The sequence below is a fragment of the Ideonella sp. A 288 genome (assembly GCF_002198735.1).
Taxonomy (GTDB): Bacteria; Pseudomonadota; Gammaproteobacteria; order Burkholderiales; family Burkholderiaceae_C; genus Pseudaquabacterium.
Map to the genome: position 1 here is coordinate 1 of NZ_MWLO01000134.1, position 55651 is coordinate 55651.

Consider the following 55651-nt stretch of genomic DNA (forward strand, 5'->3'; position numbering starts at 1 on the left):
GGCTGCGCGGGTGCCGGCCACCCCGCCCGGGCCTGCGCCAGCCGTGGTGGTGCGGCCGCCGCCACCCGCGCAGCCCGCACCGGCACCGGCGCGTGCCGAGCCCGCGCCACGTGGCAACCGCGACGACGACCGCGACGAGCGGCGCCGCACGCCCGACCAACCGGGCCGCGGTCGGCCCGACCGGCAGATGGTGCAGTAGGGGCCGCTCGATCCCACCAGGCTCCGTTAGGCCGGGGCAGGCCGGACCGCGCGTGCACCCTGCGCGGCAGGGGGTGCGCAGGCAGGCTCAGCGCAGCCAGGGCTTCATCACGGGCCAGACATTGCCCAGCATCGCCGGGTGGGCCTCGGCGGTGGGATGGATGCGGTCGGGCTGGAACAGCCGCTCGGCCTGCGGACCGTCGGCCACGCCGGCCAGCAGGAATGGCACCAGCGCCGCACCCTCGGCCTTGGCCACCTCGGCGAACAGGGCGGCGAAGTCCTGCCCGTAGCGTGCCCCGTAGTTGGGGGGCACCTGCATGCCCACGAGCATGACCTTGGCGCCGGTGGCCTTGGCCGCGCGCGCCATGGCCACCAGGTTGTCGCGCGTCATTGCCAGCGGCAGCCCGCGCAGCGCATCGTTGCCGCCGAGTTCGATCACCACGTGGCTGGGCTTGTGCTGCTGCAGCAGTGCCGGCAGGCGCGAGCGCCCGCCCGAGGTGGTGTCGCCGCTGATGCTGGCGTTGACCACCGTGGCGGCGATGCGCTCCTGCGCAAGGCGGCGCTCGAGCAGCGCCACCCAGCCGCTGCCACGGGCCAGCCCATACTCGGCCGACAGGCTGTCGCCGACCACCACGACGACCCGCGGGGCTGCCGCGGCGGCCCCGGCCGGCCGAAGGCCCGTGCACAAGGCCATTGCGGCCACGCTACAGTGCAGCAGCGCCAGACGTCGCGACCGCCGTCGCCCCCCACCCGCATCCATGACCGATCCCATCATTGCCGTCGAACACGTGACCCGCCAGGTGGTCGATTCCACCGGCACACTGACCATTCTCCACGACATCGATTTCTCGCTGCGGCCACGGGAATCCACGGCCATCGTCGGTGCCTCGGGATCGGGCAAGAGCACGCTGCTGGCCACGATGGCCGGGCTGGACCTGCCCACCACCGGCACCGTGCGGCTCGACGGCATCGACCTGTTCGCGCTCGACGAGGACGCCCGCGCGGCGGTGCGGGCAACGCGCCTGGGCTTCGTGTTCCAGAGCTTCCAGTTGCTGGGCCACCTCACCGCGCTCGAGAACGTGATGCTGCCGCTCGAACTGCTCGGCCGGTCGGAGGCCCGCGCGCGCGCCGGCGAGATGCTGCGCCGCGTGGGGCTGGCCGAGCGCCTGAACCACTACCCGCGCACCTTGTCGGGCGGCGAGCAGCAGCGCGTGGCGCTGGCACGCGCCTTCGTCGTCGAGCCGGCCGTGTTGCTGGCGGACGAGCCCACCGGCAGCCTGGATTTCGCCACCGGCGAGCGGGTGATGGCGCTGATGTTCGACATGAACCGCGAATCGGGCACGACGCTGGTGCTGGTGACGCACGACGAGCGCATCGCCGCGCGCTGCGACCGCCAACTGCACATCGAGGCCGGGCGCCTGGTGACGCCGGTGCCGGCATGACGGCACGGTGGCCGCGCCGGCAGGTGCTGGCCGTGGCGATGCTGGCGGTCCCGGCCGTGGTGCGGGCGCAGCCGGCGCCTGCCGCGCCGCACCTGCCTCGGTCGCGGCCTGCCCCTGGCGGCATCGTGCTGTTGCCGCTCGGCCCTTCGCCCGCGCGGCCGAGCGTGCGCAGCGAAGGGGACGTGCCGGTGCTCGTGCTGGGGTCGGCCGACGGCTGGACGGCCGTCGTGGGCATTCCACTGTCGGCCACACCCGGCGAGGGCCGCGTGATGGTGCACGGCGGCGCAGCGACCGATGCAGACGGTCCGCGGGCGATCGCCTACCGCATCGGCCCACATGCCTACGCCGAACAGCGCCTGACCGTGGCGCCCGGCCACGTGGACCTGTCGCCACGCGACCAGGCCCGCCACCAGCGCGAGCGCGCGCACCTGGCGCAGGTGATGGCCACGTTCTCGGAGCCGCTGCCCGATCGGATGAGCTTTCGGCCGCCTGTGCCGGGCCGGCGCTCTGGTTCGTTCGGCCTGCGCCGGGTGTTCAACGGCCAGCCGCGATCGCCGCACAGCGGCATGGACATCGCCGCCGCCACGGGCACGGCGGTGGTGGCGCCTGCGCCGGGGCGGGTCATCGACACCGGTGACTACTTCTTCAACGGCAAGACCGTCTGGATCGACCATGGCGGCGGCTGGCTGTCGATGGTGTGCCACCTCAGCGAGATCGACGCCACCGTCGGGGCGATGGTGGTCGCCGGCGATCGGGTGGGGGCGGTCGGCGCCACCGGACGAGCCACCGGGCCTCACCTGCACTGGTCGGTGAGCCTGAACCGGGTGATGGTCGATCCGGCCCTGATGCTGGCCGACTCGCGCTGAGCGCGCCGCGGCGTTGCAGCATCGGACGCCACAACGACAAAGGGCGCCATGAGGCGCCCTTTATCTAGGTGGCAGGCCCTGAGCGGGCCCCGTGCGCTTATTGCGCGAACTTGAAGTCGGTCTTGGCGCCCTTGCGCAGGTCGTCCTGGAACTTCTGCAGCTTCATCTGTTCCTGGCGCTGCTTGATCTGGCCCTTGACGGCGTCGAACTCCGGGAACTGCGCCTGGCGGGTGTCCTCGAGGCGGATGATGTGCCAGCCGAACTGGCTCTTCACCGGCGTCTCGGTCATCTCGCCCTTCTTGAGCGCGGTCATGGCCTTGCCGAATTCGGGCACGTAGCTCTCGGGCTTGGCGAAGTCGAGGTCGCCGCCGTTCTGGCCGGAACCCGGGTCCTTGGACTTGGCCTTGGCCAGGTCTTCGAACTTGGCGCCGCCCTTGATCTGGGCGATCAGGGCCTTGGCATCTTCCTCGCCTTCGACCAGGATGTGGCGGGCACGGTACTCGGTGCCGGTGGCCTGCGCCTTGAACTTCTCGTACTCGGTCTTGGCTTCGGCGTCGCCGACGGGGTTCTTCTTCTTGTAGTCCTCGAACAGCTCGCGGATCAGGATGCTCTGGCGGGCCAGTTCCATCTGCGCCTTGTAGTCGGCGGTGTTGGCGATGCCGCGCTTCTCGGCTTCCTGGGCGAAGATCTCGCGCAGCACCACCTGTTCGCGGGCCTGGCCTTCCATCTCGGGGGTCATCTGCTGGCCCGAACGCTGGGCCTGCTGCAGCAGGATTTCGACGCGTGCCTTCGGCACGGCCTTGCCGTTGACGACGGCGATGTTCTGGGCCGAGGCGGCCAGCGGCAGCAGCAGGGCCGTGACGGCGACGGCGATGGCCGCGCGAGCGGAGAGGTTCTTGCGGATCATGGCGGATGGGTCTTTCGGCGGGGGTTCCGGCGCTATGGCGGGAAGAAGATGGAACGCGGTCGAAGCGCTGCAGGTCCGAAGGCGCAAGGTTCAGCGTTCGCCCGGAGCACGGGCCTCGATGGCCAGCGCATGGATGCCCTGAGGGATCACAAGGCGAAGAGAATCATACACGAGGCGATGTCGGCCCAAGCGAGACAAACCGTCGCACTGTCTGCTCACCAGACGCACGCGCCAGTGCGATCCTTCGCCCGCGCCGGCGTGTCCCGCATGCTGGTGGCTTTCATCGATGACCTCGAGCGATTCGAAGGGCTCCAGCGCCTCGCGCAAGGCCTGGTCGATCTGTGCGGCGGTGACGGCCATGGTGCTGCGTGCCTCGTTCACTGCGGGCCCGGGGAGGGCGGGGCTTTCGGGTCGGCCTCGTCCGGCAGGTAGCGGCTGAGGTAGAAGCCCTGGGCGATGGTGAAGACCAGCATCAGGCCGATGCCACCGAAGAGCTTGAAATTGACCCAGGTGGCGGTGGGAAAGCTGTAGGCCACCCACAGGTTCAGCAGGCCCATCATGCCGAAGAAGGCGATCCAGGCGAAGTTCAGCCGGCGCCAGATGCCGTCGGGCAATTGCATCTGCTCGCCCAGCAGCACCCGCAGCAGGTTGCGGCCGAAGAAGGCCTGGCTGATCCACAGCGACAGGCCCATCGCCCAATACAGGACGCTGGGCTTCCACTTGATGAAGGTCTCGCTGTGGAACCAGATGGTCAGGCCGCCCAGCACCACCACCAGCACCAGGCTGACCCAGAGCATCATGTCGATCTTGCGCCCACGCAGCTTCAGCCAGGCCACCTGGGCCAGCGTGGCAATGATGACGACCACCGTGGCCAGCAACACCGGCGCTTCATCGGCACCCACCCGACCGCCGGCGACGATGAAGCCGAGGTGGCTGGTGGCAAAGTCGGCGGCCCAATCCTTGTGGCCTTCGGCGTACTTGAACGTGCCGAAGAACAGGATGATGGGCAGGAAATCGAGCAACAGTTTCATGCGGGGCGCAGTGTAGCCGGGTGGGCGGTGGCCGCACCGCCGGATCGCGGGGGGCGCCTGGGTGCGGGACGGCCGGTCAGGGCTTCGCCACGAAATCGATCGCGGCCGAGTTGATGCAGTAGCGCTCGCCGGTGGGCTCGGGGCCGTCGTCGAAGACGTGACCCAGGTGCGTGCCGCAGGCCGCGCAGCGCACCTCGATGCGCACCATGCCGTGGGTGGCGTCGACCACGCGCTCGATGCGTCCGGGCTCGATCTCCTTCCACCAGCTGGGCCAGCCGCAGCCGGCGTCGAACTTGGCTTCGGCCTCGAACAGCACCTGGCCGCAGCCGATGCACCGGTAGGCACCGTCGGCCCAGTGGTCCCAGTAGCGGCCGGTGAAGGCGCGCTCGGTGGCGGCCTTGCGGGCCACCTGGTACTGCATCGGGTCGAGCTGGGCGCGCCATTCGGCGTCGGACTTGCGCACCGGGTAGCGCGGATCGTCGTGCTCGTGCGGCGCGTCGGGCTTCTTGAAGGGGTTCATGGCGGGCGAAATCCGGGCCGTTGGCTTGCGATGGGCCGAGTGTAGTGAGCGCCCGGCCGGGCATCGGGTGGCGGGCACAAGCCCCGACGGCAGGCGTGCCTTCACGGTGCCGCGGCCTGTCCCGGGAGCGACAGGCGCGTCGGGGTAGAACCTGAAGTGGCGAGCCTGCCATTCCGCTATCGTCAGCGACTCTTGTCCTTCACCCGGTAGGAGTGACCATGAACAGCCTGACGACGTCGTATCGACTGCCGCTTGCGGCGGCCATGTTGTGGTGTGCCATGGGGGCACAGGCGCAGATCAAGATCGCCTACGTCGACCCGCTGTCCGGCGGCGGGGCCACCATCGGCGAGCACGGGCTCAAGCAGTTGCAGTTCCTCGTGGAAACCATCAACGCCAAGGGCGGGGTCATCGGCGGCCAGAAGCTCGAGGCCGTGGCCTACGACAACAAGGGCAGCCCGCAAGAGAGCCTGGTGCAGGTGCAGAAGGCCATCGATGCCGGCGTGCGCTTCATCACCCAGGGCAACGGCTCGGGTGCGGCCACCGCGATCTCGGAGTTCGTCAACAAGTACAACGAGCGCAACCCCGGCAAGGAGGTGCTGTACTTCAACTATGCCGCGGTGGACCCGGCGCTGACCAACGAGAAGTGCAGCTACTGGCATTTCCGCTGGGACGCCAATTCCGACATCAAGATGGCCGCGCTGACCAACTTCATGAAGGACCAGAAGGACATCAAGAAGGTCTACATCATCGGCCAGGACTATTCGTTCGGTCAGTCGGTGCGCACCGCGGCGGTGGCCATGCTCAAGCAGAAGCGGCCCGACATCCAGGTGGTGGGCGACGAGTTGCACCCGCTGCTGAAGATCACCGACTTTGCGCCCTACATCGCCAAGATCAAGGCCGCCGGTGCCGACTCGGTGATCACCGGCAACTGGGGCAACGACATGTCGCTGCTGCTGAAGGCCGCGGCCGACGCCGGGCTGAAGGTCAACTGGTACACCTACTACGCCGGCGGCGCCGGTGGCCCCACGGCCATCAAGCAGACCGGGCTCGACCACCGCGTGTTCCAGATCAGCGAATGGCACACCAACGTGCCGGCGCCCGAGATGGAGGCCTTTGCCGACGCCTTCCTGAAGAAGTACGGCGGCGCCAACCAGCAGGGCTGGTGGTACCTGCGCATGAAGAACCAGATGGAGATGTTCGCCAATGCGCTGAACCAGGCCAAGTCGGCCGAGCCCAAGAAGGTGGCCGCCGCGCTGGCCGACATGAAGTTCAAGAACTCGCTGGGCGCCGACACCTTCATGCGGCCCACCGACCACTCGCTGTTCCAGGACATGTACATCTCGTCCTTCGGTTCGGGCACCAAGCACGACGAAGAGAAGACCGGCTGGGGCTGGAAGACGGTGGGCGTGATCAAGGCGCAGGACACGGTGATCCCCACCTCCTGCAAGATGAACATCCCCAGCTGACCCTGGCCGGCCTCCCCACCCGCGCCCGGCCCCATGGCTGAGCTGATCATCTTCTCCACGCTCAACGGCCTGCTGTACGGCATGCTGTTGTTCCTGCTGGCCAGCGGCCTGACGCTGATCTTCAGCATGATGGGCGTGCTGAATTTCGCCCATGCCAGCTTCTACATGCTGGGCGCGTACTTCGGCTACCAGATCAGCCGCTACGTGGGCTACTGGCCGGGCCTGCTGCTGGCGCCGCTGATCGTCGGCGCCATCGGCGCGGTGATCGAGCGCTACGGCCTGCGCACCGTGCACAAGCACGGGCACGTGGCCGAACTGCTGTTCACCTTCGGCCTGGCCTTCATCGTCGAAGAACTGGTGCAGATGATCTGGGGCAAGGTGCCGGTGGACTACCGCGTGCCCGAGGCGTTGAACTTCTCGGCCTTCACGCTGTTCTCGACCACCTACCCGGCCTTCCGCATGTTCATGCTGCTGATGTCGGTGGCGGTGTTCGTGGGCCTGCTGCTGCTGCTCACGCGCACCCGCGTCGGCCTGATCATCCGCGCGGCGCTCACGCACCCCAACATGGTGGGTGCGCTGGGCCACAACGTGCCGCTGGTGTTCATGCTGGTGTTCGGCGTGGGCTGCGGCCTGGCCGCGCTGGCTGGGGTGATCGCCGGCCCGGCGCTGGTCACCCAGCCGGCGATGGCCGCGTCGCTGGGGCCCATCCTGTTCGTGGTGGTGGTGGTGGGTGGCCTGGGCTCGTTGCCGGGTGCCTTCATCGCGTCGCTGCTGATCGGGCTGATCCAGACCTTCGCGGTGGCGCTCAACGTGTCGGTGGCCGATGTGCTGAAGCCGCTGGGCCTGACGCTGACGCGCGACTCCTTCGGCGGCGACCTGTGGATGGCCACCGTGGCGCAGGTGGCGCCGATCATCCCGTACATGCTGCTGGTGCTGGTGCTGATCTTCCGGCCCAAGGGCCTGATGGGGGATCGGGACACATGAGCACGTCGCCCGGCCGTCCGAAGACGTGCTCGCTCCCGCCTGGCGGGACGGCGCGAAGCGCAAGGGTGCCCTGATGAGCGTTGTGTCGACCGGGCGCGGGCACCTGATCCCCTGGGCCGTGGCCGCCGCCGTGGTGGTGGTGCTGCCCTTCGTCTTCAGCAGCGGCTCGGCCATCACGATGATGAGCCTGATGGGCTTCGGCATCCTGTTCGCGCTGTCGTACAACATGCTGCTGGGGCAGACCGGCATGCTGTCCTTCGGCCATGCGGTGTACTACGGCCTGGGCGGCTTCATGACCGCGCATGCGCTCAACGTCATCGCGGCCGGCAAGTGGCCGATCCCGCTGCCGGTGGTGCCGCTGGTGGGCGGGCTCGCGGGTCTGTTCTTCGCCTTCATCTTCGGCTGGGTGTCCACCAAGCGGGCCGGCACGGCTTTCTCGATGATCTCGTTGGGCATCGGCGAACTGGTGGCCGCCTGCTCGCTGATCCTGCGCGGCTTTTTCGGCGGCGAGGGCGGCGTGTCCACCAGCCGCACGTCCACGCTGCGCCTGTTCGACATCAGCTTCGGCCCGCAGGTGCAGGTGTACTACCTCATCGCGGCCTGGTGCCTGCTGTGCACCGCGGCCATGTACGCCTTCACGCGCACGCCGCTGGGCCGCATGTGCAACGCCGTGCGCGACAACCCCGAGCGCGCCGAGTTCGTCGGCTACAGCACGCAGGTGGTGCGCTTCATCGTGTTCTGCGTCTCGGGCTTCTTCGCCGGCGTGGCCGGTGGCCTGGCGGCCATCCACTACGAGATCGTCACCGCCAGCGTGGTGGGTGCGGTGCCCTCGGGCTTCGTGCTGCTGATGACCTACATCGGCGGCATCGCCTTCTTCATCGGGCCCATCATCGGCGCGGTGCTGATGACGGCGCTGCAGATCTCGCTGTCCGACTACACCGGGGCGTGGCAGCTGTATGTCGGCCTGATGTTCGTGGTGATGGTGATGTACGCGCCCTGGGGCCTGGCCGGGCTGCTGCTGATGCACCAGCCGCTGGTGGCTGGCGGCACGATGGGCCGCGTGCTGCCGGCCTATGCCAAGGTGGCCGTGCCCAGCCTGATGCTGGCCGCCGGGGTGGTGCTGCTGATCGAGACCTCGCACCACTTGCTCGTGAAGGCGGCCGAGGGCCCGGCCATGCGCATGTTCGGCATCGACTACGCGGCCAACTCGGCGGGGGTGTGGGTGGCGATCCCCGTGTTGATTGTCCTGGGCGGGCTGGGGCTCAAGCGCCTGGCGCCCGGCGCCTCGGCAGCGTTCCATGCCGCGTCGCTCGAAGCACGTTCGCGGAGGCCGGCATGAGCGGCTCGGGCCTCCAGCTGATCGACGTCCACAAGAGCTTCGGCGTCACGCCCATCATCCGTGGCGTCAACCTCGACGTGAAGCGCGGCGAGCGCCACGCCATCATCGGCCCCAACGGCGCCGGCAAGTCGACCCTGTTCCACCTGATCAGCGGGCGCTTCCCGGTCACCTCGGGCCAGGTGCTGCTGAAGGGCGAGGACATCACCGGCCTGCCACCCTACATGATCAACCGGCGCGGCCTGTCGCGCAGCTTCCAGGTCACCAACATCTTTCCGCGGCTCAGCGTGTTCGAGAACATCCGCTGTGGCGTGCTGTGGTCGCTGGGCTACCGCTACGCGTTCTGGCGGCTGGTCGAGCGCGCGCGCGACGCCCGCGAGCGCACCGAGAGCATCCTCGAGCAGATCAACCTGAAGTCGCGGCGCGACGTGCCGGCCGGCGTGCTGTCGTATGCCGAGCAGCGCGCGCTGGAGATCGGCATCACCATCGCCAGCGGCGCCGACGTGATCATGCTCGACGAGCCCACCGCCGGCATGAGCCGCTCGGAAACCGAGCATGCCGTCGGCCTGATCCGCCGCGTCAGCGAGGGCAAGACCCTGGTCATCGTGGAGCACGACATGAGCGTGGTGTTTGACCTGGCCGACCGCATCTCGGTGCTGGTGTACGGCCAGGTGATCGCCACCGACACGCCCGAGCGCATCCGCGGCAACGCGGCGGTGCAGGAGGCCTACCTGGGCTCGGCCACGGCGGAGGCCGACCATGCTTGAGGTCAAGGACCTGCACGCCTACTACGGCAAGAGCCACATCCTGCAGGGCGTCGATTTCCACGTCGGAGAAGGCGAGATCGTCTCGCTGCTGGGCCGCAACGGGGTGGGGCGCTCGACCACCATCAAGGCCATCATGGGCGAGGTCGACCGCCGCGGCTCGGTGCGCTTCAAGGGCCGCGAGCTGATCGGCCTGAAGACGCACCAGATCGCCCACGCCGGCCTGGGCTACGTGCCCGAGAACCGCGACATCTTTCCGCAGCTCACTGTGCGCGACAACCTCACGCTGGGCATCAAGTCGGGCAAGGGGGCAGGGCGCTGGAGCATGGAGGACATGTTCGCGCTTTTCCCGCGGCTGAAGGAGCGCATCGACACGCCGGGCGGCGTGCTGTCGGGCGGCGAGCAGCAGATGCTCACCATGTGCCGCACGCTGATGGGCGACCCCGACCTGATGATGATCGACGAGCCCACAGAGGGCCTGGCGCCCAAGATGGTGGAACTGGTGGCCGACCTGCTGGAGCGCATCGCCAGCCGCGGCGTGTCGATCCTGCTGGTGGAGCAGAAGCTCACCATCGCGCTGCGCATCAGCAAGCGCCTGTACGTGATGGGCCACGGCCACATCGTGTTCGAGGGCACCGCCGAAGACCTGAAGACCAACGCCGACGTCCGCAAGGAGTGGCTCGAGGTGTGATCACGGCCGCCGGGAGGCGGCCACCCGCACGCCGGAAACCCGGATGTTCGGCGGGGGATCGTCGGGCGCAAGATCCGCGTTCTGTCACGGCTGGGACACCGGCCCTTTCGTGTCGATGTCTAGAATCGAACGACCGTGCTTTTTTCTGAACCGACCCGATGGAGAGCCTCCCGATGAGTGCTGCATACGAAGTCCGCGACGGCGTCGCCGTCATCACGATGAACAACCCACCGGTCAACGGCCTGGGCTACGACACGCGTGTCGGCATCGCCCAGGGGCTGGAGCGCGCGCAGGCCGATGCGGCGGTGCAGGCCATCGTGATCACCGGCGCCGGCAAGGCCTTCTCGGGCGGCGCCGACATCAAGGAGTTCACCTCGGTCAAGTCGACGATGGAGCCCAACCTGCTGACGCTGATCCGCCAGTTGGAGGCCTGCACCAAGCCGGTGGTGGCTGCGGTGCACTCGGTGTGCATGGGCGGCGGGCTCGAACTGGCGTTGGGCTGCCACTACCGCGTGGCCGCGCCCGGCTGCGCCGTGGCGTTGCCCGAGGTGAAGATCGGTCTGATCCCCGGCGCCGGCGGCACGCAGCGGCTGCCGCGCGTGCTGGGCGTGGAGACCGCACTCAACATGATCGCCACCGGTGAGCCGGTGAAGAGCGAGCTGCTGGCCGCGCAGCCGGGCCAGAAGCTGTTCGACCGCATGGCCGAAGGCAACGTGGTGGACGCCGCCGTGGCGCTGGCGCGCGAGGTGGCCGCGGTGCGGCCGCTGCCGCTGGTGCGCCACCTGAAGGTCACTCACCCGAACCCGGACGGCTACATCCAGTTCGCGCGCAACACCGTCAAGGCGATGTCGAAGAACTTCCCGGCGCCGCAGCGCTGCGTCGATGCGGTGGAACTGTCGCTGAAGGAGAAGTTCGACGTCGCGATGGTCAAGGAACTCGAGATCTTCAAGGGCCTGATGCTCACGCCCGAGTGCAAGGCGCTGCGCCATGCCTTCTTCGCCGAGCGCGCGGCCAGCAAGATCCCCGACGTGCCCGAGGGCACGCCGGTGCGCACCATTGCCAAGGTGGGCGTCATCGGCGCCGGCACCATGGGCGGCGGCATCTCGATGAACTTCCTCAACGCCGGCGTGCCGGTGACCATGCTCGAGATGAAGCAGGACGCGCTCGACCGCGGCGTGGCCACCATCCGCAAGAACTACGAGAGCCAGGTCAAGCGTGGCAAGCTCAAGGCCGACAAGTTCGAGCAGCGCATGGCCCTGCTGAGCACCACGCTGGCCTACGACGACCTGAAGGACGCCGACCTGATCATCGAGGCTGTGTTCGAGGAGATGGGCGTCAAGGAAACCGTGTTCCGCACGCTCGACGAGGTGGCCAAGCCCGGCGCGATCCTGGCCTCCAACACCTCCACGCTGGACGTCAACCGCATCGCGTCGTTCACGAAGCGCCCGCAGGACGTGGTCGGCATGCACTTCTTCAGCCCGGCCAATGTGATGAAGCTGCTGGAGGTGGTGCGCGGCGAGAAGACCGCCAAGGACGTGCTGGCCACGGTGATGGCGGTGGCCAAGAAGATCCGCAAGACCGCGGTGGTGTCGGGCGTGTGCGACGGCTTCATCGGCAACCGCATGATCGAGCAGTACAGCCGCCAGGCCGGTTTCCTGCTGGACGAAGGCTGCACGCCGCAGCAGGTGGACAAGGCCATCGAGAAGTTCGGCTTCGCGATGGGCCCGTTCCGCATGGGCGACCTGGCCGGCAACGACATCGGCTGGGCCATCCGCAAGCGCCGCGCGGTCGAGTATCCGGACATGAAGTACAGCAAGACCGCCGACCTGCTGTGCGAGAAGGGCCGCTACGGCCAGAAGACGCAGGCCGGCTGGTACGACTACAAGCCGGGCAAGCGCGACGCCATCCCCAACGCCGAGGTCGAGCAGATGATCGCCGACCACCGCGCGTCGATCGGCATCGCGCCGCGCAAGATCAGCGACGACGAGATCGTGCACCGGCTGGTGTACTCGCTGGTCAACGAGGCGGCGCACATCCTCGAAGAGGGCATCGCCAACAAGGCCAGCGACATCGACATGGTCTACCTCACCGGCTACGGCTTCCCGCTGCACCGCGGCGGGCCGATCTGCTACGCCGACACGGTGGGCCTGTACAACGTCGTGCAGGCGATGAAGGGCTTTGCCGCCAATCCGCACGACGACCAGGCCTTCTGGCAGCCCGCGCCCTTGCTGGCCCGGCTGGCCGCCGAAGGCAAGACCTTCAGCTGAGCCGCCTGCGCTGACGCCACGCGCCACCGAACCCACCGAATCGAAGGAACTCCCATGACCCAGGCCGTCATCGTCTCCACCGCCCGCACGCCGCTCTGCAAGAGCTGGAAGGGCGCCTTCAACATGACCCATGGCGCCACGCTCGGCGGCCATGCCATCCAGCATGCGGTGCAGCGCGCCGGCATCGACCCCGCGGCCGTCGAAGACGTGCTGATGGGCTGCGCCAACCCCGAAGGCGCCACCGGCTGGAACATCGCGCGCCAGGCCGCGCTGTCGGCCGGGCTGCCCATCACCGTGAGCGGCGTCACGATCAACCGCTTCTGCTCCAGCGGCCTGCAGACCATCGCGATGGCGGCCCAGCGCATCATCGCCGGCGAAGGCGACGTGTACGTGGCCGGCGGCGTCGAGAGCATCTCGTGCGTGCAGCAGGAGATGAACCTGCACATGTTCCAGGACCCGGGCCTGCTGAAGACCAAGCCCGAGATCTACTGGCCCATGCTGCAGACCGCCGAGACGGTGGCCAAGCGCTACAACATGTCCAAGGAGCGCATGGACCGCTTCGGCGCCGAGAGCCAGCAGAAGGCCTGCGCGGCGCAGGAGGCCGGCAGGTTTACCGACGAGATCGCGCCGATCACCGTGACGGCTGGCGTGGCCGACGCGGTGATGGGCCTGCGCAGCAAGCAGGTCACCGTCAGCGCCGACGAAGGCCTGCGCCCCGGCACCACCTACGAAGGCATCAAGGACATCCGCACCGCGGTACCGGGCGGCGTGGTCACCGGCGGCAATGCCAGCCAGTTCAGCGATGGCGCGGGGGCCTGCGTGGTGGTCAGCGACACCTACGCGCAGCAGAAGGGCTTGAAGCCGCTGGGCCGCTTCCTCGGCTTTGCCGTGGCCGGCTGCGAGCCCGACGAGATGGGCATCGGCCCGGTCTTCGCGGTGCCCAAGGTGCTGGCCCGACTGGGCCTGACGGTCGGCGACATCGACCTGTGGGAACTGAACGAGGCCTTCGCGGTGCAGGTGTTGTACTGCGTGGACAAGCTCGGCATCCCGATGGAGCGGCTCAACGTCAACGGCGGCGCCATCGCGGTGGGCCACCCCTATGGCATGAGCGGCCAACGCCTCACCGGCCACGCGCTGATCGAAGGCAAGCGGCGCGGCGCCAAGCGGGTGTGCATCACCATGTGCATCGGTGGTGGCATGGGCGCGGCGGGCGTGTTCGAGGTGCTGTGAGGTGACCGGGATGCTGCGCACGCCGGACGAGCGCTTCGCGGCGCTGCCGGGCTACGGCTTCGCGCCGCATTACCTGGATGACCTGGTGGGTGCCGACGGCGCGCGCATGCATTACCTCGACGAGGGTCCGCGCGATGCCGCAGCCACCGTGCTCGCGCTGCACGGCAACCCGAGCTGGAGCTACCTGTACCGTCACATGATCCCGGTGTTCACGGCGGCGGGGCTGCGCGTGGTGGCACCCGACCTCATCGGCTTCGGCCGCTCGGACAAGCCGGCCGATGAGTCCTGGCACAGCTTCGAGCGGCACCGCGGCCTGTTGCGCGCGTTCGTCGAGCGCCTGGACCTTCACGATGTGATGCTGGTCTGCCAGGACTGGGGTGGCATCTTCGGCCTGACGCTGCCCATGGCCATGCCCGAACGTTTCAGCCGGCTGCTGGTGATGAACACGACCCTGGCGACCGGCAGCGTCACCGAAGGGTTCCGGCAATGGCGCGCCTATTCCAACGGTCTGCCCGACCTGCCGGTGGGCAAGTTGCTGGCGCGCGGCAAACCCGACATGACGGCCGCCGAGGCAGCGGGTTATGACGCACCCTTCCCGGATGTGACCTACAAGGCCGCGCTGCGGGCCTTTCCGAACCTGGTGCCCGACGGCGCCGACGCCCCCGGCGCCGCCATCGGCCGTGAGGCCGTCGAGTTCTGGCGCGATCGATGGACCGGCCAGAGCGTCATGGCCGTCGGCCTGAAGGACCCGGTGCTGGGTGGCGAGCCGATGCGCGCGCTGCAGCGGGGCATTCGAGGCTGCCCGGCGCCGATCGAGGTGGCCGAGGGCGGCCACTTCCTGCCCGAATGGGGCGGCCCGATCGCGTCGGCGGCGCTGTCTGCGTTCGGCCTGTCGCGCTGAGCCGCCCGCGCGTTCGCCGGCGGCGAGGCCCTCCTTCTCTCATTCATCCCCACCCACGACCATGACCCCGGAACAGCAAGCCGAATTCCTGGCCCTCGGCCGCGAGGTGCTGGGCCAGCAGCCGTTCTCGGTGTTGCTGGGCGCCGAACTGCAATCGCTGCGGCCGGGCCACTGCGAACTGGCCGTGCCACTGCGCGATGACCTGCGCCAACACCATGGCTTCGCGCACGGCGGCGTGGTCAGCTACCTGGCCGACAACGCGCTCACCTACGCGGGCGGCACCGCGATGCGCGTGCCGGTGGTGACCTCGGAGTTCAAGATCAACTACCTGCGCCCGGCCACGGGAGATCGGCTCGTCGCCCGCGCCGAGGCGGTGCACGTCAGCCGGTCGCAGGCGGTGTGCCGCTGCGAGGTGTTCGCGGTGAGCGACGGCGTCGAGAAGCTCTGCGCGCTGGCCCAGGGCACCATCGTCAAGCTGGGCGAGGCACCCCCGGCCACACCCACGGCCGCATCGACGGCGGCGGGCTGAAGGAGCGCCATGCGCAAGACCATCGATTTCCTGCTGGGCGACTGGCTGGCCGTGACCAGCCTGGTGCAGCGCGAGCGCTTCGCCGACCACTCGGCCGAGACCTTCACCCAGGTGCTCGACACCTGCGAGCGCATCGCGCGTGAAAAATTCGCGCCCTTCAATCGGCTGGTCGACACCGAAGAGCCGCGCGTCGAGGGCGACAAGGTCGTCCTGCCGCAGGCGACGAAGGATGCCTGGGACGCCTACGCCGCATCGGGCATGCTGTCCGCGGCGCAGGACGATGACATCGGCGGCATGCAGTTGCCCTACACCGTGGAGGCAGCGGCCAACGCCTTCTTTGCGCGGGCCTCGGTGAGCATCAACGCCAGCCTGCTGTCGGTGGGCAATGCCAACCTGCTGATGAAGCACGGCACCGAGGTGCAGAAGCGCGTGTTCGCGCTCAACGAGTTCTCGGGCCGCTGGTCGGGCACCATGTGCCTGTCCGAGCCGCAGGCCGGCTCCAGCCTGTCGGACGTGGCCACGCGTGCCACGCCGGACGGCGAGGGGGCGGAGGCTGATCCCCTGGGTCCGCGCTTTCGCCTGCGCGGCAACAAGATGTGGATCTCGGCCGGCGAGCACGAACTCACCGAGAACATCGTGCACCTGGTGCTGGCCAAGATCCCGGGACCGGACGGCCGGCCGATCTCCGGCACCAAGGGCATCTCGCTGTTCATCGTGCCCAAGCACCTGGTGGATGCCGACGGGCGCCTCACCGGCCAGCGCAACGACGTGGCGCTGGCCGGCCTGAACCACAAGTGCGGCTGGCGCGGCACCACCAACACGCTGCTGAACTTCGGCGAAGGCCGGTACACGCCCGGCGGCCAGGCCGGCGCCATCGGCTACCTGGTGGGCCAGCCGCACGAGGGTCTGCGCTGCATGTTCCACATGATGAACGAGGCCCGCATCGGCGTGGGCATGGCCGCCACCATGCTGGGCATGGCCGGCTACGAAGCCTCGCTCGACTACGCGCGGCAGCGGCCGCAGGGCCGGTCGATCGGCCCCGCGGGCAAGGATCCGGCGCAGCCGCAGATCCCGATCATCCAGCACGCCGATGTGAAGCGCATGCTGCTGGCGCAGAAGGCCTATGCCGAAGGCGCGCTGGCGCTCGAGCTGTACTGCGCGCGGTTGGTCGACGAACTGCACACCGGCGAGGCCGCGGCGGCGGCCGAGGCCTTGCTGCTGCTGGAGGTGCTGACGCCCATCGCCAAGAGCTGGCCCAGCGAGTGGTGCCTGGAGGCCAACAGCCTGGCCATCCAGGTGCATGGCGGCTATGGCTACACGCGCGACTTCCCGGTGGAGCAGTACTGGCGCGACAACCGCCTGAACATGATCCACGAGGGCACGCACGGCATCCAGGGCCTGGACCTGCTGGGCCGCAAGGTGGTGATGCAGGGCGGTGCGGGCCTGAAGCTGCTGGCCGGCAAAGTGAGCGACACCATCCTGCGCGCCGGCCAGGTGCCCGGCCTGGCGGAGCAGGGCGCCACGCTGGCCGCGGCCTTGCAGCGGCTGGGTGCGGCCACCAAGTCGGCCTGGTCCACCGGCCTGCCGGAGGACGCGCTGGCCAATGCGACGCCCTACCTGCAGGCCTTTGGCCATGTGGTGCTGGCCTGGGTGTGGCTGGACGTGGCGCTCGCCAGCCAGGCGCGCCTGGCCCACGCAGTGGCCGACGAGCCCTTCCATCGCGGCAAGCTGCAGGCCTGCCGATACTTCTACGACTACGAACTGCCCAAGGTCGACGCCTGGCTGTCGGTGGTGGCCAGCCGCAACCCCACCTGTCGCGAGATGCGCGACGACTGGTTCTGAAAGGTCAGCCCATGAGCACGAATGTCCGGCAATTGTTCGACCTCACCGGCCGCACGGCCCTCGTCACCGGCGGCTCGCGCGGCCTGGGCCTGCAGATGGCCGAGGCGCTGGGCGAGGCCGGCGCGCGGCTGATGCTCACCTCGCGCAAGGCCGCCGACCTGGAAGAGGCCGTGGCGCTGCTGTCGCAGAAGGGCATCGACGCGCGCTGGGTGGCCGCCGATGCCAGCGACCCGGCGCAGGCGCAGAAGGTGTGCGCCGAGACGCTGGAGCGCATGGGCCCGGTCGACATCCTCGTCAACAACGCCGGGGCCGCCTGGGGGGCGCCGGCCGAGGAGCATCCGCTGGAGGCCTGGGACAAGGTGATGAACCTCAACATCCGCAGCCTTTTCGTGTTCAGCCAGGCCATCGGCCGCATGAGCATGATCCCGCGCCGCCATGGCCGCATCATCAACCTGGCCTCGATCGCCGGGCTGGGCGGCAACCCGGCGGGCATGGAGACCATCGCCTACAACACCAGCAAAGGTGCGGTCGTCAACTTCACGCGGGCGCTGGCGGCCGAGTGGGGCGAGCACGGCATCACCGTCAATGCCATCGCGCCGGGCTTCTTTCCCAGCAAGATGACCCGCGGCACGCTCGAGCGCGTGGGCGAGGAAACGCTGGCCGCGCATGCGCCGCTGCGGCGCCTGGGTGACGACGACGACCTGAAGGGCGCCACGCTGCTGTTCGCGTCGCAGGCCGGCAAGCACATCACCGGCCAGGTGCTGGCCGTCGACGGCGGTGTTTCCTGCGTCACCGGGGGCTGAGCCGGATGACGCGCCGCCCCAAGCTCGAATTTCCGATGCGGGTGCCCTTCGTCGAATCGCTGGGCCTCGAACTGGTGGCCATGGGCGACGGCGGGGCCGAACTGCGCGTCACGCTCACCGACCGCCACCACAACACCTGGGACGTGGCGCATGGCGGCGTGGTGATGACCATGCTCGACGTGGCCATGGCCATCGCCGCGCGCAGCGGCCATCCCGGGGGCACGGCGGTGGCCACCGTCGAGATGAAGACCAGCTTCATGCGCCCGGCGGAGGGGCAATTGCGCGCCCTCGGCAAGTTGCAGCACCGCACCGCGACACTGGCCTTCTGCGAAGGTTCGCTGTTCGACGACCGCGGCGCGCTGTGCGCCACGGCCACCGGCACCTTCAAGTACCTGCGCGGCTTGCCGGCGCGCGGCCGCGTCACTGACCCATCTCTCACCCCGACACCGAATTCACCCACCGACACCCCCGAGGATCCGACATGAGCCCACTCGTCAACAAGCAGATCGTGCTGGCCTCGCGCCCGCAGGCCGAACCCAGCGCCGACAACTTCCGGCTGGTCGAGGCGCCGGTGGCCGAGCCGGCCGAGGGCCAGGTGCTGGTGCGCAACCACTACCTGAGCCTGGACCCGTACATGCGCGGCCGCATGAACGACGGCAAGAGCTACGCGCAACCGCAGCCGCTGGACCAGGTGATGATCGGCGGCACGGTCGGCGAGGTCGTGGCGTCGCGCAACCCCAACTTCGCGGTCGGCGACAAGGTCGTCGGCATGGGCGGCTGGCAGCACTACCTGCTGGTCGACGGCCACCAGCGCGGCGTGCTGCAGAAGGTGGACACCACCCACATCCCGCTGTCGGCCTACCTGGGCGCGGTGGGCATGCCCGGCGTCACGGCCTGGTATGGCCTGGTGCGCATCATCGCGCCCAAGGCCGGCGAGACGGTGGTGGTCAGCGCCGCCAGCGGTGCGGTCGGCGGCGTGGTGGGCCAGCTGGCCAAGGCGCGCGGTGCGCGCGTCGTGGGCTTTGCCGGCGGCGCCGACAAGTGCCGCTATGTCGTCGACGAGCTCGGCTTCGACGACTGCATCGACTACAAGCAGCACCCCGACGTGAGGGCGCTGTCGGCCGCGCTGAAGGCGGCTGCGCCCAATGGCGTCGACGGCTACTTCGAGAACGTCGGCGGAATGATCCTCGATGCGGTGATGCTGCGCGCCAATGCGTTCTCGCGCATCGCCATGTGCGGGATGATCAGCGGCTACAACGGCCAGCCGATCCCGATGTCGGCGCCGCAGCTCATCCTGGTCAACCGCATGCGCATCGAGGGCTTCATCGTCAGCGAGCACATGGCCGACTGGCCCGAGGCGCTGAAGGAACTGGGCACCATGGTGGCCACCGGCCGGCTGAAATACCGGGAGACCGTGGCCGAGGGCATCGAGGCTGCGCCCGAGGCCTTCCTGGGGCTGCTGAAGGGTCGCAACTTCGGCAAGCAACTCGTCAAGCTGATCTGAGCGGCGGCCGGCGCATGGACCTGGCCTGGACCTGGCAGCGCTTCGCCGAACTCGGCGTGGATGGTGTCTACGACATGCTGGCCTTGCGCGCCAAGGTCTTTATCCTCGAGCAGGGGCCGTACCTCGACCCCGACGGCCTCGACCGCCAGGCCTGGCACCTGCTGGGCCGCGACGGCGAGGGCGAGTTGCGCGCCTACCTGCGCGTGGTCGACCCTGGCGCCAAGTACGACGAGCCGTCGATCGGCCGCGTGGTGGTCGACAAGGCACTGCGCGGCAGCGGTGCCGGCCATGCGCTGGTGGCCGAGGGCGTCGCGCGCTGCGTCCAGGCCTGGCCGGGGCAGGGCATCCGCATCAGCGCGCAGGCGCACCTGCAGGGCTATTGCGGCCGGCACGGCTTCGTCACCGTGGGGGACGGTTATCTCGAAGACGACATCCCCCATGTGCAGATGTGGAGGCAGCCATGAGCATCATCACCCATGAGGTGCTGAACCAGAGCACGCCGCTCGTCGGCGCCAACCTGTACACCGGCAACCGGGCGCTGTGCGATGCGCTGCGCTTCAACCACCCGGCGGTCGACGAGGCGCGCTTCGCGGCCATCGGCGCCGAGATGGGCTCGGCGGCGATGCAGCAGCATGCGCGGCTGGCCAACACCTTCCAGCCGCAGTTGCGCAGCCACGACCGCTTCGGCCACCGCATCGACGAGGTCGAGTTCCACCCCAGCTACCATGCGCTGATGGCCTCGGCCATGCGCCTGGGCCTGCACGGCACGCCGTGGACGGCGGGGCCGGGCGGGCACCTCGACCGCGCCGCTGCGTTCATGCTGTTCACCGAGGCCGAGCCGTCGATCCTGTGTCCGATCTCGATGACCTACGCGGTGACACCGGCCTTGCGCGCCAATGCCGCGATCACCGCCGACTGGGGCCCCGGCCTGGCCAGTGCGCGCTACGACGAGCGCGTCCTGCCCTTCGGCCAGAAGGCCGGCCTGACCATGGGCATGGGCATGACCGAGAAGCAGGGCGGCTCGGACGTGCGCGCCAACACCACCCGCGCCGAGCCCGACGGGCAGGACGCGTGGGGACGGCGCTATCGCGTCACCGGCCACAAGTGGTTCTTCTCGGCGCCGATGTGCGACGCCTTCCTGGTGCTGGCACAGACCGGCAGCGGCCTGAGCTGCCTGTTCCTGCCGCGCTGGCGGCCCGACGGCACGCTCAACGCGCTGCACATCCAGCGCCTCAAGCACAAGCTGGGCAACCACGCCAATGCCAGCTCGGAGGTCGAGTTCCACGGCGCCGAGGCCTGGCTGGTCGGTGACGAAGGCCGCGGCGTGCCGCAGATCCTGGCGATGGGCGCGATCACGCGCCTGGACTGTGCGCTGGGCACCGCCGGGCTGATGCGACAGGCGCTGTCGCTGGCGCTGCACCACACGGCGCAGCGCCAGGCCTTCGGCAAGCGCCTGATCGAGCAGCCGATGATGCGCAACGTGCTGGCCGACCTGGCACTCGAGAGCGAGGCCGCCACCGCGCTGGCGCTGCGGCTGGCCCGCGCGGTCGACCGCAGCGAGAACGGGCAGGACCCGAGCGGCCACGAGGCGCTGATCCGCCGCGTGCTCACGCCGATCGCCAAGTTCTGGGTCTGCAAGCGCGGCAGCGCCTTCGCGCAGGAGGCGATGGAATGCCTGGGCGGCAACGGCTATGTCGAGGAGGCGGGCGAGGGCGTGATGGCCCGCATCTACCGCGAGATGCCGCTCAACTCGATCTGGGAAGGCGCCGGCAACATCATGGCGCTGGACCTGCTTCGCGCGCTGCGCACCGGCCCGGTGGCCGACGCGCTGGCGCACGAGATGGCGCCGGCCCAGGGCGCCCACCCGGCGCTCGATGCCATGCTGGCCCGTGTGCTGCACGGGCTGGACTGTTACCCCGGCGGCGCCACCGACGAGGCGCAGGCCCGCCGCCTGGCCCGCGACACCGCACTGGTGCTGCAGGCCGCACTGCTGCGGCAGCATGCCACCGACGCGGTGTTCGCCGCCTTCTGCGCCTCGCGCCTGGACGACCGAAGCGATGTCTTCGGCGCCTTGCCGGCAGGCTGTGATCTCACCGCGCTGATCGACCGCGCCCAACTTCAACCCGGAGCCTGACGATGGCCGATTTGATCCTGCACCATTACCCGAACTCCCCGTTCGCCGAGAAGGTGCGGCTGATGCTCGGCTTCAAGCGCCTGCCGTGGCGGTCGATCTTCATCCCCACCGTCATGCCCAAGCCCGACGTCGTGGCGCTGACCGGCGGCTACCGCAAGACGCCGCTGCTGCAGGTGGGTGCCGACGTTTACTGTGACACCGCATTGATCGCCCGGGTGCTCGAGGCGCTGGCGCCGCAGCCGACGCTGTGCCCGGCCTCGGCACCGCTCAGCGGGCCGCTGGCGCAGTGGGCCGACAGCGTGCTGTTCTGGTGTGCCGTCACCTGGGCCATGCAGCCGGCGGGCGCGGCGGCCATCCTGGGCGCGCAGGCCACGCCCGAGGTGATGAAGGCCTTCGCCATCGACCGCGCGGCCTTCGCCGGCACGATGCGGCGCATGACCCTGGCCGACGCCACCGTGCAGCTTCGCACGCACCTCGCCGCGCTCGATGCGCAGCTGGCGGCGGGCGGGCCCTGGCTGCTCGGCGCCGCGCCCTGCGTGGCCGACTTCTCGGTGGCCCACGCGCTGTGGTTCATCCGCCTGGCCGGGCCGATGGCGCAGGTGTTGGCGCCGCATGCCGCGCTGGGCGCCTGGCTCGACCGCATGCTCGCCATCGGCCACCACCTGTCGTCGCCGATGTCCAGCACCGAGGCGCTGGCGGTGTCGGCCGCCGCCGCAGGCCATGCCGCCACGGCGGTGGGGGCCGACCTCGGCTTCGACGCCGGGCAGGCGGTGGTGGTGAACGCGATCGACTACGGCACTGACCCGGTGGCCGGCACGCTGGTCGGCCTGTCGGCCGACGAGGTGGTGCTGCGCCGCAGCGACGAGCGCGCGGGCACGGTGCACGTGCACTTCCCGCGCATCGGCTTTCAGATCAAGAAGGAGACCCCGCAATGACCAGCTTCAAGGGCCGCACCGCGGTCATCACCGGCGCCGCGTCGGGCTTCGGCCTCGAGTGCTCGCGCATCGCCGCCCGCGAGGGCATGAACGTCGTGATGGCCGACGTGCAGCACGACGCGCTGGCGCTGTCCGCCGACGAGGTGCGGGCGATTGGCGCCGAGGTGCTGCCCCTGCACGTGGACGTGTCGCAGCCCGACGAGGTCGAGGCGCTGGGCACGGCCACCCGCGAGCGCTTCGGCGTGCCGCACTTCGTGTTCAACAACGCCGGCGTCGGTTCCGGCGGCCTGATCTGGGAGCACAGCCTGAAGGATTGGCAGTGGGTGCTCGGCGTCAATCTGTGGGGCGTGGTGCACGGCGTGCGCGTGTTCACGCCGATGATGCTGGAGGCCGCCGCGGCCGACCCGTCGTACCAGGGCCACATCGTCAACACCGCGTCGATGGCCGGGCTGCTGAATCCCCCCAACATGGGGGTCTACAACGTCAGCAAGCACGCGGTGGTGTCGCTGAGCGAGACGCTGTACCAGGACCTGTCGCTGGTGACCGAACAGGTGCATGCCCATGTGCTGTGCCCCTACTTCGTGCCCACCGGCATCCACGCCAGCCACCGCAACCGGCCCGAGGCCATGAAGGACGCGGCCGCGCGGCCCACCCGCAGCCAGCTGATCGCGCAGGCCATGAGCGACAAGGCCGTCACCAGCGGCCGTGTCACCGCGGCCGAGGTGGCGGGCAACGTGTTTGCCGCGATGCGCAGCAACAGCTTCTACATCTACAGCCACCCGAAGGCGCTGGCGGCGGTGCAGACGCGGCTCGAAGACATCATGCAGGTGCGCAACCCGACCGACCCCTTCGCCGACAAGCCCGAGCTCGGCGTGCAGTTGCGCCAGGCGCTGCGCGGGGCATAGTGCAGTGTTCGACACTGTGCAGCACATAAGACCGCGTCTTTGCCGCCCCGGCGTTGTTGCAAATCCTCGCGATGCCACTGGGCATCGCTGTGGTTTGCGCCTAGCCAGGACGACAAATCCATCGGTCTTCTTAAGTGCTGCACAGCATCGAACACTGCACTAGGGCACGATCGGAGCGGCTCCTTTCGGCGGCCTGCGCGAGATCAGGGCGGCAGCCAGGCCCGGGCCGACATCGCCATCACCGCATCGAGGCCGCCCATCGGCTCGGCCAGCAGCCGCGCGGCCGGCAGGTCGGGTTCTTCCAGCGATTCGACCAGCCCCAGGTAGCCCGCCCATGGCCCGTCGCGCTGCAGCAAGGCGCGCTCGGCGTCGCCTGGCAGGTGCAGCGAGGTCAGCGCGTCGGCCAGGCTGATCTGCATCAGCAGCGGCAGCACCGACCCCAGCCCCATCAGGTACAGGCTGCCGGGCGTGGGTTCGCCGGCGGCGCGGCCGAAGGATTCGAGCAGGCGCGCGCGGGCGATGGCCAGCGCCTGCAGCGTGGCGGCCGCCGGGCGCGGCGGCGACATGCGCACCAGCAGGCCCGACACCCAGTGGTACAGCGCGTCGCGCCCCAGCACGGCGACCGCCTGTTCGATCGACGCCAGGGCGTGCCCGCGTGACACGCCCGGGCTGTTCAGGTGCTGAAGCAGGCGCACGCTCAGCGCCGCATCCTGCTTGATCTCGTTCACCACGGCCGCCGTGTCGTCGTCGCGCACCAGCCGGTTCAGCAACTGCATCAACCGGCGTGCCTGTGGCGGCAAGGCCCGCAGCTCGCGCGGTTCGGTCCCGATCCGCACCGCGCTGCCGGCCCACAGCGCGCCCGACCGCAGGGCCGCCTCGAGGCCGTCGACATCGTCCAGGTCAGGCGCCACCCAGGCCACGCCGTGGCGCGGCACGGTGATGTGGCTGAGGATGAAGTCGGGCGCCAGCCCGGCCACAGGAGGTTCGTCCTCGCGCCAGCCGATGCGTGCCCCGGCCTTGCGCCACGCCGTGACGGACGCGACCATGGCCGAGGCTTCCTCGCGCGTGGCCACTGCGCCCAGGGCCAGTTGCAGGCCCTGGGCCGGTCCGTCGGGCGACACCAGCGGCAACCACGAGGCCGGCAGCTCGGCATACGCAAAGTGCCCACCTTGCGCGCAGCGGCGCATCGCGGCCAGCAGCACGTGCACATGGGCGCGGATGGCCAGGTCTTCGCCGCGCACCTGCAGCCGGTTGACGATCGCCTGGCCGAGGTGGAACTCGAAGCCGGCGACCGCACCTTCCGGGTTCACGAGCGGCCGGCGCGCACCCACCACGGTGCTCTGCGCCGATGGATCGGGGCGCACCACCGGCGGCGCAGACGGCATCGCCGCCACCGTCGGCGCCCGGCGGGGCACCGGCTTGGCGCCAAACCACCGGCCAATCAGGGATTGCAGTTGCAGCATCACGCAGCTCCAGGGGTTCAACCGCGCGCACCATGGATGGGCGCCTTCGCGTCAGGCCGTGCAATGCCTTGTCGTGAGCACGAACCGGGCCGGCCGAGGCGTCCTGCCGCGGCCCTTGTCACGATGTCGGCCGCTACAGCGCCGGCTTGAGGCCGATCGGACATTTCCCCTGCGCGGCACCGTGAAGCTGGCACAGCGTGGCGTCGCGCACCCCTGTGGCAAACTCGCGCGCTTTCCCTGGCCGGCCCCGCCGCCGGTCCCTGCGCCTTGGACAAGATCCTTCTGCAAATCGCCGCCGAACTCAAGGCGGCCCCGCGCCAGGTGGCTGCCGCGGTCGAACTGCTCGATGGCGGCGCCACGGTGCCGTTCATCGCCCGCTACCGCAAGGAGGCCACCGAAGGCCTGGACGACATCCAGCTGCGTGAGCTCGAGGCCCGCCTGGGCTACCTGCGCGAGCTGGAGGACCGCCGCGCCGCCGTGCTGCGCAGCATCGACGAGCAGGGCAAGCTGACGCCCGAACTGCGTGCGGCCATCGAGGCCGCGCCCACCAAGCAGGAGCTGGAAGACCTGTACCTGCCCTACAAGGTGAAGCGCCGCACCAAGGGCATGATCGCCCGCGAGGCCGGGCTGGAGCCGCTGGCCGACCGGCTGTTTGCCGACCCGACGCTCGACCCGCTGGTCGAAGCCACGGGCTTCCTCAACCCGGAGGCCGGATTCGGCGACGTGCACGCGGTGTGCGACGGCGTGCGCGACCTGCTGTCCGAGCGCTGGGCCGAGGACGCCGCGCTCGTCGGCAAGTTGCGCACCTGGCTCTGGGACGAGGGCATGTTCCAGTCGCGCATCGCCGACGGCAAGGACCCCGACCACGCCGACCAGGCCAAGTTCCGCGACTACCACGACTACCTCGAACCGATCCGCACCGTGCCCTCGCATCGCGCGCTGGCGGTGTTCCGCGGCCGCTCGCTCGAGATCCTGGACGCCAAGCTGGTGGTCGACGAAGAACTCGTGCCGGGGCAACCCACGCTGGCCGAGGGCCGCATCGCGGTGCACCTGGGCTGGGGCCATGCCAGGCGCCCGGCCGACGAGCTGATCCGCAAGACCGTGGCCTGGACCTGGAAGGTCAAGCTCTCGCTGAGTCTGGAGCGCGACCTGTTCACCCGCCTGCGCGAGTCGGCCGAGGCCACGGCCATCAAGGTCTTTGCAGAGAACCTGCGCGACCTGCTGCTGGCCGCGCCGGCCGGCAAGCGGGTGGTGATGGGCCTGGACCCCGGCATCCGCACCGGCGTGAAGGTGGCGGTGGTCAGCGACACCGGCAAGGTGCTGGCCACGTCCACCGTCTACCCGCACGAGCCGCGCTGCGACTGGGAAGGCTCGCTGCACACCCTGGGCCGCCTGTGCGCCGAGCATGGCGTCAACCTGATCGCCATCGGCAACGGCACCGCCAGCCGCGAGACCGACAAGCTGGCGGGCGACCTCGTCAAGCGCCTCGCGGCCATCGCGCCCGACCGCGTCATCGACAAGGTGGTGGTCAGCGAGGCCGGCGCCTCGGTGTACTCGGCCAGCGAGTTTGCGAGCAAGGAACTGCCCGACCTGGACGTGAGCCTGCGCGGCGCGGTGTCGATCGCCCGCCGCCTGCAAGACCCGCTGGCCGAGCTGGTGAAGATCGACCCCAAGAGCATCGGCGTCGGCCAGTACCAGCACGACGTCAACCAGTCCGAGCTGGCGCGCACGCTGGGCACGGTGGTGGAAGACTGCGTCAACAAGGTCGGCGTCGACCTGAACACCGCGTCGGCGCCGCTGCTGTCGCGCGTGTCGGGGCTGAGTGCGGCGGTGGCTGCGTCGATCGTGCGTTGGCGCGACGCCCACGGTGCCTTCCGCAGCCGGCAGCAGCTGCTCGACGTGGCCGGCCTGGGCCCCAAGACCTTCGAGCAATCCGCGGGCTTCCTGCGCATCCGCGGCGGCGACAACCCGCTCGACTTCAGCGGCGTGCACCCCGAGACCTACCCGGTGGTGCAGCGCGTGGTCGAGAAGCTGCAGCGGCCGGTGTCCGACCTGATCGGCCGGTCCGACGTGATCCGCACGCTCGACCCGGGGGCCTTCGCCGACGAGCGCTTCGGCGCCATCACGGTGAAGGACATCTTCGCCGAGCTCGAAAAGCCCGGCCGCGACCCGCGCCCCGACTTCAAGGTGGCGCGCTTCAACGACGGCGTCGAGGACCTGAAGGACCTGCAGCCCGGCATGGTGCTCGAGGGCACGGTGAGCAACGTGGCGCAGTTCGGCGCCTTCGTCGACCTGGGCGTGCACCAGGACGGGCTGGTGCACGTGAGCCAGCTGGCGCACAAGTTCGTCAACGACGCCCGCGAGGTGGTCAAGACCGGTGACATCGTCAAGGTCAAGGTCCTGGAGGTCGACCTGGCGCGCAAGCGCATCGCGCTGACGATGAAGCTCGACGCCCAGCCGCCGCGGCCGGGTGGGGCGGGCAAGGGCGACAACGCCTTCAAGCCGGCCGGGCGCGAACAGCGCCACGGCGGGCCGCGTGGCCCCGCGGCGCAGCCGTCGGCGCAGGGCGCGATGGCGGCGGCCTTCGCCAAGCTCACGCCCAAGCGCTGACCTTGCGTTGAAGGCGCTGCAGGTCTTCGCCGGTCCGCGCGCCAGGCTCTGGCTGCGGGAGCGCGGACTGCGGCCGGCCGACGTGCGCGTCATCCCGGCGGCGGCCGGCGGGCCGAAGGGCCTGGTGCTGAACCCGCTGGACCGCTTCATCTTCGGCCAGTGGCTGGCCGGCAGCACGCACACCGTGCACCTGCTCGGCGCGTCGATCGGCGCGTGGCGCATGGCCAGTGCCGCGCTGGCCGACCCCGACGCTGCGCTGGCCCGCATGGCCGACGACTATGTGCATCAGCACTACGACCATGCCCCGGGGCGGCAGCCCGAGGCGCGCCATGTAAGCGAGGTGCTGGGTGCCCAATTGCACCGCTGCTTCGACGGCCGCGAGGCCGAGGTACTGGGCCACCCGCGCTTCCGGCTGCACCTGTTCACCAGCGCCGGCCGCGGCCTGCTGCGCCGCGAGGGCCGCTGGCGCACGCCGGCGGGTTATGCGGCGGCCTTCGCGGCGAACCTGCTCGGGCGACAGGGCCTGGGCCGCTGGCTGGAGCGCGTGGTCGTGTCCGATGCGCGCGACGAACTGCCGTTCCCGCTGACCGATTTCCACACCCAGCGCGTGGCCCTGTCGGCGTCGAACCTGGTGCCCGCCGTGCTGGCCAGTTGCTCGATCCCGTTCTGGCTGCAGGCGGTGCACGACCTGCCCGGCTCGCTGCCCGGGGCGCACTGGGACGGTGGCATCACCGACTATCACCTCCACCTCGGCTATGCGGCGATGACCGACGGCCTGGTGCTGTACCCGCACTTCCAGCCCCGGCTGGTGCCCGGCTGGCTCGACAAGTCGCTGACCCGCCGACACCGGGCCACCGCGGCGCTCGACAACGTGGTGCTGCTGGCGCCGCACCCCGACTGGGTGCGCACGCTGCCCGGCGGCAAGCTGCCCGACCGGTCGGACTTCAAGGCCTTCGGCGATGACCTGGCCAGCCGGGTCGCGGCCTGGGGCGGGGCGGTCCAGCGCAGCCAGGAACTCGCCGACGAGTTCGCTGCGCTGGTGCAGCGCCCGTCGATCGACGCGCAACCGCTGCCCTGAAACCTTTCTTTGCGTTGGCCGGCATCAACCGAGGACGGCCGTCGTGCGTTGACGGGTCGAGGTGCCGGGGTAGGCCCGGTGCCGCATCGGTCGGAGGACCAGCCATGAAGAACATCGCATCCCGTGTGGCCCTGATCGCCGCGGTCGCCCTGCTGGGCGCCTGTGCTCAGGTCCAACCCATCAACGACCGGCCTCCGGTGTACTCGTCGTCTCGCCCTGCCGCGGTGGAGTATGGGGTGGTCAGCGCCATCGAGCGTTTCCGTGCCGACGAGCAGGTGTCGGGGGGCGGCGCGCTGGCCGGCGGTGTGGCCGGTGCCGTCATCGGCCGCCAGTTCGGCGGCAGCAGCGAAGGGCGCGCGATGGGCACCTTCATCGGCGCCGTCGCAGGCGTGCTGCTGGGCAACCAGATCGAGAAGCAGCACAACGGCCAGCGGGCGGGGGTGCGCATCTCGGTGCAACTCGACGGGGGCGGTCAACGCAGCTTCGACTACGCCCAGGCCGGCGACCTGCGCGTGGGTGACCGGGTGCGGGTCGAAGGCCACCAGATCGCCCGCATGTGAATCGGCGTGGCATAGAATCCCGCCATCCTCAATCCACAAGGGCGAGAAAGGCATCATGGTTCTGACACCGCGAACTACGTTGTTCGCCACCGACCCCTAGTCGGCCGCGCTGTCACGCCTGTTCGCCACTTTCCCTTCGTCGAACACACTCAAAGCGCGGTTGTCACCGCGCTTTTTTGTTGCCCGAATCGTTCTGCCTGCTGCCGGAGTTGCCCATGATCACGATCACCCTACCCGATGGTTCGAAGCGCGAGTTCGCGCAGCCGGTCACCGTGTCCGAGGTGGCCTCGTCGATCGGTGCCGGCCTGGCCAAGGCGGCGCTGGCCGGTCGCGTGGGGCAGGGCGACGACGCCCGGCTGGTCGACACCAGCCATCGCATCGAGGCGGATTCGGCGCTGGCCATCGTCACCGACAAGGACGCCGACGGCCTGGAACTGATCCGCCATTCGACGGCCCACCTGCTGGCCTACGCGGTGAAGCAGTTGTTCCCCGAGGCCCAGGTCACCATCGGCCCGGTCATCGAGAACGGCTTCTACTACGACTTCGCCTACAAGCGGCCCTTCACCCCGGAGGACCTGGCGGCCATCGAGTCGCGCATGGCCGAACTGGCCCGCAAGGACGAGCCCGTGGTGCGCCGCGTGCTGCCCCGCGACGAGGCGGTGGCGTATTTCAAGGGCCTGGGTGAGCACTACAAGGCCGAGATCATTGCCAGCATCCCGGCCGACCAGGATGTGTCGCTGTACAGCGAGGGCAGCTTCGAAGACCTCTGCCGCGGCCCGCACGTGCCCAGCACCGGCCGCCTGAAGCACTTCAAGCTGATGAAGGTGGCCGGCGCCTACTGGCGCGGCGACCAGAAGAACGAGCAACTGCAGCGTGTCTACGGCACGGCCTGGGCGACCAAGGACGACCTGCAGCAGTACCTGCGCATGCTCGAAGAGGCGGAGAAGCGCGACCACCGGCGCCTGGGGCGCGAGCTGGACCTCTTCCACCTGGACGAGTACAGCCCCGGCATGGTGTTCTGGCACCCCAAGGGCTGGACGGTGTGGCAGGCGGTGGAGCAGTACATGCGGCAGGTGTACCGCGACAACGGCTACCAGGAGGTGAAGGGCCCGCAGATCCTCGACCGCGCGCTGTGGGAGAAGTCTGGCCACTGGGAGAAGTACCGCGACGCGATGTTCACCACCGAGTCGGAGAAGCACGACTACGCGATCAAGCCGATGAACTGCCCCGGGCACATCCTGATCTTCAAGCAGGGCATCAAGAGCTACCGCGACCTGCCGCTGCGCTATGGCGAGTTCGGCAACTGCCACCGCAACGAGCCCACGGGCGGGCTGCACGGCATCATGCGCGTGCGCGGCTTCACCCAGGACGACGGCCACATCTTCTGCACCGAGGACATGATCCTCGACGAGTGCGTGGCCTACACGGCCCTGCTGCAGAAGGTGTACCGCGACTTCGGCTTCACCGAGATCATCTACAAGGTGGCCACGCGGCCGGCAGCGCGCATCGGCAGCGACGAGATCTGGGACAAGGCGGAGCACGCGCTGATCGAGAGCTTGCGGCAATCCGGCTGCGAGTTCGTGATCGCGCCGGGCGACGGGGCGTTCTACGGCCCGAAGATCGAGTACACGCTGAAGGACGCCATCGGCCGGCAGTGGCAGTGCGGCACCATGCAGGTCGATTTCTCGATGGCCCAGCGGCTTGACGCCGAGTACGTGGCTGAGGATGGCGCCCGCCACCACCCGGTGATGTTGCACCGCGCCATCGTCGGCAGCCTGGAGCGTTTCATCGGCATCCTGATCGAGCAGCATGCCGGCGCACTGCCCGCCTGGCTGGCTCCGGTGCAGGTGGTGGTGACAAGCATCACCGATTCACAGGCCGACTATGTTGCTGCAGTAGCGAAATCGCTGCAAAAACAAGGAGTTAGAGTCACGACTGATTTGCGGAACGAAAAGATCACGTATAAAATCCGCGAGCATTCGCTGCAAAAGGTCCCGTACATCCTTGTCGTCGGCGACAAGGAGAAGGCAAGCGGAACCGTTGCCGTGCGCGCCCGAGGCAATCAGGATCTGGGTGTGATGCCCTTGGACGACTTCGCCATGAAGCTCGCCACCGACATCGCGAACAAGTCCTGAACGCTGTCTCTGGCGCGCGCTTTCGTTTTCCTAGAGCCCGTTGCTTGCCTTGGGGCTGTGGCATAGACCTTGGATGGTCTGAAGGGGTTTGAACCATCGCTACTTTTCTCGATCGCCGGTTGCCCAATGTCGAGCGCAAGCATCGGCTCAATCGCGAAATCCTGGCGCCGAACGTGCGTCTGAACGGTCTCAACAACGAACCGTTGGGCATCGTCACCATCCAGGAAGCGTTGCGGCTGTCCGGCGAGGCGGATGTCGATCTGGTGGAGATCGCTGCCACGGCCGATCCTCCGGTGTGCCGGTTGATGGACTACGGCAAGTTCAAGTACCAGGAACAGAAGAAGGCCGCCGAGGCCAAGTCGAAGCAGAAGGTCATCGAGGTCAAGGAAGTCAAGTTCCGCCCCGGTACCGACGACGGCGACTACAACATCAAGATGCGCAATCTGCGGCGATTCATCGCCGAGGACGGCGACAAGGGCAAGGTCACGCTGCGCTTCCGGGGCCGCGAGATCACCCACCAGGACATCGGCATGCGCATGCTGGAGCGCATCCGCGACGAACTGGCCGACGTGGCCATCGTCGAGCACATGCCCAAGCTCGAAGGGCGCCAGATGATCATGGTGCTGGCACCGAAGAAGAAGTAACAGAACCGCCGGCTTCGGCAGCGAAGCCGGTCTGACGAATTTCCCGCCTCGGTTTGGTCACCGGGGCCCATGGGAAACAGCTGCTGCAGGCCGTACAAGTGCCGCCGCACCCGCGGAGGCCGCCTGCAGGAGCAACTTAGAAGGAGCAGTCATGCCCAAGATGAAGACCAAGAGCGGCGCCAAGAAGCGTTTCCGCGTCCGTCCGGGGGGTACCGTCAAGCGCGGTCAGGCGTTCAAGCGCCACATCCTCACCAAGAAGTCCACCACCCGCAAGCGCCATCTCCGTGGCGTGGTCGCGGTGCACGAGACCAACATGGGCCACATGGCGCAGATGCTGCCATTCGCCGGCCTGTGATCTAGAGACGGACAAAGGAGCTATCTATGCCTCGCGTCAAACGTGGTGTCACCGCCCGCGCACGTCACAAGAAGGTCCTGGCCCTGGCCAAGGGCTACCGCGGCCGCCGCAAGAACGTCTTCCGCATCGCCAAGCAGGCGGTGATGAAGGCAGGCCAATACGCCTACCGTGATCGTCGTACCCGCAAGCGTGTCTTCCGCCAGTTGTGGATTGCCCGTATCAACGCCGCCGCGCGTGGTCTGGGCATCACCTACAGCAAGTTCATGGCCGGCCTGAAGAAGGCCTCGATCGACATCGACCGCAAGATGTTGGCCGAACTGGCCGTCAACGACCCGGCTGCCTTTGGCAGCATCGTTGCCAAGGTGAAGGCCCAGCTCGCTTGAAGACGGCATCTGTCGGCCCTGAGCGGGTCGACGGATGCATCCAGGCATTCGAAGGTCGTCACCTGTGGGCGACCTTTTTTCGTTTCTGAACCGACCATGAACGACCTCGACCAACTGGTGGATCAGGCGAGCGGCGACTTTGCACGCGCCACCACGCCTGCGGCACTCGAAGACGCCAAGGCCCGCTACCTCGGCAAGGCGGGGCAGGTGACCGACCTGCTCAAGCGCCTGGCGGCGCTGCCTGCCGACGAAAAGAAGGTGCGCGGCGCCGAGATCAACCAGGTCAAGCAGCGCATCGAGGCGGCGCTGCAGGCGCGCCGGCAGGCGCTGGCCGAGGCCGAACTCGACGCGCAACTGAAGGCCGAGGCGCTGGACGTCACGCTGCCGGGGCGCCGTCGCGGGCCGGGCGGGTTGCACCCGGTGTCGCGCTCGATGGAGCGCATCGAGGCCATCTTCGGCTCGATGGGCTTCGATGTGGCCGACGGTCCCGAGATCGAGGACGACTGGTACAACTTCACCGCGTTGAACACGCCGGAAGACCACCCGGCGCGCTCGATGCACGACACCTTCTATGTCGACACCCGTGGCCCGCGCGGCGGCCACCTGCTGCGCACGCACACCAGCCCGATGCAGGTGCGTTACGCGGTGCAGCACGTCAAGCGCCATGCCGGCAGCGCACAGATGCCCGAGATCCGCGTCATCGCGCCCGGCCGCACCTATCGGGTGGACAGCGACGCCACGCACTCGCCGATGTTCCACCAGTGCGAAGGCCTGTGGATCGGCGAGAACGTCAGCTTCAAGGACCTGAAGGCGGTGTTCGCCGACTTCTTCCGCCACTTCTTCGAGACCGACGACCTGCAGATCCGGTTCCGGCCGTCGTTCTTTCCGTTCACCGAGCCGTCGGCCGAGGTCGACATCGCCTTCGCGTCGGGTCCGCTCAAGGGCAAATGGCTCGAGGTGGCCGGCTCCGGCCAGGTGCATCCGAACGTGGTGCGCAATTTCGGGCTCGACCCCGAGCGCCACATCGGATTCGCCTTCGGCATGGGGCCCGACCGCCTGACGATGCTGCGCTACGGCGTCAACGACCTGCGCCTGTTCTACGAAGGCGACCTGCGCTTCCTGTCGCAGTTCAAGTGACCGACATCGACTGACCAGACCATGCAATTCCCTGAATCCTGGCTGCGCGCGTTCTGCAACCCGCCCATCGGCACCACCGAACTGGCCGACCTGCTCACCATGGCCGGCCTCGAAGTGGAAGAACTGCGCCCGTTCGCACCGGCCTTCACGGGGGTCGTCGTCGGCGAGATCGTCGAGGCCGAACAGCACCCCAACGCCGATCGCCTGCGCGTGTGCCGCGTCGACGCCGGTCCGCATTCGAAGGATGGCCCGCTGCAGATCGTCTGCGGCGCCCCTAACGCGCGCGTCGGCATCCGGGTGCCCTTGGCACTGGTCGGTGCCGAGTTGCCGCCGGGCGACGACGGCAAGCCCTTCCGCATCGCACTGGGCAAGCTGCGTGGGGTCGAGAGCCAGGGCATGCTGTGCTCGGCCCGCGAACTGAAGCTCAGCGACGACCATGGCGGCCTGCTGGAACTGGCCGCCGACGCGCCGCTGGGCGCGGACATCCGCGCCCACCTGGCCCTGGACGACACGCTGTTCACCCTGAAACTCACGCCCAACCTGGCGCACTGCCTCAGCGTGCACGGCATTGCGCGCGAAGTGTCGGCACTGACCGGCACGCCGATGGCGGTCGAGGCCATCCCGCCGGTGCCCGTGCGCCACGATCAGCGCTTGCCGGTGCGCATCGAGGCGCCCGATCTGTGCGGCCGCTTCTCCGGCCGAATCGTCCGCAACGTCGACACCCGTGCCAAGACGCCCGCGTGGATGGTCGAGCGGCTGGCACGCTGTGGCCAGCGTTCCGTCACCGCGCTGGTGGACATCTCCAACTACGTGATGTTCGAGTTCGGCCGGCCGTCGCACATTTTCGATCTGGACAAGATCCACGAGCACCTCGAGGTGCGTTGGGGGCGCCCGGGCGAATCGTTGAAGTTGCTCAACGGCACCACCGTCGAAGTCGACGCCCAGGTTGGCGTGATCGCCGATGCACAGGCCGTCGAATCGCTCGCCGGCATCATGGGCGGTGACGCCACGGCGGTGTCCGACGACACCCGGCATGTCTATGTCGAGGCCGCGTTCTGGTGGCCGCAGGCCATCGCCGGGCGCTCGCGCCGATTCAATTTCTCCACCGACGCCGGGCATCGTTTCGAGCGCGGCGTCGATCCGGCGCAGACGGTGGAGCACATCGAGCGCATCACCCAGCTGATCATCGACATCTGCGGCGGCGAGGCCGGCCCCATGGATGACCAGCAGGTGCGCATGCCCGAGCGTCCGCCGGTGGCGATGCGGGTGGCGCGCGCCGCCAAGGTCATCGGCATGCCGGTGACACAGGCCGATTGCGCGCAGGTGTTCCAGCGCCTGGGCCTGTCCTTCACCGAGGAGCCCGGTCGACTGGTCGTCACGCCGCCGAGCTGGCGTTTCGACCTGCAGATCGAGGAAGACCTGATCGAGGAGGTCATCCGCATCATCGGCTACGACAAGCTGCCACTGACCGCACCGGTGGCGCCGGTGACGGCGCGCACCCGCGTCGAATCGCAGCGCGGTGCCTTCGCCGTGCGCCATGCGCTGGCCGGGCTGGACTACCAGGAAACGATCAACTTCAGCTTCGTCGAGGCCCGCTGGGAGCACGAACTCGCCGGCAACGCCGACCCGATCCAGGTGCTGAACCCGATCGCCGCGCCCTTGTCGGTGATGCGGTCCAGCCTGATCGGCAGCCTCGTGCAGGTGCTGCGCCATAACCTGGCCCGCAAGACGCACCGCGTGCGGGTGTTCGAGATCGGCCGCGTGGCCCGCCGCGACGCCAGTGTGGTGGCGGGCGACATCAGCGTGGACGGGGTGAGCCAGCCGATGCGCGTCGGCGGCCTGGCCTACGGGTCGGCTGACCCGGCGCAATGGGGCCTGCGCGAGCGGCAGGTCGACTTCTTCGACCTCAAGGGCGACCTCGAGGCCTTGCTGGCGCCGCGACAGGTCCGCTTCGAGCCCGTCCAGCACCCGGCGCTGCACCCCGGCCGCTGCGCCCAGCTGTGGGTCGACGGACAGCCGGCCGGTGTCGTCGGCGAGTTGCACCCGCGCTGGCGCCAGGGCTACGAACTGCCACACGCGCCGGTGGTCTTCGAGCTCGACCTTGGTGTCGTCTGCCTGCGCGACGTGCCGGCCTTCCAGCCCATCGCGCGCCATCAGCCGTCTTGGCGCGATCTGGCCCTGGTGGTGGGTGAGGCGACGACACACGACGCACTGACCGCCGCGCTGCGCGACGACCCGATGGGGCTGGTGCGCGACACCACCCTCTTCGATGTGTACCGTCCGGCGTCGGCGGTGGCCGACCTGGGCGCAGGCGAGCGCAGCCTGGCGGTGCGGCTGGAACTGCTCGACCTGGAGGCGACGCTCACCGACGAGCGCATCGAGGCGGCCGTCGCTGCCGCCATCGACCGTGCAAAGACACGCGTGGGCGCGCGTCTGCGGGGGTGATCCTCGGCTGTTCACAAGAGACAATCACCATGATGAGCAACGAGGACACGACCCCCGACCGCGTGATCCTGCCGTCCCTGGAGACGCCGACGCTGACCAAGGCCGAGCTGGCGGAGCTGTTGTTCGAACGGCTGGGGCTGAACAAGCGCGAGTCGAAAGACATGGTCGAAGCGTTCTTCGAACTGGTCCACGACAGCCTGGTCAAGGGCGACGACGTCAAGCTCTCGGGGTTCGGCAACTTCAACATCCGGCGCAAGGCGCCTCGACCGGGCCGCAACCCCCGCACGGGCGAGGCCATCCCCATCGAGGCGCGCAACGTCGTCACCTTCCACGCCAGCCACAAGCTGAAGGCGATCGTGCAAGGAGATACACCGATCGACGAGGACTTCGAGTAAAGTCTAACTTTGCTCGCACACCTCGTTGATTTCAATGGAGAAACCGCTTCCCGCCATTCCGGCCAAGCGTTACTTCACAATTGGTGAGGTCAGCGACTTGTGCGGCGTGAAGCCGTACGTTCTGCGCTATTGGGAGCAGGAGTTCACCCAACTCAAGCCGATGAAGCGCCGCGGCAACCGCCGCTACTACCAGCACCACGAGGTGCTGTTGATCCGCCGGATCCGCGAGTTGCTTTACGATCAAGGTTTCACGATCAGCGGCGCGCGCAATCAACTCACAGAACTCAGTGCCGCGCGCAGTGCAGAACTCTCTGATGCCCTGCTGGTTGACGGCGTCGACGATGAGGCCCTCCTGGCTCCCCTGGGAGAAATGCCCTTGCCGGAGGTGATCGAACTCGACCCCTCGCAGTTGCGTGCCGAGTTGCTGTCGATTCGCGAGATGCTCAGCGTCTGAACATCAACTTGCCGCTATAATGATGAGCTTCGTCGGGGTGTAGCGCAGCCTGGTAGCGCACTTGCATGGGGTGCAAGGGGTCGCGAGTTCGAATCCCGCCATCCCGACCAAAGAAATCAACGGGTTAGCTCTCACAAGGAGCTAGCCCGTTTCCCTTTCTGGCCCGCCGGCAACAGAATGGGCAACAGAATTCAGCCGCCTAGGTGGCCCGTGCCTTTGCACGTCAGTGCTCTCGGCCGTCGGTGTTGCGTCAAAGCAGCACTTTGTCGAGATGGCGCCCACCGAACATGCGACCGAATGCCTGCACGAGCGCGTCGTCTCGCTGTGCCTCGCAGAGCATGATCGCCCGCTGCAGTTGCCGGTAGGTCCGGTGGTGCATTCCTTTGGGTCGCCGCCCGCCCTTGTCGAGCCGGCCCTCCAACTTCCATTGAAGCCGCCATGCCCGGCCGATGGCGTCGTCGCTCTTGCTGGCGTAGGTCAGGTTGCCGCAGTTTCGGCACATGAACCGGCCGCGCACCATGTACAGCACGGCAACCCGCCGTGCGCAGAGCGGACAACAGAACCACGCCCGTGACCCGCCGTAGGTGCAGGGCGTGGCCATGGTGGCGACGAAGTCGGTTTTCGGATCTCCGTTGTGGCTGTAGCGAAGGTGAAGCCCGCCGGCCGTCGTGGCCACGCTGATCGACCCGACAGGTTCGCCGGTGCGGCCACTGGTCCACTGCCAGGTGAAGTAGGCCCCGTTCAGCAGCTTCTGACGGGCCAGCGCGCGCACGTCGAAGCGCAGGCAGTGCTCGGCCTTCACGTGCTGGCCGGGTCGGCCCGCTCCCGATCTTGATCCTCCCTTGCCCATTCCAGCCGCTCCCACAGAATCCGAAATCATCAGCAAAGTTGCCGCCCACCAAGCACGCTACCTGTGCGCAGCGGACGGCAGAAACTCCCCGGGGAATGCACCGCAGATGGCAGGTCTATACAGGACTCCATTGCGTGCAGTAGGGCGGCCCGACGCAAGCCCGCCCATAGCGCCAGTTCCTGCAGTAGGCGGCCCCTCGCTACTGCAGCGCGTGGAGCTATCCGGGGGGGCCGGTTGCAGCGAATGCAGTAGCGGTAGCGCCGACGATGCGGGTGATGGTCGGCGTGGTCTGCAGCTTCTTCTGATAGGCGTAGGCCTCGAACCCGTTGGGGCCGAAGTCGTGCTTCGGACTCGGATTCAGCGGCCGCCACGTCAGCGCGTAGAGACTGCACAGGTTCGGCCGCCGGCCCTTGCGCATCTCCACGATGAACCCGGCCGCCAGCAGTTCCTTCTTCGCCTTGTTCAGCGTCGTCTCGCTGTTCCAGCCGCGCGGGTGCATCAGCTTCCACGCGGCCGCCAGGTCGCCGTTGTTGTGGCCGGTGTACTGCGCGCCCAGGTCCACCAGCAACTTCACTGCCCAGGGCGACAGCGCGATGAACAGCGGCGAGTTGTACGCCGAGCGAGGGATTCCGACGAAGTGCTCACCGAACCCGCCGCCGCGTTGCTTGCCGGTGTGTCGTCGTGCAGTCCCGCGTGTCACGGCATCAGGCCCTGCAGCGAGTCTTGGGCCGCACCGATGGCCCTAGATGCCCTGTTGAGGGCGCCCAGGGCTTCGGGCGGGTCGCCGCCAACAACACGATTGGCCGCGTACCTGAGTGCGTACCTGGCCTCCTGTACAGCCCAGTAGGCGGCCTGTAGCCCAACGTCGGGGGATCGGTGAGAATCGCTCTGCTTTCTTTCCTCGGCCTTCTGTGCGTCTTGTGCGCCGGGGGCCGTTTCTTTTTGGGTGGCGTCGGTGTTGTCAGGCGGCATGACGCACCTCGCGCACCAGCATGTAGTTGCCGACCCGGTGAGGCCTCCCGGCCTCGGTCACGACAGTGACCCAGTGCGTGATGATGTTGTGGCCGGCGGCCCGCAGTTGAAGGACTCGGGCCGGGCAGTGGTACACGTCGAGATTGCGGCTCGCCTCGAACGTGTTGAGCATGTACCCGCGCTGCAGTATTTCGAGCACGCGGGCGCATTGGGCCTTGCTGTCGGTGCCGGTGAACATCTCGCGCGCCTCCGCCAAGGCGGCCAACTTGTCGGTGTTGATGGAATCGTTCATTCCGCCACCTCGCTGGCCAGGGCCTGCAGGAACCGTTGCGCTTCTTCACCACGAACGCGGGTGCAGCGCTTGCCGAGGCGAATCACTTTCAGTTCGCCGGCCTTGATCCGTTGGTAAATGCTGGTCTTGCCGAGGCCGCTCAGGTCTTGCAGCGTCTTGAGTTTCAGCAGCGCGCTGGAGATTTGAGCTGCGTGCAGTGGTTGGCTTGTGGCGACTCGCGGTTTGATCTTCGCCTTTGAACTAGGAGGATTGACTACGGACATTTGTGTCTCACGTCGGTTGAACATGACGTGATTCCAGCGCAGTCATCATTCCCACGAGCGCAATTGCGAACGCGCGATGCGCAATTGCCGTTCGTCTATGTCGATCGCCTTTCCAGCGCATCAGGCACGCGCTTGAGCCATTCCTCAACGGTTCGCTGACCTAGCTTCACCCCGACTGCCGCAGCGGAATCAACGATGGCTGCCGCTGCTTTTGAAGGGCGCGAGATATCGAACTTCGCTTCTCGTGCAATGGTGCCAACTATGCAAAGCAAAGTCGTTCGTTCCTTAGTCGCAAGTGGTGCGTCATCGGAAGCTGGCTCGGCTTCGATCTGCGTGCCGACGGAGTCACCAGTGGCCTCGCGGGGCGGCGACTGTTCTTTCGTAGTTGCGAAAGTGCGAATCGCCGGCATGGGAACGCCGGCTTCCTCGAAGAACTTGGCCAGATCCCTGCGGAGCCACCCGCCCACATAGCCGTAACCGTCTTCAAGCCAAGCGGCAGTCGATGTGGGGTCTTCTTGGATACCGACATTCGCGTCGTGAAAGATGTCGCACGACCATGGGTCTTCAAGCACGTGGAAGTCTTGGCGTTCGCGGTTGAACAGAAACATTGGTAGGCCATCAAGCTCCTTCTGGTGTCGTATGAACCAGCCGGCGGCTTGGTGAGGTTTCACCTGCTCCTGCTCGCAGAGTGCGGCAAGCAATTCGCCGCCTCCAACGAACTCAGCGTCCACAAATGCAATTTCAGCGGCAATGCCCATGCGCCCCTCGCGCACCCCCGGAAGAATCGCCGCGCCAGCCCGCCAGGGTCGCGGGTTTTCGGATGGCCGTCCTAGGCGCAGCGAAACCTATTCTCTACGCTGCGCGAGCCGTGTCGATAGCCACGACGTTGGAGATCTCGGCGGAGTGACCTGTGAGGGCGTCCAGCTTGGCGCCGAGGGCATCGAAGGCGCGAGCTTGTTCCTCGGGGCGCCGGTTGCGGATGTAGATCCGGCGGACACGGCTCTCGATCACGTGGTTGAGGCATTCGTCGATCACGTCACCGCTGATCCCCAGGGCGGCCATCGTCGTGGCGGCGGTGCGCCTCAAGTCGTGCGCAGTCCAGCGGCCGCCCGCCAAGGTCAGGGAGTCGGTGAGCGCCGTTCGGCGCGTCAATTGCCGGTCGGCCGTGCGCTGCCGGTCGGCCAGTTGCTTGCCGAAACTCTTGATGCAGACCGGGCCAGTCTGCGCCGTGTTCGGGAACACCCAGGGCACAGGCTCGCCGTCGTCGGTCGTTTCCTTCAACGCGGCCAGCAGGTCGAGGTGCCGCCTTGCGAATGCGGACAGGTGGATGGTGTGGTCACGGCCGTTCTTCGTCTCGGGCAGGTGCCACGTGCCGGCGTCGAGGTCAATGTCGGTCCATCGGGCGTTCATGAGTTCGCCGACACGCGCGCCGGTGGCGAGGATCAACCACACGGCGGCGGTGCTGCGCTTGTTCATGCGTGAGTCGGGCAGGGCGGCCGCCAGCGCCTTGATTTCGTCGTCGCTGAGGGTGCGCTCGCGCTCGGATTCCTGGCCGCCAGCGTCGCGCTTGGTCACGGTGTCGAGTGGGTTGCGCTCCACGATCTGGCGCACCAGGGCGAACCGGAACATCTGCTTCAGACCGGACAGGAGTACGTTTGCCGTGCGCAGCCTGCCGGCGGCCGTGGCGTCGTCGAGCGCGCGCAGCAGGTCGGCGCGGGTCACTGCGGCGGCCGTCACGTCGCCGAGGGCCGGAAAGATTCGGCGCTCGAACTGCAGACGGATGTACTCGCCGCCGTCCTTGCGGCCCCGGCGTTTCCCGTCCTTGCCCACGTGCGGCGCCAGTTCCACGAGCGCCCAGTGATCGAACAGGGCGCGCAGCGTGACCCGGCGGCGCGCGGCGTCTTGCTCGGCCTGATCCTGCGCATGGCGGGCCTGAATCTCGCGCTTGCGCTCGGCACGGGGGTCCACGCCAGTGGACCGCAGATCCCAAAGCCGCGACGCCTCCGCCCGCGCGAGCGCAAGGTTCTTCGACGGGTAGCTCCCGGCCGGGTCATCCGGGAACATCCGGTGCCACTGCTGCGCGCCGGTGGCGGGGTTGGTGAGGCGCAGATACCAGTAGGCGCCGGCCTCGCGCTTGCGCAGGTACAGCCCGCCGCCGTCGTGCAGAGGGCCGGCGTCGGGGCCGTCCATGTAGGCCTTCACGCTGACGGCTGTCAGCTTTTTGAGCTTCGCGGTTCTGGCCATGCGCTACCCCTTGCACCAAACTCCCGGCAACAGAACCGGCAACAGAATTCTGGCGGTTGGTGGCGGACAACGCTAGCCCTCGGCGAACGATCCACTAGGCTAAGATATTGATTCAGAAGGGTAGTTTTGCCGTCTGTGTGGTCGCTGGCGAACGCTGAAAAACCGGTTATTTATTGCATGGGGTGCAAGGGGTAGCGAGTTCGAATCCCGCCATCCCGACCATTGATCACAACGGGCCAGTCCTCACAAGGGGCTGGCCCGTTTCCTTTGGTGCGGCCGATCCAGGGCCGTCAGGAGCCAGGCGCTAGCGCGCAATCGCAGCGTGCCCGAGGTGGGCCTCCACTTGAGACGAAAAAAAGGCCAGCACGCTCGCTGGCCTCGTGGTCAACGCGCCGGGACACAAGCCCCGGCGGAATCCATCACATCAGCACGACCTCGACGCGCCGCGCCGCATTGGCATCGCCGCTGCCGGTCATCTGTTCGGGCTTCTTCAACTCGATCTTGTCGTCGGCCACGCCGGCCGCCTTGATGGCGTCGCGCACCGCGAAGGCGCGCTGCTTGGCCAGCTCGGCGTTCTTCTCGGGGTCGCCCGACGCGTCTGTGAAGCCGCTGACCACGGCCTTCTTGCCGGCGGCCACGCCCTTGGCCACGTCGGCCAGGGCGTCGTTGGCGCCGGTGGCCAGATCGGCCTTGCCGGAGGCGAAGTAGAACTTCACCACGCCGTTCTCGACCTTGAAGGATGCGCCCTCCGCGGCCGCGGTGGCGGCTGCCGCCATCGACGACGCGGAATTGCTGGGCGTGGCGGCGGTGGCCGTGGCGGGCGCTGCGGCGCCATGGGCCGGCTTGGCGGCCGTGCCCGCCGGGATCGGCAGCAGCGGCACGATCAGCAGGGCCACGATGTTGATGATCTTGATCAGCGGGTTGACGGCCGGGCCGGCGGTGTCCTTGTAGGGATCGCCCACCGTGTCGCCGGTGACGGCGGCCTTGTGGGCTTCGCTGCCCTTGCCACCGTGGTGGCCGTCTTCGATGTACTTCTTGGCGTTGTCCCAGGCGCCGCCGCCCGTGCACATGGAGATGGCAACGAACAGGCCGGTGACGATGGTGCCCATCAGCAGGCCGCCGAGCGCGGACGGGCCGAGCAGCAGCCCGACGACCACCGGCACGATCACCGGCAGCAGAGACGGGATCATCATTTCCTTGATGGCCGCCTTGGTCAGCATGTCGACTGCGGTGCCGTACTCGGGCTTGGCCGTGCCTTCCATGATGCCCTTGATCTCGCGGAACTGGCGGCGCACTTCGACCACCACCGAGCCCGCGGCGCGCCCCACGGCTTCCATCGCCATGGCGCCGAACAGATAGGGGATCAGGCCGCCGATGAACAGGCCGACGATCACCTTGGGGTCGCTCAGGTCGAAGCTGACGTTGATGCCGCGGCTCTCGAGCGAGTGGGTGTAGTCGGCGAAGAGCACCAGCGCGGCCAGGCCGGCCGAGCCGATGGCATAGCCCTTGGTCACGGCCTTGGTGGTGTTGCCGACGGCGTCGAGCGGGTCGGTCACGTCGCGCACGCTCTTGGGCAGTTCGGCCATTTCGGCGATGCCACCGGCGTTGTCGGTGATGGGGCCGTAGGCGTCGAGGGCGACGACGATGCCCGCCATGCTGAGCATCGACGTGGCGGCCACGGCGATGCCGTACAGGCCGGCCAACTGGTAGGCGGCGAGGATGGCGATGCAGACGAACAGCACCGGCCAGGCGGTGGAGCGCATCGACACGCCCAGGCCGGCGATGATGTTGGTGCCGTGGCCGGTGGTGGACGCAGCGGCGATGTGCTGCACCGGTGAGTATTGCGTGCCGGTGTAGAACTCGGTGATCCACACCATGGCGGCGGTGAGCACGAGGCCGACGGCGCAGGCACCGAACAGCTTCATGTGCGTGCCCGCGCCCAACGCGTCGGCCGGCATCACGGCAATCGTCACGAAGTAGAAGGCGATCAGCGACAGCACGCCGGCAACGATCAGGCCCTTGTACAGCGCCGGCATCACGTTCTTCATGCCAGGGCTGGCCTTGACGAAGCTGCAGCCGATGATCGACGCGATGATCGACACGCCGCCCAGCAGCAGCGGGTAGATGACCGCGGCCATCGGCGCGGCGGTGACCACCAGCGCGCCGAGTGCCATGGTGGCGATCAGCGTGACGGCGTAGGTTTCGAACAGGTCGGCCGCCATGCCGGCGCAGTCGCCAACGTTGTCACCGACGTTGTCGGCGATCACGGCCGGGTTGCGTGGGTCGTCTTCCGGGATGCCGGCTTCGACCTTGCCCACCAGGTCGGCACCGACGTCGGCGCCCTTGGTGAAGATGCCGCCGCCCAGTCGCGCGAAGATCGAGATCAGCGAGGAACCGAAGGCGAATCCGAGCATCGGCTTGAGCACCGTGGCCAGGCTCTTGTCCGGCGTCATGTTGCCGTTGCCCGTGACGAACATGAAGAAGATGCCGACGCCCAGCAGCCCCAGGCCCACCACCAGCATGCCGGTGATGGCGCCGCCCTTGAAGGCGACGTCCAGTGCCGGGCCGATGCCCTTGGTGGCCGCCTGGGCGGTGCGCACGTTGGCACGCACCGAGACGTTCATGCCGATGAAGCCGCAGGCGCCCGAGAGCACCGCGCCGAGGACGAAGCCGAAGGCCGTGGTGCCATCGAGGAACACGCCGATCAGCACCGCGAGCACGACACCGACCATGGCGATCGTCTTGTACTGCCGGGCCAGGTAGGCCGCCGCGCCCTGCATGATGGCGCCGGCGATCTCCTGCATGCGAGCGTTGCCGGCGTCCTGCCTCAGGATCCAACTCCGTTGGACGAAACCGTACAGCACTGCGGCCAGACCGCAAACCAGCGCCACGTAAAGCGCCATGTTGGTTGACATCGAGAATTCTCCTTCCTCGGTACGAGCCCTGTGGGGGGTGTCTTGCCGCCGTCTTCACCGCGCGCACGCGAAACGTGCACCCGGGGTGGCGATCGCCGACGAATGTAAGGGAAGCGGCCGGGCCGAGGCACCGTGTTTTCCTGCGGTACATCAAGGACGTGCCGCGCCGGTTGCTGTCAGGGCAGGGCAAGCGGACTCCTTAGAATAGGGTTTCCCCTGGAGCGAAACGACACCTGCCATGAGCCTGCACAACGTGACCCCTGGCGCGAAGGCGCCTGAAGAGTTCAACGTCATCATCGAGATCCCGATGAACGCCGACCCGATCAAGTACGAGGTCGATCACGAGACCGGCGCGCTCTTCGTGGACCGCTTCATGAGCACTGCCATGCACTATCCGTGCAACTATGGCTACATCCCCGACACGCTGTCCGACGATGGCGATCCGGTCGACGTGCTGGTGATCACCCCGGTGCCCCTGATCCCGGGCGTCGTCGTCACTTGCCGTGCCCTCGGCATGATGAAGATGGAAGACGAAGCTGGTGGAGACAACAAGCTGCTGGCCGTGCCGATCGACAAGATCCTGTCGATCTACAGCCAATGGAAGAAGCCGGAAGACCTGAACCCGCTGCGCCTGAAGACCATCCAGCACTTCTTCGAGCACTACAAGGATCTGGAACCCGGCAAGTGGGTCAAGGTCACGGGCTGGGACGGCGTCGAAGGCGCCCATGGCGAGATCACCACCGGCATCGCGCGCTTCAAGGAGAAGCACCCCGGTTGAGCGACCCGCCCTGACTGTCCTGGTGCCGTGGGCACCGGACATGCGGGGCGGACGGGCGCTCGTCAGAGGGGCTTGGTCGCCAGCTTGAAGTCAGGGTCTTCGGGGAATGGGTGGATCGCGAAGCCCAGGCTGGTCATCAGCCGCAGCATGTTCGGGTTGTTTGCCAGGATCAGGCCATCGATCTCCGACAGCCCCTTGCTGCGGGCGAAGTCCATGATCGACAGCATCAGCCGCGAGCCCAGCCCCTGCCCCTTCAGCGCGTCGGCCACCACCAGCGAGAACTCGCAACTCGTCTGGTCGGGGTTGGTTATGTAGCGGGACACGCCGATGATGCGCTCGGTTTCGGTGAAACCGCCGTCGGCATCGGGCTCGCGATGCCGATGCACGGCCACCAGCGCCATCTCGCGGTCGTAGTCGATCAACGTGTAGCGGGCCAGCATGCGCCCGGGCAACTCGGTCATCGCGCTGGCAAAGCGGAAGTAGCGGCTCTCCTGCGACAGCCCGCGCACGAAGGTCTGCAGCATGTCGGCGTCGTCGGGGCGGATGGGGCGGATGGTGTAGAGCCCGCCGCCCTTCATCGGCCACTCGCGCTCGTGGGCCGACGGGTAGGGCAGGATGGCCAGGTGGTTGTAGTCGCGCACGGTGGGCGGCGCGTGGTCGATCACCACCCGCGCATCCACCGCCACCGCGCCATGGTCGTCGACGATGATGGGGTTGATGTCCATCTCGCGCAGTTGCGGCAACTCGCACACCATCTCGGACACGCGCAACAGGATGTGCTCGATGGCCTCCAGGTCGGCGGCCGGCGTGCCGCGCCACTCGGCCAGCATCTCCGACACGCGCGATCGCTCGATCAAGCGGTGCGCGAGGAACTGGTTCAGGGGCGGCAGCTCCATCGAGCGGTCGGCGATCAGTTCGATCATCGTGCCGCCGGCGCCGAAGGTGATCACCGGACCAAACGGGTCGTCTGTGGTCAAGCCGATGTAGATCTCGCGGCCGCGTCGTTTGCCTGACATCGGCTGGATCGTCACGCCGTTGATGCGCGCTCCGGGCTGCACGCGAGACACCGCGGCCAGCATGTCGTTGTAGGTGTCGCGCACCTGCGTGGCCGTCATCACGTTGAGGGCCACGCCCTGCACGTCGGACTTGTGGCTCACGTCGGGCGAATCGATCTTCAGTGCCACGGGGTAGCCCAGTTGCGCTGCGATGAGCATCGCCTCGTTGGCATTGCGCGCGAGCATGGTGCGAGTGACCGGGATGTGGAAGGCCGCCAGCAGGGCCTTCGATTCCATTTCGGTGAGCACCTTGCGGCGCTCGGCCAGCACGCTCTCGATGAGAAGACGTGCCCCTTCGGTGTCGGGCTTGCCCAACGTGGACAGAGGCGGCGGCGTCTGCTGCAGCAGTTGCTGGTTGCGATAGAAGTTGGCGATGCTGCCGAACGCGTCGACCGCCGACTCGGGGGTGCGGAAGCTCGGGATGGTGGCCGAACTGAGCACGTCGCGCGCCGCGCGCACGCGGGTGTCGCCCATCCAGTTGGCGATCACCGGCTTGCCAACCTGCCGGAAGGTGTCGGCCACGCAGCGTGCCACCTCGATCGGATCGATGTCGACCTTGGGCGAGTAGATGGCCAGCACGCCGTCGGCCGCCGAGTCGCTGCCGCAGGCCAGCAGGGCCGCGCGGTAGTGCTCGGGCAGGGCCTCTTCGCCGAGGTCGATGACCGTGCTCATCGATGCCTGGCTCGACAGCTGGGGCGCCAGCGCCGCCCGCGAGGCTTCGGACAGGGTGGCCACATCGAGCCCGATCTCGTTGGCCCAGTCGGCGGCCAGCACGCCCGGCCCGCCGCCGTTGGTGATGATGGCCAGGCGCTTGCCCACCGGGCGGTAACGCGAGGCCAGGCACTTGGCCGCAGAGAACAACTGGGTGAACGAGCGCACCCGCACCGCGCCGGCGCGGCGCAGGGCGGCCTCGAACACGTCGTCGCTGCCGACGATCGCGGCCGAATGGGTGAGGGCGACCTTCGAGCCGGCCGGCTTGCGGCCTGCCTTCATCACCACCACCGGCTTGGCGTAGGCGGACGCCCGCAACGCGCTCATGAAGCGCCGCGCCTGGCGGATGCCTTCCATGTAGACCAGGATGCTCTGCGTGCTGCCGTCGTTGGCCAGGAAGTCCAGGGCCTGGGGCAGGTCGACCGAGGTGTTGGGGCCCAGCGAGATCACCGCCGAGAAGCCGACGCCATTGGCGCCAGCCCAGTCGAGGATGGAGGCCGTCAGCGCGCCGGACTGGGAGATCAGGCCCAGCGGGCCTGGGTTGGCCAGGGCGCCCGAGGCACTGGCGTTGAGCTGCAGGTGCGGGCGCTGGAAGCCCTGGCTGTTGGGCCCCAGCAGGTGCACGCCGTGCCGCTTGGCGATGGCCAGCAACTCGCCGCAATCCGATGCGGGCAGCCCCGACGACAGCACCAGCGCTGCGCGGCAGCGGATGCGCCCGGCCACTTCCAGCGCGGCGGCGATCTGGTCGTGCGGCAGCGCGATGATGGCCAGGTCGGCGCGCGACTGGGCCAGGTCGGCCAGTGTGCCGCTCATGCCGATGTCCAGCGTGGTGACAGGCCCGGCAAAGGCACCGGCCTTCAGGGCGGCCAGCAGGGCGCGGCCATAGGGCGTGGGGGCCTCGCCTCCGTCGCGGGCTCCTGTGAAGACCACGATCGACGACGGATTGAACAGCGGGGTCAGGTAGTGTTTGTCCATGGACAGTGCTTTGCAGTGCCTCGGCACAGATGGGGGAAGACTAGTCCGCCGACGGCGGGATTAGATTCGGTGATGCGCGCTGTTTGTGGTGCCTCAATCAACGGCCTTGAAAGGGCTGTGTTCGCGCAATTCATCCACGTAGGCGGCCACCCCGTGGCCTTCTTCGCGCAGGAAGGCGGCCACCGCATCGGCGAACTGCGGCTGGGCCAGCCAATGGGCCGATTGCGTGGGCACCGGCAGCAAGCCACGTGCCATCTTGTGCTCACCCTGCGCGCCGCCCTCGAAGCGCACGAAGCCCTGCGCGATGCACCATTGCAGTGGCTGGTAGTAGCAGGCCTCGAAATGCAGGCACGGCACGTGGGTGGTGCAGCCCCAGTAGCGGCCGTGGGCCACGCCGCGCGAGCGGTCGATGGCCAGCAACGACGCAGCGATGCGCTCGTCCCCACGGTGTGCCACGAACACCAGCCACTGGGCGGGCAGGGACTCGGCCATGCGATGGAAGAAATCGCGCGTGAGATAGGGCGGACCGCCGTGCGCCAAGTAGGTCTGCCGGTAGCAGTGGTAGAAGAAGTCCCACAGGTCATCGCCGATCTCGGTGCCCTCGTGCACCGAGAAGGTGACTCCTGCCTCCCGCACCCGCCGCCGCTCCTGGGAGATCTTCTTGCGCTTGTCTCGTTGCAATGACGCCAGGAACTCGTCGAAGTCTCGCGCGGGCGTCGCGACATCGCGTGTCCAGTGGAACTGCACCCCGCTGCGCCGCATCAGTCCGCAGCGGTCGATGGACACGGCTTCGCTGTCGTCCGGGAACAGCAGGTGCAGTGACGACGCGCGGGTGTCCTGCGCCACGGCGACCAGGGTCCGCAGCAGCCCCTGCCGGGCTGCCTCATCGACGGCCATCAGCCGTGTCCCTGGCACCGGAGTGAACGGTACCGCCACCACCAGCTTGGGGTAGTAGCGGTGACCGTGGCGCTGGTAGGCCTGCGCCCATGACCAGTCGAACACATACTCGCCGTAGGAGTGCGTCTTGAGGTAGGCCGGCGCGGCCGCCACCAGGCGGCCCTGCCGATGCACCAGCACGAAGCGTGGCGACCAGCCCGTGGCCGGCGTGGCGCTGCCCGACGCATGCAACGCGGCCAGATACTCGGCGCGCATGAAGGTGGTCGGGTTCGCCTGGGTGGCCAGCAGCGCATTCCAGGCTTTCGCGTCGACGCGGGTCGGATCGTCGACGACGCGGATAACATCATTGCTCGCTTCCATCGGCTCCACGGTATGTCAACTCTTTCGCGGGCTCGCGTGGCCCTGGCCCAGATCAACGCCACGGTGGGCGATCTGGACGGCAACGCGCAACTGATCGTCGAGGCCGCGCGCGCCGCCCATGCGGCCGGCGCCTGCGTGATGGTGGCGCCCGAACTGGCCCTCACCGGCTATCCGCCCGAAGACCTGCTGCTGCGGCCCGCCTTCATGCAGGCCTGCGCCCGCAAGTTGGCCGAGATGGCGATCGCGCTGGCGGCCTTCGAGGGGCTTCGCGTGGTGGTGGGGCATCCGCATCAGTTTGGCGATCGGGGGGATTCCAGGAGCCGCTCGCATGCCGTGCAACGGCGCTTCAATGCGGCCAGCGTGCTGGCTGGTGGTGCAGTCGTTGCCACTTACTGCAAGCGCGAACTGCCCAACTACCAGGTCTTCGACGAGCGCCGCTACTTTGCCTCAGGCCGCGACGCAGGGCAGGGTGCAGTGGTATTCGAGGCCGGCGGCCGCCGTTTCGGCCTGCTGATCTGCGAAGACGCCTGGTTCGATGAACCCGCCGACGCGGCCAAGGCTGCAGGGGCCGAGGTGCTGTGCGTGCTCAATGCCTCGCCCTTCCACCTCGACAAGGGGGGTGAACGCGAGGCGCGCATGGCCGAGCGGGCGCTGCAATGCGGCCTGCCCCTGTTGTATTCGCACCTGTCTGGCGGGCAGGACGAAGTGGTGTTCGACGGCGCCTCGTTCGCGGTCGATGCCCACGGGCGCGTCGCGGTGCGCGGCCCCAGTTTCGAGTCGGCCCTCGTGCTGGTCGACGTCCTGCCCGACGGCAGCCTGTCCGGCGAACTGTGTCCAGTGCCCTCGCTCGAGGAACAGGCCTGGGCCGCGCTGGTCACCGGCGTGCGCGACTACATCGGCAAGAACGGCTTCCCGGGGGTGATCATCGGCCTGTCGGGGGGCGTCGATTCGGCCCTGGTGCTGGCCATTGCGGTCGATGCCCTGGGCGCCGACCGGGTGCGCACGGTGATGATGCCGTCACCCTACACCGCCGACATCTCCTGGATCGATGCACGCGACATGGCCGCCCGACTGGGCGTGCGCTACGACGAGATCTCGATCGCGCCGATGTTCGAGGCCTTCCGCCACAGCCTGGCCACGGAGTTCGCCGGTCTGGCCGAAGATGCGACGGAAGAGAACATCCAGGCCCGTGTGCGCGGCACGCTGCTGATGGCCTTGTCCAACAAGTTCGGCGCCATCGTGCTGACCACCGGCAACAAGAGCGAGATGGCCACCGGCTACTGCACGCTGTACGGCGACATGGCCGGCGGCTTTGCGGTGATCAAGGATGTCGCCAAGACCCTGGTGTACCGCCTGTGCGAATGGAAGAACCGGCAGCCGACGGTGCGGGCCGACGGCAGCACCGGCCCGGTGATCCCCGAGCGCATCATCACCCGGCCCCCTTCAGCCGAACTTCGCCCAGACCAGAAGGACCAGGACAGCCTGCCGCCCTACGACGTGCTCGATGGCATCCTGGCGCGCTACATGGAAGAAGACCAGTCGATCGACGACATCATTGCCGCCGGCTACCCGCGCGCCGACGTCGAGCGCGTGACGCGGCTCATCAAGATCAACGAGTACAAGCGCCGCCAGTCGCCCGTGGGCATCCGGATCACCCATCGCGCATTCGGGCGAGATTGGCGCTACCCCATCACGTCGAAGTTCAGGGCCTAGAATCGGTTTCAGTCCCCCGTCTCCTGGAGCGCGTCATGAAGCAGATCACCGCAGTCATCAAGCCATTCAAGCTCGAGGAGGTTCGCGAGGCGCTGGCGGACGTCGGGGTGTCGGGCCTGACCGTCACCGAGGTCAAGGGCTTCGGCCGCCAGAAGGGCCACACCGAGCTCTACCGTGGCGCCGAGTACGTGGTCGACTTCCTGCCGAAGGTGAAGATCGAGGTGGTGGTGAAGGACGTCGACGTCGACCGCTGCATCGACTCGATCGTCAAGGCCGCCAAGACCGGCAAGATCGGCGACGGCAAGATCTTCGTCACGCCGGTCGAGCAGGTGGTGCGCATCCGCACGGGCGAGACCGACGAATCGGCGGTCTGACCCGCTCCGCAACATGCTGGCGCGCCAGCATGTTGCGTCGATGCGGTCTCAGATTCTCGCGAACCCCTCTGCGGTGCCCCCCGCGTCCGGGCCGGCCACCATCGAGTCGAGCAGACGTTCCACGTTGTCGTCTATCTTCAGCATGGCCATCTGCTGTGCATCCATGAAGCCCTCGGCACAGGCGTGCTCCAGGAAGCCGACCATCGGCGACCAGTAGCCTTCTGCGTCCAACAGACCGATCGGGCGTTGGTGGTAGCCCAGGTGGCGCCAGGTCCAGACCTCGAACAGTTCCTCGAAGGTGCCGATGCCACCGGGCATCGCGATGAAGGCATCCGAGCGCTCGGCCATCAGTTGCTTGCGCTGGTGCATGGTGTCCACGACGTGCAGTTCGGTCAGACCTGCATGGCCCACTTCCAGACGCATCAAAGACTGCGGGATCACGCCCACCACCCGTGCCCCGTGGGACAGTGCCGCCTCGGCCACCAGGCCCATCAGGCCGGCCCGGCCGCCGCCATAGACCAGTTGCCAGCCCCGGCGTGCGATGGACCGTCCCAGGTTGGTGGCAAGCTCGGCGTAGCCAGGGCGGGTGCCGGGGCGGGAGCCACAGTAGACGCAGATGCTGTAGGGTCGGTCACTCATCGGTCAGATGCTAAGCGATGACCCACGGGGCCGCATCGGGCCGCGAGAGTCGAGGCCAGCCGCGTCGATGGCGCGACAAGTCGCGCGGCCAGTCGGTGGGCCGTCACGCGGTGAACCGGGCCAGCAATGCCGCGCCCCAGGTCATCGCGCACAGCAGCAGAGACAGCAGCACCGCAGCGCTGCCCAGGTCCTTGGCACGCTTGGACAAGTCGTGCATCTCGAAAGACACACGGTCGACGGTGGCTTCGATGGCCGAGTTCAACAACTCGACGATCAGCACCAGCATGACCGTGCTGCAAAGCAACGCCACCTCGACCCAGCCGCGGCCCAGCCAGAACGCGGCCGGCAGCAGCAAGGCGGCCAGCACGGCCTCCTGCCGGAATGCGCTTTCGCCGTGCCAGGCCGCCGACAAGCCTTGCATCGAGTACGACGTGGCATGCACGATGCGGTCGAGCCCGGTGCGGCCCTTGTGGGGATTCGTCACGCGGCCGCCTTGCCCTTGGCGACGGCCGGGGGGCGCCAAGTCACCACGCGCGTGGCACAGGCGATGTCGTGAACGAACTGCCGGTCACCGCGCAGCCGGGCCAGGCCGGCGTAGGCCAGCACCCCGGCGAGGAGCGCGCCTGCCACGGCAGAAGTCCGTGTGGAGCCGCTGGTGTACACCGCCACCAGGGCGGGCAGGAACCACAGCCAGCTCATGACGTAGCGGGCCCAGGCGCGAGCCTGCGACACAGGTTGCCCGTCGACCGTCACCACGCGAAGATGCCAGGTCTTCATGGCCAGCGTCTGCCCGCCGTGACACCAGAACCAGGTGAAGTACAGGCCGAGCACGGCGAACAGGAACAATTGCAGGCCGAACTTGCCCTGCAGCGCGTGCCTCTGTTGAGTGAGTCCGCCATAGGCGAGTCCGGCGACCATCACCACGCCGAACAGCAGCACGCCCTCGTAGACGAAGCAGGCCAGGCGACGCATCACCCCCGGTGGCGCGGCTTCGGCAAGAGATGGGGTGATCGTGGACGGCGTGTCCGGCGTCACCGCCGTGTCAACCGTCTTGCCTGGCGCGGAACGATCCGCGTCGGTCATTTACCGGGCGTTGGTGCCGAGGCCTTGCCCGCACCGGTGGTGTTCGGCCTGGCGGTCTCCCGCGGCAGCATCGTCGTGCGATCGACCTGCGAGGGCTTGGCTGCGATCTTGGGCTGGCCGGGATGCTGGTGCGCCGGCGGTGCGGCGGTCTTGCCCATCGTCGTGGTGGTGGCGCCTGGCTTGGCCTGGATGGTCGCGGGCGCGACGGGTTGGACGAGCAAGCCCTGCGGCTTGGTCGGCGTCGGCTGGGCCGATGTCTTCTTGGGGACCGTCGAGAGAGAATCGGCCGGGGCCTTCGGCGGGGCTGGTTTCGCGGCCGACGCCGATGACCGGGCCGCCAGTGCCTTGCGCTCGGCATCGGGCAAGGCCTGGTAGGCCTGCCATTGCGCCTGCCGCTTTTCCGGGGAGAGTTGCTTCGCCTCCTGGAATGACATCCGCGCCCGCCCGCGTTCGGCGGGGGACAGACGCGTCCACTCGGTCATGCGTTCCTGCACGCGTCGTTGCTCATCGGCGGGCATCTTTTGAAATCTGGCGGCGATCTCCAGCCACTTGGCCTTCCGGTCGGGCTCGATCGACGACCAGTCGCGCTCGAGGGGCGCGAGCGCTGCGCGCTCTGCACCCGACAGGCTGCCCCAGGCCGGGCCGGCCAAGGCTGGGCTGGCCACTGCCACACGGGGACCCGGCGCCACGGCCGGCTGCGCCAAAGCCACCGATCCGGCCAGCATCGCGGCCGTGATGCTGACCCCCGCGAACAGACGGCCGGTCATGCCGGCGTGGCACCAGGACGGGTCAAGGGGCTTCCTGGGCTTGCAGGAATTCGGTGAATCCAGGGTCACGGTAGGCGGCAGGCGGCAATTCATCGGACAGCAGCGCGGCGTCGATTTCGGCTGCGGCCGAAATCTGCTGGACATCATGGTATTGCTGAATCAGCACCAGTCCAGCCACGAGCACCACCAGCGGCAGCACCGAGGCCACACGCCACCACACGCTGGAGGGACCACCCAGCACGGCAGTACCGTTGGACTGGATCAGTGGGGTAGGCGCCAATTGGTGGCGCGTCATCTTGGCGCGGCTGACCGCCTGCTCGCGAGCGAATCGCAGGCGCTCGGAGATGTCGTGCGGCAATTGGTCGGTGCCCTGGCTGAGCCTGGATGCCAGGCGCAACGCGACACGGCCCTCGAGGGCCTCGATCAGTTCGACATGCGATGGAGAAAGGTAAGTGGTCTTCACGGTGCGATCCCTTTGCCCCGAAGTGCCTTGGCCAGTGCATGCACTGCCCTCGAACAGTGCGTCTTGACACTGCCCTCGGAACAGCCCATGACGGCAGCCGTTTCGGCAACATCGAGTTCCTCCCAGTAACGCAGCAGAAACGCTTCGCGTTGACGGGCGGGCAGGTGCCCCACCTCGGTTTCGATGATGAGCAGCACCTGCTGGCGGCCGACCGTGTCCGCGGCACTCTCGGCGCCCAGTTGCCCATCGGCAGATTCGAGCATTTCCAGCAGGTCGAAATCGCCACCGTCGTCGCCGTCGGCCTCGAAACTCGACAGGTTCTGCATCACGGCGTTGCGCACGCGCTGGCGCCTGAACCAGTCCATCGTGGCGTTCGACAGGATGCGCTGGAACACCAGCGGCAACTCGGCCGGCGGACGATCAGCGTACTTCTCGGCCAGGCGGATCATTGAATCCTGCACGATGTCGAGTGCGGCATCGTCATCGCGTACGGCATACACCGTGCGCTTGAAGGCACGTTTCTCGACGCTCTTGAGGAAGTCCGTGAGTTCTTTGTCGCTGGCCAAGGAGGTTCCCACCATCCGGCGCCGGATGGATGGCCGAAATCGGGCTGGATTATGGCACCCAGGGGAGCACAGACTTGGTGCTCGGCGGAGCGCGTTGAAACTGATGCAATAATGCTGCTGCGCACAAAGCGCCACTGGTCTGAAGCTGGCCCGCCCACCCGAGGGGGCCCCTGTTTTCGATCGCGCAGGCCCTGATTCCGCCCCACGAGGGTGCGAGGAGGGGCACCGATGGTTTTTCGTCAGAGAAATTCACAGAGGTTCTCAATGGACATGTCTGCCGCGGAAGTCAAGCGTGCCTCGACGGCACCCCCGCATCCCAATACATCCCATCCCGAGCTCAACGGTTCGGAAATCATGGTCCGCTGCCTGCAGGCAGAGGGCGTCAAGTTCATGTGGGGCTACCCCGGCGGGGCCGTGCTCTACATCTACGACGCGCTCTACAAGCAGGACACGATCGAACACGTGCTCGTGCGCCACGAGCAGGCGGCCATCCATGCCGCCGACGGCTATGCCCGTGCCACCGGCGAGGTCGGCGTCGCGCTGGTCACCTCAGGCCCGGGCGTGACGAATGCCGTCACCGGCATCGCCACCGCCTACATGGACTCGATCCCGATGGTCATCGTCACCGGTCAGGTGCCGACGCCTGCCATCGGGCTCGATGCCTTCCAGGAATGCGACACGGTGGGCATCACCCGCCCGGTCGTCAAGCACAACTTCCTCGTCAAGGACGTCCGCGACCTCGCGATGACGATGAAGAAGGCCTTCCACATCGCCCGCACCGGCCGTCCCGGCCCCGTGGTGGTGGACATCCCGAAGGACG

Annotated in this window: 56 protein-coding genes and 1 tRNA gene (1 of these 57 cut by a window edge); 36 read left to right on the plus strand and 21 right to left on the minus strand. The window is 68.1% G+C overall.

What is annotated here, in order from left to right; genetic code table 11:
• Nucleotides 1-199, plus strand: a 199-nt coding sequence (locus EOINJALH_RS32835) for a hypothetical protein (RefSeq protein ID WP_234413921.1), incomplete at its 5' end; no start/stop codon positions are given.
• An 87-nt stretch (nucleotides 200-286) separates the two neighbouring features.
• On the opposite strand, the gene EOINJALH_RS18570 is transcribed toward EOINJALH_RS32835, so the two are convergent.
• Nucleotides 287-892 carry an arylesterase gene (locus EOINJALH_RS18570; protein WP_088282794.1) on the minus strand — a complete coding sequence of 202 codons (606 nt, stop codon included), beginning with the start codon at nucleotides 890-892 and terminating at the stop codon, nucleotides 287-289.
• Nucleotides 893-956: 64 nt separating this feature from the next.
• Here EOINJALH_RS18570 and EOINJALH_RS18575 point away from each other — a divergent pair, with 64 nt between their 5' ends.
• Both EOINJALH_RS18575 and EOINJALH_RS18580 read left to right on the plus strand, forming a co-directional pair.
• A complete protein-coding gene (locus tag EOINJALH_RS18575) occupies nucleotides 957-1640 on the plus strand; it encodes an ABC transporter ATP-binding protein (RefSeq protein WP_088282796.1) in 684 nt (227 codons plus the stop codon).
• Nucleotides 1637-2506, plus strand: a complete 870-nt coding sequence (locus tag EOINJALH_RS18580) for a peptidoglycan DD-metalloendopeptidase family protein (protein WP_088282798.1) — start codon at nucleotides 1637-1639, stop codon at nucleotides 2504-2506. Before EOINJALH_RS18575 ends, EOINJALH_RS18580 begins: the two co-directional genes overlap by 4 nt.
• Before the next feature lie 97 nt (nucleotides 2507-2603).
• On the opposite strand, the gene EOINJALH_RS18585 is transcribed toward EOINJALH_RS18580, so the two are convergent.
• From EOINJALH_RS18585 to msrB, 4 genes are all read right to left on the minus strand, one after another.
• Complete coding sequence (locus EOINJALH_RS18585; RefSeq protein WP_404872777.1) at nucleotides 2604-3410, minus strand: peptidylprolyl isomerase; 807 nt, start codon at nucleotides 3408-3410, stop codon at nucleotides 2604-2606.
• A gap of 93 nt (nucleotides 3411-3503) precedes the next feature.
• Nucleotides 3504-3773 carry a BolA family transcriptional regulator gene (locus tag EOINJALH_RS18590; RefSeq protein ID WP_088282969.1) on the minus strand — a complete coding sequence of 90 codons (270 nt, stop codon included), beginning with the start codon at nucleotides 3771-3773 and terminating at the stop codon, nucleotides 3504-3506.
• Between the two features lie 17 nt (nucleotides 3774-3790).
• Nucleotides 3791-4444, minus strand: a complete 654-nt coding sequence (locus tag EOINJALH_RS18595) for a septation protein A (RefSeq protein WP_088282802.1) — start codon at nucleotides 4442-4444, stop codon at nucleotides 3791-3793.
• Nucleotides 4445-4520: 76 nt separating this feature from the next.
• On the minus strand, nucleotides 4521-4964 hold the full coding sequence (gene msrB / locus EOINJALH_RS18600; protein WP_088282804.1) for a peptide-methionine (R)-S-oxide reductase MsrB: 444 nt from the start codon (nucleotides 4962-4964) through the stop codon (nucleotides 4521-4523).
• Nucleotides 4965-5182: 218 nt separating this feature from the next.
• On the opposite strand from msrB, the gene EOINJALH_RS18605 reads away from it, so the two are divergent.
• From EOINJALH_RS18605 to EOINJALH_RS18685, 17 genes are all read left to right on the plus strand, one after another.
• A complete protein-coding gene (locus EOINJALH_RS18605) occupies nucleotides 5183-6430 on the plus strand; it encodes a branched-chain amino acid ABC transporter substrate-binding protein (protein ID WP_088282806.1) in 1248 nt (415 codons plus the stop codon).
• A 33-nt stretch (nucleotides 6431-6463) separates the two neighbouring features.
• Nucleotides 6464-7414 (plus strand): branched-chain amino acid ABC transporter permease, encoded by a 951-nt coding sequence (locus tag EOINJALH_RS18610; RefSeq protein ID WP_088282808.1) that lies wholly within the window; start codon nucleotides 6464-6466, stop codon nucleotides 7412-7414.
• Between the two features lie 73 nt (nucleotides 7415-7487).
• Nucleotides 7488-8753: a branched-chain amino acid ABC transporter permease gene (locus EOINJALH_RS18615; protein ID WP_088282971.1), complete on the plus strand. Its 1266-nt coding sequence runs from the start codon at nucleotides 7488-7490 to the stop codon at nucleotides 8751-8753.
• Nucleotides 8750-9517, plus strand: coding sequence for an ABC transporter ATP-binding protein (locus EOINJALH_RS18620; protein WP_088282810.1), 768 nt, complete (start codon nucleotides 8750-8752; stop codon nucleotides 9515-9517). Before EOINJALH_RS18615 ends, EOINJALH_RS18620 begins: the two co-directional genes overlap by 4 nt.
• Complete coding sequence (locus tag EOINJALH_RS18625; protein ID WP_088282812.1) at nucleotides 9510-10205, plus strand: ABC transporter ATP-binding protein; 696 nt, start codon at nucleotides 9510-9512, stop codon at nucleotides 10203-10205. The genes EOINJALH_RS18620 and EOINJALH_RS18625 overlap by 8 nt, the downstream gene beginning before the upstream one ends.
• Nucleotides 10206-10378: 173 nt before the next feature.
• Complete coding sequence (locus EOINJALH_RS18630; protein ID WP_088282973.1) at nucleotides 10379-12472, plus strand: 3-hydroxyacyl-CoA dehydrogenase NAD-binding domain-containing protein; 2094 nt, start codon at nucleotides 10379-10381, stop codon at nucleotides 12470-12472.
• A gap of 54 nt (nucleotides 12473-12526) precedes the next feature.
• Nucleotides 12527-13702, plus strand: coding sequence for an acetyl-CoA C-acyltransferase (locus EOINJALH_RS18635; RefSeq protein ID WP_088282814.1), 1176 nt, complete (start codon nucleotides 12527-12529; stop codon nucleotides 13700-13702).
• 10 nt (nucleotides 13703-13712) lie between these two features.
• Nucleotides 13713-14603, plus strand: a complete 891-nt coding sequence (locus tag EOINJALH_RS18640; protein WP_088282816.1) for a haloalkane dehalogenase — start codon at nucleotides 13713-13715, stop codon at nucleotides 14601-14603.
• Nucleotides 14604-14664: 61 nt separating this feature from the next.
• The gene (locus EOINJALH_RS18645; protein ID WP_088282818.1) at nucleotides 14665-15132 is read left to right on the plus strand and encodes a PaaI family thioesterase; all 468 of its coding nucleotides are present in this window, start codon (nucleotides 14665-14667) and stop codon (nucleotides 15130-15132) included.
• Nucleotides 15133-15141: 9 nt separating this feature from the next.
• Entirely contained in the window at nucleotides 15142-16974 is a 1833-nt protein-coding gene (locus EOINJALH_RS18650; protein WP_088282820.1) for an acyl-CoA dehydrogenase, read from the plus strand.
• 11 nt (nucleotides 16975-16985) lie between these two features.
• Nucleotides 16986-17777: an SDR family oxidoreductase gene (locus EOINJALH_RS18655; protein WP_088282822.1), complete on the plus strand. Its 792-nt coding sequence runs from the start codon at nucleotides 16986-16988 to the stop codon at nucleotides 17775-17777.
• A 5-nt stretch (nucleotides 17778-17782) separates the two neighbouring features.
• Nucleotides 17783-18262, plus strand: coding sequence for a PaaI family thioesterase (locus EOINJALH_RS18660; RefSeq protein ID WP_088282824.1), 480 nt, complete (start codon nucleotides 17783-17785; stop codon nucleotides 18260-18262).
• Nucleotides 18259-19281 carry an NADP-dependent oxidoreductase gene (locus EOINJALH_RS18665; RefSeq protein WP_088282826.1) on the plus strand — a complete coding sequence of 341 codons (1023 nt, stop codon included), beginning with the start codon at nucleotides 18259-18261 and terminating at the stop codon, nucleotides 19279-19281. Before EOINJALH_RS18660 ends, EOINJALH_RS18665 begins: the two co-directional genes overlap by 4 nt.
• A gap of 14 nt (nucleotides 19282-19295) precedes the next feature.
• Nucleotides 19296-19745, plus strand: a complete 450-nt coding sequence (locus tag EOINJALH_RS18670) for a GNAT family N-acetyltransferase (protein ID WP_088282828.1) — start codon at nucleotides 19296-19298, stop codon at nucleotides 19743-19745.
• The gene (locus tag EOINJALH_RS18675; RefSeq protein WP_088282830.1) at nucleotides 19742-21415 is read left to right on the plus strand and encodes an isovaleryl-CoA dehydrogenase; all 1674 of its coding nucleotides are present in this window, start codon (nucleotides 19742-19744) and stop codon (nucleotides 21413-21415) included. The genes EOINJALH_RS18670 and EOINJALH_RS18675 overlap by 4 nt, the downstream gene beginning before the upstream one ends.
• Before the next feature lie 2 nt (nucleotides 21416-21417).
• The gene (locus tag EOINJALH_RS18680) at nucleotides 21418-22350 is read left to right on the plus strand and encodes a glutathione S-transferase family protein (RefSeq protein WP_088282832.1); all 933 of its coding nucleotides are present in this window, start codon (nucleotides 21418-21420) and stop codon (nucleotides 22348-22350) included.
• On the plus strand, nucleotides 22347-23255 hold the full coding sequence (locus tag EOINJALH_RS18685; protein ID WP_088282835.1) for an SDR family oxidoreductase: 909 nt from the start codon (nucleotides 22347-22349) through the stop codon (nucleotides 23253-23255). Before EOINJALH_RS18680 ends, EOINJALH_RS18685 begins: the two co-directional genes overlap by 4 nt.
• Before the next feature lie 203 nt (nucleotides 23256-23458).
• Here EOINJALH_RS18685 and EOINJALH_RS18690 read toward each other — a convergent pair whose 3' ends face one another.
• The gene (locus tag EOINJALH_RS18690; protein WP_088282837.1) at nucleotides 23459-24718 is read right to left on the minus strand and encodes an HDOD domain-containing protein; all 1260 of its coding nucleotides are present in this window, start codon (nucleotides 24716-24718) and stop codon (nucleotides 23459-23461) included.
• Nucleotides 24719-24985: 267 nt separating this feature from the next.
• Between EOINJALH_RS18690 and EOINJALH_RS18695 the strand changes: the two genes are divergently transcribed.
• The 12 genes from EOINJALH_RS18695 (at nucleotide 24986) to EOINJALH_RS18750 (ending at nucleotide 37024) form a co-directional block, all read left to right on the plus strand.
• Nucleotides 24986-27328: a Tex family protein gene (locus tag EOINJALH_RS18695; protein WP_088282839.1), complete on the plus strand. Its 2343-nt coding sequence runs from the start codon at nucleotides 24986-24988 to the stop codon at nucleotides 27326-27328.
• Between the two features lie 7 nt (nucleotides 27329-27335).
• Complete coding sequence (locus EOINJALH_RS18700) at nucleotides 27336-28406, plus strand: patatin-like phospholipase family protein (RefSeq protein ID WP_088282841.1); 1071 nt, start codon at nucleotides 27336-27338, stop codon at nucleotides 28404-28406.
• A 104-nt stretch (nucleotides 28407-28510) separates the two neighbouring features.
• Nucleotides 28511-28966 (plus strand): glycine zipper 2TM domain-containing protein, encoded by a 456-nt coding sequence (locus EOINJALH_RS18705; protein ID WP_088282843.1) that lies wholly within the window; start codon nucleotides 28511-28513, stop codon nucleotides 28964-28966.
• Between the two features lie 215 nt (nucleotides 28967-29181).
• On the plus strand, nucleotides 29182-31101 hold the full coding sequence (gene thrS, locus EOINJALH_RS18710) for a threonine--tRNA ligase (RefSeq protein WP_088282975.1): 1920 nt from the start codon (nucleotides 29182-29184) through the stop codon (nucleotides 31099-31101).
• Between the two features lie 95 nt (nucleotides 31102-31196).
• Nucleotides 31197-31745 carry a translation initiation factor IF-3 gene (gene infC, locus EOINJALH_RS18715; protein WP_234413927.1) on the plus strand — a complete coding sequence of 183 codons (549 nt, stop codon included), beginning with the start codon at nucleotides 31197-31199 and terminating at the stop codon, nucleotides 31743-31745.
• Between the two features lie 151 nt (nucleotides 31746-31896).
• The gene (rpmI, locus tag EOINJALH_RS18720; RefSeq protein ID WP_088282847.1) at nucleotides 31897-32100 is read left to right on the plus strand and encodes a 50S ribosomal protein L35; all 204 of its coding nucleotides are present in this window, start codon (nucleotides 31897-31899) and stop codon (nucleotides 32098-32100) included.
• A 26-nt stretch (nucleotides 32101-32126) separates the two neighbouring features.
• The gene (gene rplT, locus EOINJALH_RS18725) at nucleotides 32127-32483 is read left to right on the plus strand and encodes a 50S ribosomal protein L20 (protein ID WP_088282849.1); all 357 of its coding nucleotides are present in this window, start codon (nucleotides 32127-32129) and stop codon (nucleotides 32481-32483) included.
• Between the two features lie 96 nt (nucleotides 32484-32579).
• Entirely contained in the window at nucleotides 32580-33620 is a 1041-nt protein-coding gene (gene pheS, locus EOINJALH_RS18730) for a phenylalanine--tRNA ligase subunit alpha (RefSeq protein WP_088282851.1), read from the plus strand.
• A 21-nt stretch (nucleotides 33621-33641) separates the two neighbouring features.
• Nucleotides 33642-36065 (plus strand): phenylalanine--tRNA ligase subunit beta, encoded by a 2424-nt coding sequence (pheT, locus tag EOINJALH_RS18735; RefSeq protein WP_088282853.1) that lies wholly within the window; start codon nucleotides 33642-33644, stop codon nucleotides 36063-36065.
• A gap of 29 nt (nucleotides 36066-36094) precedes the next feature.
• Nucleotides 36095-36460: an integration host factor subunit alpha gene (locus EOINJALH_RS18740; protein WP_234413922.1), complete on the plus strand. Its 366-nt coding sequence runs from the start codon at nucleotides 36095-36097 to the stop codon at nucleotides 36458-36460.
• A 34-nt stretch (nucleotides 36461-36494) separates the two neighbouring features.
• On the plus strand, nucleotides 36495-36914 hold the full coding sequence (locus EOINJALH_RS18745) for a MerR family transcriptional regulator (RefSeq protein ID WP_088282855.1): 420 nt from the start codon (nucleotides 36495-36497) through the stop codon (nucleotides 36912-36914).
• 33 nt (nucleotides 36915-36947) lie between these two features.
• Nucleotides 36948-37024, plus strand: a tRNA-Pro gene (locus EOINJALH_RS18750).
• Nucleotides 37025-37164: 140 nt separating this feature from the next.
• Here EOINJALH_RS18750 and EOINJALH_RS18755 read toward each other — a convergent pair.
• From EOINJALH_RS18755 to EOINJALH_RS18775, 7 genes are all read right to left on the minus strand, one after another.
• Nucleotides 37165-37716: a hypothetical protein gene (locus EOINJALH_RS18755; RefSeq protein ID WP_088282857.1), complete on the minus strand. Its 552-nt coding sequence runs from the start codon at nucleotides 37714-37716 to the stop codon at nucleotides 37165-37167.
• Between the two features lie 265 nt (nucleotides 37717-37981).
• Nucleotides 37982-38464 (minus strand): hypothetical protein, encoded by a 483-nt coding sequence (locus tag EOINJALH_RS18760; RefSeq protein WP_158219809.1) that lies wholly within the window; start codon nucleotides 38462-38464, stop codon nucleotides 37982-37984.
• Between the two features lie 261 nt (nucleotides 38465-38725).
• Nucleotides 38726-39028 (minus strand): helix-turn-helix domain-containing protein, encoded by a 303-nt coding sequence (locus tag EOINJALH_RS18765; protein WP_088282861.1) that lies wholly within the window; start codon nucleotides 39026-39028, stop codon nucleotides 38726-38728.
• Nucleotides 39025-39315 (minus strand): AlpA family transcriptional regulator, encoded by a 291-nt coding sequence (locus tag EOINJALH_RS31300; RefSeq protein ID WP_144290085.1) that lies wholly within the window; start codon nucleotides 39313-39315, stop codon nucleotides 39025-39027. Before EOINJALH_RS31300 ends, EOINJALH_RS18765 begins: the two co-directional genes overlap by 4 nt.
• Nucleotides 39316-39386: 71 nt before the next feature.
• A complete protein-coding gene (locus EOINJALH_RS31305; RefSeq protein WP_144290086.1) occupies nucleotides 39387-40049 on the minus strand; it encodes a hypothetical protein in 663 nt (220 codons plus the stop codon).
• Between the two features lie 94 nt (nucleotides 40050-40143).
• On the minus strand, nucleotides 40144-41535 hold the full coding sequence (locus EOINJALH_RS18770) for a site-specific integrase (protein ID WP_088282863.1): 1392 nt from the start codon (nucleotides 41533-41535) through the stop codon (nucleotides 40144-40146).
• Nucleotides 41536-41954: 419 nt separating this feature from the next.
• Entirely contained in the window at nucleotides 41955-44450 is a 2496-nt protein-coding gene (locus EOINJALH_RS18775) for a sodium-translocating pyrophosphatase (protein WP_088282865.1), read from the minus strand.
• A 238-nt stretch (nucleotides 44451-44688) separates the two neighbouring features.
• Between EOINJALH_RS18775 and ppa the strand changes: the two genes are divergently transcribed.
• Nucleotides 44689-45228, plus strand: coding sequence for an inorganic diphosphatase (gene ppa / locus EOINJALH_RS18780; RefSeq protein ID WP_088282867.1), 540 nt, complete (start codon nucleotides 44689-44691; stop codon nucleotides 45226-45228).
• A gap of 62 nt (nucleotides 45229-45290) precedes the next feature.
• Here ppa and EOINJALH_RS18785 read toward each other — a convergent pair whose 3' ends face one another.
• Nucleotides 45291-47969 carry a bifunctional acetate--CoA ligase family protein/GNAT family N-acetyltransferase gene (locus EOINJALH_RS18785; protein WP_088282869.1) on the minus strand — a complete coding sequence of 893 codons (2679 nt, stop codon included), beginning with the start codon at nucleotides 47967-47969 and terminating at the stop codon, nucleotides 45291-45293.
• A 93-nt stretch (nucleotides 47970-48062) separates the two neighbouring features.
• The gene (locus tag EOINJALH_RS18790; RefSeq protein WP_088282871.1) at nucleotides 48063-49226 is read right to left on the minus strand and encodes a GNAT family N-acetyltransferase; all 1164 of its coding nucleotides are present in this window, start codon (nucleotides 49224-49226) and stop codon (nucleotides 48063-48065) included.
• Between the two features lie 12 nt (nucleotides 49227-49238).
• On the opposite strand from EOINJALH_RS18790, the gene EOINJALH_RS18795 reads away from it, so the two are divergent.
• Nucleotides 49239-50939, plus strand: coding sequence for an NAD+ synthase (locus EOINJALH_RS18795; RefSeq protein ID WP_088282873.1), 1701 nt, complete (start codon nucleotides 49239-49241; stop codon nucleotides 50937-50939).
• A 35-nt stretch (nucleotides 50940-50974) separates the two neighbouring features.
• Nucleotides 50975-51313 carry a P-II family nitrogen regulator gene (locus EOINJALH_RS18800; protein WP_088282875.1) on the plus strand — a complete coding sequence of 113 codons (339 nt, stop codon included), beginning with the start codon at nucleotides 50975-50977 and terminating at the stop codon, nucleotides 51311-51313.
• 48 nt (nucleotides 51314-51361) lie between these two features.
• Here the strand turns inward: EOINJALH_RS18800 and EOINJALH_RS18805 are convergent, their stop codons facing one another.
• From EOINJALH_RS18805 to EOINJALH_RS18830, 6 genes are all read right to left on the minus strand, one after another.
• Nucleotides 51362-51952, minus strand: a complete 591-nt coding sequence (locus EOINJALH_RS18805) for a TIGR00730 family Rossman fold protein (RefSeq protein WP_088282877.1) — start codon at nucleotides 51950-51952, stop codon at nucleotides 51362-51364.
• Between the two features lie 103 nt (nucleotides 51953-52055).
• A complete protein-coding gene (locus tag EOINJALH_RS18810; RefSeq protein ID WP_310732316.1) occupies nucleotides 52056-52436 on the minus strand; it encodes a diacylglycerol kinase in 381 nt (126 codons plus the stop codon).
• Nucleotides 52433-53035 carry an RDD family protein gene (locus EOINJALH_RS18815; RefSeq protein WP_088282879.1) on the minus strand — a complete coding sequence of 201 codons (603 nt, stop codon included), beginning with the start codon at nucleotides 53033-53035 and terminating at the stop codon, nucleotides 52433-52435. Before EOINJALH_RS18815 ends, EOINJALH_RS18810 begins: the two co-directional genes overlap by 4 nt.
• A complete protein-coding gene (locus EOINJALH_RS18820; protein WP_158219810.1) occupies nucleotides 53032-53802 on the minus strand; it encodes a DUF3106 domain-containing protein in 771 nt (256 codons plus the stop codon). Before EOINJALH_RS18820 ends, EOINJALH_RS18815 begins: the two co-directional genes overlap by 4 nt.
• Nucleotides 53803-53824: 22 nt before the next feature.
• Nucleotides 53825-54265, minus strand: coding sequence for a DUF3619 family protein (locus EOINJALH_RS18825; RefSeq protein WP_234413923.1), 441 nt, complete (start codon nucleotides 54263-54265; stop codon nucleotides 53825-53827).
• A complete protein-coding gene (locus tag EOINJALH_RS18830) occupies nucleotides 54262-54831 on the minus strand; it encodes an RNA polymerase sigma factor (RefSeq protein WP_088282982.1) in 570 nt (189 codons plus the stop codon). Before EOINJALH_RS18830 ends, EOINJALH_RS18825 begins: the two co-directional genes overlap by 4 nt.
• Before the next feature lie 264 nt (nucleotides 54832-55095).
• Here EOINJALH_RS18830 and EOINJALH_RS18835 point away from each other — a divergent pair, with 264 nt between their 5' ends.
• Nucleotides 55096-55651: the 5' portion of an acetolactate synthase 3 catalytic subunit gene (locus EOINJALH_RS18835; protein ID WP_088282883.1), read on the plus strand. 1223 nt of this gene lie beyond the right edge of the window; only the first 556 of its 1779 coding nucleotides appear in the window; the start codon lies at nucleotides 55096-55098; its stop codon lies beyond the right edge, outside the window.

Bases quoted from the DNA above. Each gene is read 5' to 3' on its own strand.
- EOINJALH_RS18570 (WP_088282794.1), bottom strand. From the start codon at position 892: ATGGCCTTGTGCACGGGCCTTCGGCCGGCCGGGGCCGCCGCGGCAGCC.
- EOINJALH_RS18575 (WP_088282796.1), top strand. From the start codon at position 957: ATGACCGATCCCATCATTGCCGTCGAACACGTGACCCGCCAGGTGGTC.
- EOINJALH_RS18580 (WP_088282798.1), top strand. From the start codon at position 1,637: ATGACGGCACGGTGGCCGCGCCGGCAGGTGCTGGCCGTGGCGATGCTG.
- EOINJALH_RS18590 (WP_088282969.1), bottom strand. From the start codon at position 3,773: ATGGCCGTCACCGCCGCACAGATCGACCAGGCCTTGCGCGAGGCGCTG.
- EOINJALH_RS18595 (WP_088282802.1), bottom strand. From the start codon at position 4,444: ATGAAACTGTTGCTCGATTTCCTGCCCATCATCCTGTTCTTCGGCACG.
- msrB (WP_088282804.1), bottom strand. From the start codon at position 4,964: ATGAACCCCTTCAAGAAGCCCGACGCGCCGCACGAGCACGACGATCCG.
- EOINJALH_RS18605 (WP_088282806.1), top strand. From the start codon at position 5,183: ATGAACAGCCTGACGACGTCGTATCGACTGCCGCTTGCGGCGGCCATG.
- EOINJALH_RS18610 (WP_088282808.1), top strand. From the start codon at position 6,464: ATGGCTGAGCTGATCATCTTCTCCACGCTCAACGGCCTGCTGTACGGC.
- EOINJALH_RS18615 (WP_088282971.1), top strand. From the start codon at position 7,488: ATGAGCGTTGTGTCGACCGGGCGCGGGCACCTGATCCCCTGGGCCGTG.
- EOINJALH_RS18620 (WP_088282810.1), top strand. From the start codon at position 8,750: ATGAGCGGCTCGGGCCTCCAGCTGATCGACGTCCACAAGAGCTTCGGC.
- EOINJALH_RS18625 (WP_088282812.1), top strand. From the start codon at position 9,510: ATGCTTGAGGTCAAGGACCTGCACGCCTACTACGGCAAGAGCCACATC.
- EOINJALH_RS18630 (WP_088282973.1), top strand. From the start codon at position 10,379: ATGAGTGCTGCATACGAAGTCCGCGACGGCGTCGCCGTCATCACGATG.
- EOINJALH_RS18635 (WP_088282814.1), top strand. From the start codon at position 12,527: ATGACCCAGGCCGTCATCGTCTCCACCGCCCGCACGCCGCTCTGCAAG.
- EOINJALH_RS18640 (WP_088282816.1), top strand. From the start codon at position 13,713: ATGCTGCGCACGCCGGACGAGCGCTTCGCGGCGCTGCCGGGCTACGGC.
- EOINJALH_RS18645 (WP_088282818.1), top strand. From the start codon at position 14,665: ATGACCCCGGAACAGCAAGCCGAATTCCTGGCCCTCGGCCGCGAGGTG.
- EOINJALH_RS18650 (WP_088282820.1), top strand. From the start codon at position 15,142: ATGCGCAAGACCATCGATTTCCTGCTGGGCGACTGGCTGGCCGTGACC.
- EOINJALH_RS18655 (WP_088282822.1), top strand. From the start codon at position 16,986: ATGAGCACGAATGTCCGGCAATTGTTCGACCTCACCGGCCGCACGGCC.
- EOINJALH_RS18660 (WP_088282824.1), top strand. From the start codon at position 17,783: ATGACGCGCCGCCCCAAGCTCGAATTTCCGATGCGGGTGCCCTTCGTC.
- EOINJALH_RS18665 (WP_088282826.1), top strand. From the start codon at position 18,259: ATGAGCCCACTCGTCAACAAGCAGATCGTGCTGGCCTCGCGCCCGCAG.
- EOINJALH_RS18670 (WP_088282828.1), top strand. From the start codon at position 19,296: ATGGACCTGGCCTGGACCTGGCAGCGCTTCGCCGAACTCGGCGTGGAT.
- EOINJALH_RS18675 (WP_088282830.1), top strand. From the start codon at position 19,742: ATGAGCATCATCACCCATGAGGTGCTGAACCAGAGCACGCCGCTCGTC.
- EOINJALH_RS18680 (WP_088282832.1), top strand. From the start codon at position 21,418: ATGGCCGATTTGATCCTGCACCATTACCCGAACTCCCCGTTCGCCGAG.
- EOINJALH_RS18685 (WP_088282835.1), top strand. From the start codon at position 22,347: ATGACCAGCTTCAAGGGCCGCACCGCGGTCATCACCGGCGCCGCGTCG.
- EOINJALH_RS18690 (WP_088282837.1), bottom strand. From the start codon at position 24,718: ATGCTGCAACTGCAATCCCTGATTGGCCGGTGGTTTGGCGCCAAGCCG.
- EOINJALH_RS18705 (WP_088282843.1), top strand. From the start codon at position 28,511: ATGAAGAACATCGCATCCCGTGTGGCCCTGATCGCCGCGGTCGCCCTG.
- thrS (WP_088282975.1), top strand. From the start codon at position 29,182: ATGATCACGATCACCCTACCCGATGGTTCGAAGCGCGAGTTCGCGCAG.
- rpmI (WP_088282847.1), top strand. From the start codon at position 31,897: ATGCCCAAGATGAAGACCAAGAGCGGCGCCAAGAAGCGTTTCCGCGTC.
- rplT (WP_088282849.1), top strand. From the start codon at position 32,127: ATGCCTCGCGTCAAACGTGGTGTCACCGCCCGCGCACGTCACAAGAAG.
- pheS (WP_088282851.1), top strand. From the start codon at position 32,580: ATGAACGACCTCGACCAACTGGTGGATCAGGCGAGCGGCGACTTTGCA.
- pheT (WP_088282853.1), top strand. From the start codon at position 33,642: ATGCAATTCCCTGAATCCTGGCTGCGCGCGTTCTGCAACCCGCCCATC.
- EOINJALH_RS18740 (WP_234413922.1), top strand. From the start codon at position 36,095: ATGATGAGCAACGAGGACACGACCCCCGACCGCGTGATCCTGCCGTCC.
- EOINJALH_RS18745 (WP_088282855.1), top strand. From the start codon at position 36,495: ATGGAGAAACCGCTTCCCGCCATTCCGGCCAAGCGTTACTTCACAATT.
- EOINJALH_RS18765 (WP_088282861.1), bottom strand. From the start codon at position 39,028: ATGAACGATTCCATCAACACCGACAAGTTGGCCGCCTTGGCGGAGGCG.
- EOINJALH_RS31300 (WP_144290085.1), bottom strand. From the start codon at position 39,315: ATGTTCAACCGACGTGAGACACAAATGTCCGTAGTCAATCCTCCTAGT.
- EOINJALH_RS31305 (WP_144290086.1), bottom strand. From the start codon at position 40,049: ATGGGCATTGCCGCTGAAATTGCATTTGTGGACGCTGAGTTCGTTGGA.
- EOINJALH_RS18770 (WP_088282863.1), bottom strand. From the start codon at position 41,535: ATGGCCAGAACCGCGAAGCTCAAAAAGCTGACAGCCGTCAGCGTGAAG.
- EOINJALH_RS18775 (WP_088282865.1), bottom strand. From the start codon at position 44,450: ATGTCAACCAACATGGCGCTTTACGTGGCGCTGGTTTGCGGTCTGGCC.
- ppa (WP_088282867.1), top strand. From the start codon at position 44,689: ATGAGCCTGCACAACGTGACCCCTGGCGCGAAGGCGCCTGAAGAGTTC.
- EOINJALH_RS18785 (WP_088282869.1), bottom strand. From the start codon at position 47,969: ATGGACAAACACTACCTGACCCCGCTGTTCAATCCGTCGTCGATCGTG.
- EOINJALH_RS18790 (WP_088282871.1), bottom strand. From the start codon at position 49,226: ATGGAAGCGAGCAATGATGTTATCCGCGTCGTCGACGATCCGACCCGC.
- EOINJALH_RS18795 (WP_088282873.1), top strand. From the start codon at position 49,239: ATGTCAACTCTTTCGCGGGCTCGCGTGGCCCTGGCCCAGATCAACGCC.
- EOINJALH_RS18800 (WP_088282875.1), top strand. From the start codon at position 50,975: ATGAAGCAGATCACCGCAGTCATCAAGCCATTCAAGCTCGAGGAGGTT.
- EOINJALH_RS18805 (WP_088282877.1), bottom strand. From the start codon at position 51,952: ATGAGTGACCGACCCTACAGCATCTGCGTCTACTGTGGCTCCCGCCCC.
- EOINJALH_RS18815 (WP_088282879.1), bottom strand. From the start codon at position 53,035: ATGACCGACGCGGATCGTTCCGCGCCAGGCAAGACGGTTGACACGGCG.
- EOINJALH_RS18820 (WP_158219810.1), bottom strand. From the start codon at position 53,802: ATGACCGGCCGTCTGTTCGCGGGGGTCAGCATCACGGCCGCGATGCTG.